This window comes from Allobranchiibius sp. CTAmp26, assembly GCF_017565405.1.
In the GTDB taxonomy this organism is placed as follows: domain Bacteria; phylum Actinomycetota; class Actinomycetes; order Actinomycetales; family Dermatophilaceae; genus Allobranchiibius.
On record NZ_JAGEKR010000016.1, the window covers coordinates 1 to 57671 of the forward strand.

Sequence of the window (57671 nt, forward strand, 5' to 3'; positions counted from 1 at the left end):
CAGCGCTGGTCCGGGGCTCTCGTCCTGCTCGCGTCGAAGGCGTCAGCGGTTCTGCACTCCCGTGTTCGAGACGCCGATGTCGATGACCGTGCCCTTGGCGAGTGTGCCGAGCGCCCGGTTGAGGGTGATCGAGACCATCACCACTCGGATGCCGGTCGTGGTCTTGGTGACCTTGTGCAGGGTCACCGTCCCGAGCTGGTCGAGATTGATCGTCGTGTTCGGCTTGACCGAGTCGGTGATGGTGGGCCTCCCCGCGATCTTGAGCCCGACGAACCCGGAGCCGTCGGTCGACGTCGCCGCAGAGGTAAAGCTCGCCCGGCTCGTGCTGGTCGACGCCGTGATGGTCCGAGCGCTGATCAGCGAACTGGCCACGTTGAGCCCGGTGATCTGATCGGCCGCCGAGCTGGTCAGCTTCGGCGTGGTCACCGACGAGGTGGTGCTCTTGACCGCCCCGACACTCAGCAGGCTCGGGATCGCGCTCGAAGCAACGCCGACGGTGCGGTCACCCCCATCGCACGCGACGCCGGCGAGTGCGGTGGGCCCGCTCTTGACCGCGCCGGCGAGGGTCGCCTCCGTGCCGTATGCCGAGCCGGTCGCGAAACCAGCCGGCGTGCCTTTCAACCCGGCGTACGAACGGCCGATGTAGACGGTCGTGCCGATGGGCAGCCCCATGTTGTTGGACGCCGTCACGGTGACGTGGATCGCGGTGGTGACCGCCTGGGTCAGGCCGTTGACCTTGGCCTGGGACTGCTCGTTGAGAACCACCGATGCGAAGGGCTTGCCGCCGAGTGCGATGGCCACCTTGGTGTTGGGGCCCACCCCTACCGCGAAGCCCTTGCCGGCGACCTTGATGCCGACGAACGCGGTGCTGTTCGAGCCGTACGACGTCTTGGTCGGTGTGTAGGTGGCGCGGGTCGTAGTCTTCACCGACGTGGAGGTGATGAGACCACCCAGCAGGTTGACCCCGGAGATCTGCGAGATGCCCTGCGAGGTGCGCCCGGAGGAGTCCAGGATGCTGCGGCTCTGGCTGTAGTCCGTGCCGACCTTCCCGACCCTGCCCAGGTCGACCGATGCCACCTGGTTGGAGGTGGAGAGGTTGGAGGTCGTGGTGCAGCCGATCCCGGAGTACGCGGTGGCTCCCGAATTCAGAGCTGCCAGAGACGAGCTGACGTAGGTGCCGTATCCGTAGGCGGAGTAGCCGACAGGTGCCGGCGTCGCCGTTGCCGCCGAGGCGGTCGGCGGATGGGTGGTCAGGGTGAACCCTGCGAGGACCGTGCTGGCGACGACGACTGCTGATGCTCTTCTCATGAGCTCTTCCCCTTGGACGTGCTGGTCGACCGGCGTGGGAGCCAGGTCGGCACGGCCGCAAAGCGGTCGGTAGTTGAAAAGTACGTCCGTCGTACTAAATTTCGGGGGCTAAGAATCTGGTTAACTTTACGTGGCGTAAGTTACTCATGTGTAGTTATCTCACCCGTATTCGAGACATAGGTCGCCGGAGAGCGGGGCGACGTCGATTCGCTTGGCCAATGCGTGTTCGAGTCGTGAGCGATGCCGGGTCGGGGAGGGCGGCGGCTCACTGCGGTAGACGTGACCGGTGGGGGTGATGGTGTGCACTCCGTGCCGGTATCCGTCGCCCGGTGCGCGGGCGGCGTGCCAGCCGGGATGCTCCTTGCGGTAGTTGCACTGCTCGCAGAGCCCTTGCGCGTTGGCGTAGGAGGTAGGTCCCCCGGTGGCGTGCGACTGGATGTGGTCGATGTGTCGGATGGGTGCGTCGCAGTACGGCGTGCGGCAGACCTCGTCGCGCACCGTCACCAGCTCACGCAGCAGCCCGGTGAACGCACGAGCTGTGGTCTCCATTTGCACCAGGTCGCCCTCACCCGGTGAGGTGAAGAGGCGCCGGAGGGTGACTCGCGCGTCGTTCAGGTCGGGGCCGGATTTCGCTCCGACGAGCTGGCGGGCGAGGTCGGCGGGGATCGACCCGTAGCCCTCCAGTCGGGCCGGGGTGCTGCCGCCGGCGAAGAGCGTCTCGGTGTCCATGACCAGGTTGAGGCGTACGTCGCAGGGGCCGGCGGTCTCGCGCCCGGTGAGGAGCGCAACGAACAGGTCGGCCATCCGTTGTCCGCGCGAGCCGTGGGCGCGGTCGGTGGTGTCCCTGTCCACCTGGTGCTGCAGCGCCAGGTGCGCGGCGATCGCATCGGCGCAGGGGAGCACGGCGGTCAGGATCGCCATGCCGTCCGGCGCCGGTCGCACCGACACCCGCCGGGACGCGACGGCGCGCGAGCGTCGGGCGACGACGCTTGCGGCATCCTGCTGGGCGGTGAGGCCGGCGGCCATCGCGTGCGCGCGCCGGTCGGAGAACCGTGCCAGGTCTGGCGCGAGCTGCTCGTCGACGATGCCGCGAATCTGCCGGGTGGTGCAGGCGGTCTCCTGCGTGACGATGGCGGCTCGCCACTCGCTGATCTCACCGCGGCGCAACGCGCCGTACGTGTGCGGCATCTCGTCGACGAGGGCGCGCGCCAGGCCGAGGTGCCGTGAGCCGCGGGACGGCGATTCACGGCGCGCCAGCGCGACCTCGCCCCCCACGGAGCGTGCCGTGTCGGCCTGGCGGATGCCGCGTGACTGGTCGGCGGCCCGTTGCTCGTCGTAGTGGTCGACGGTCAGGGTTGCTTGGGCTGCAGCAGCAGCACCCTTCAGATGCTCCAGTGCGGCAATCTGGTCGATCCGCTCGGCACCGGACAGGCAGTAATCGACTCCCAGCAGCCGCACCAGCCAGGCGCGGATCTCACTGCTGGACAGCGGCGAGGAGCTCTCCGGATCGATGGTCTGCTGTGGATCGAACATGTGTATAGCGTATGGCGCGGGTGTGACAACGCCCGGAGTGCGAGGGCAGCAGGTGCGTGGACCTCCTCTTGAGGACGGAAATGCCGCGGTCCGCGGTCCGCAGTCGGCGTGCAGGCCGATGGCATGATGAGGCGACCCGCCCGCCGAGCAAGGATGTCGAATGCCCCGCGCCACCGCCCGTCGCAGCACGCGCCTCACGTCGGCGGTGCGTCAAGGTCTGCCCGACGCGACACTGGCGGTGGGGGCGATCGCGGCAGTGGTTATCGCGGGGGTGGCCATCGCCGACGGGAGCGCAGGCGCTGCAGGCTCGGCGAACGCCTCGCCGTCGGCAGCGAGTACGCCGACTGCTACCGCGAGCACAGCCGGGGGGCCCACCGGAACGACGACGACCGCTCCGCTTACCGCGGTGTTCATCGGGGACTCCTATACGACGGGCGTCGGCGGCGGTGGCACGAAGTGGACCACGTTGCTGGCCCAGCGCGAGGGGTGGCGCGAGGTCAACGTGGGCTACCGCGGCACCGGGTACGGCAAGGAGTTCCACGCCGCCGACTGCCCCGCCAACGGGTGCCCGGACTACCTGCAGGTCGTCAGTCGCGCGGTCGCCGCGCACCCCGACGTCGTCATCGTGTCCGGCGGGCGCAATGACATGACCAACCAGAACCGGGCCGCCACGAACATCCCGAAGGTCTTCCAGGAGCTGCGCCAGCAGTTGCCGAAGGCGCGGATCGTGGCCGTGTCGCCGTTCTGGGACTCCACGTCCTACCCGGCGGGGCTCGCCGTGCTCGGCACAGACGTGCGCACCGCCGTCGCGAAGGTCGGCGGCCAGTACGTCGACGTCGGCTCCCCGCTCAGCGGCAAGACGGGCCTGCTGAGCACCGGCGGCGTCTACCCCAACGCCGATGGATACCGGGCGCTCGCGAAGGCCGTCGAGGCCGCGCTCCAGACGACCTGAGACCCGCGTCACACCCCACGCGGCCGGGTGGTGGAAAACCGCCGAACTTACCGGAATGTAAAGCTTCTGGTGGAGTTAAAGATCTGGGTTGGACTACGTGTTGACCAGCCTGCGAAGCGCTTTCGAGGGCCACGCCGCGATTACCCTTTCAGGCGTTCTGACCGGCTCATGGAAGCAGTTCTTGTGAAGATCGCAGTTGTCGGGCTGGGCAAAATCGGCCTGCCGCTCGCTGTCCAGTTCGCCCGAAGCGGTCACCGCGTCTTCGGCGCCGACGTCAACACCCAGGTCGTCGATCAGGTCAACGCCGGCACGGAGCCGTTCCCGGGGGAGGCGCACCTGGCGGACTACCTCGCCGAGGCGGTGAGCGCCGGGAATCTGAGTGCAACGGCCGACACCGCAGCCGCTGTCGCCGAGAGTGACGCCGTCGTGGTGGTGGTCCCTCTCTTCGTGGACGACGAAGCGCGTCCGGACTTCGGTTGGATGGACTCGGCGACCGCGGACATCGCGCGCGGCCTGAGGCCGGACACGCTGGTGGTCTACGAGACGACGCTGCCGGTCGGCACGACTCGCTCCCGGTGGAAGCCGATGCTCGAGGAAGGATCCGGGCTGAGCGAAGGGCGCGATTTCCACCTCGTCTTCTCACCCGAGCGCGTGCTGACCGGTCGGGTGTTCGCCGACCTGCGCAAGTACCCCAAGCTCGTCGGTGGCCTGAGCCCCGAGGGCGCCAAGGCGGCGACGTCGTTCTACGAGCAGGTGCTTCAGTTCGACGAGCGCGCTGACCTCGCCCGCGGCAACGGTGTGTGGGACCTCGGCTCGGCGGAAGCCGCCGAGATGGCGAAGCTGGCCGAGACGACGTACCGCGACGTGAACATCGGTCTGGCGAACCAGTTCGGTCGGTTCGCCGCCGCCAACGGCATCGACGTCTACCAGGTGATCGAGGCCAGCAACTCCCAGCCCTACAGCCACATCCACCAGCCGGGGATCGCCGTGGGCGGACACTGCATCCCGGTCTACCCGCGCCTCTACCTCTGGAACGACCCCGACGCCACGGTCGTGCGCTCGGCCCGCGAGGCGAACGCCGCGATGCCGGCCTACACGGTCGGGCTTGCGACGGGCGCCGCCGGCGGCAGCCTTGCCGGGATGTCCGCGGTCGTGCTCGGTGCGTCCTATCGCGGAGGAGTCAAGGAGACGGCGTTCTCCGGGGTCTTCGCGACGGTCGATTCATTGCGGGAGGCCGGTGCCAAAGTGACAGTGCATGACCCGATGTATTCCGCCGGTGAGCTTGGTCGATTCGGCTGGGACGCATACGAGTACGGCCAGCAGGTCGATGTCGTCATCGTGCAGGCGGACCACGCCGAGTACGCCGACCTCTCGCCCGAGCAGGTGCCCGGCGCGCGCGTGATCGTCGACGGACGCAGGATCCTGGACCGGTCGAGGTTCCTGGACGCGGCGTTCCTGGTGGTCGGTCAGCCATCCGCTTCGGCATGAGGACGCCGCCGAGGATCGTCGAATCTGCCGATGTCGCCGAGAGCGCACGGATCGGCGACGGTTCGTCGATCTGGCATCTGGCGCAGGTGCGTGAGGACGCGGTCCTGGGCGCGGACTGCATCGTGGGCCGGGGCGCGTACGTCGGGACGGGCGTGCGGATGGGTGACTCCTGCAAGCTGCAGAACTATGCGCTGGTCTACGAGCCGGCAGTCCTCGAGGACGGGGTATTCGTCGGCCCCGCAGTCGTTTTCACCAACGACCACTACCCCCGCTCGATCAGCCCCGACGGCGCCTTGAAGCGCGGCGACGACTGGGAGGCGGTCGGTGTCACGTGTCGGACCGGCTCCTCCATCGGTGCCCGCGCGGTCTGCGTGGCGCCGGTGACGATCGGCCGGTGGGCGATGGTCGCCGCGGGGTCCGTGGTGACCAAGGACGTGCCCGACTTCGCTCTCGTCGCCGGCGTGCCGGCGCGGCGCATCCGCTGGGTGGGCCGAGCGGGCGTGCCACTGGAGCAGATCGATGACCACACCTGGCGCTGCCCCGAGACCGGGGAGCGCTATCTCGAACACCATGAACAACTGACGGAGGCATCAGCACAATGACGGATTTCATCGCACCGGCGAAGCCGATCATCGGCGACGAGGAGCGCGCAGCCGTCGATCGGGTCATGCGCAGCGGGATGCTCGCTCAGGGCCCGGAGGTGAAGGCGTTCGAGGAGGAGTTCGACGAGCACTTTGGACTCGGCCGCGCGTGCGTTGCGGTCAACTCCGGCACCTCGGGTCTGCACCTGGGGCTGTTGTCCTCAGGGGTCAAGGCCGGTGACGAGGTGATCGTGCCGTCGTTCACCTTCGCCGCCACCGCGAACTCCGTCGCGCTGACCGGCGCGACGCCGGTCTTCGCGGACATCAGCGCGGACGACTTCTGCCTCGACCCGGCCGCCGTCGAGGCGGCGATCACCGAGCGCACCGTCGCCATCATGCCGGTGCACCTCTACGGCCATCCGGCGAAGATGGAGCAGCTGCTCGCGATCGCCGACCGGCACGGTCTGGCCGTCTTCGAGGACGCAGCGCAGGCGCACGGCGCGTCGTTGAACGGCACTCCGGTCGGCGCGTTCGGCAAGTTCGGGATGTTCTCCCTCTACCCGACCAAGAACATGACCTCGGGTGAGGGCGGCATGGTCACCGCGGCGGACGCCGAGACCGAGCGGCTGCTTCGCCTCTACCGCAACCAGGGGATGGCGCAGCAGTACCACAACGAGGTCGTCGGGCTGAACAACCGGATGACCGACATCCACGCGGCGATCGGTCGTGAGCAGCTGAAGAAGGTCGGCGGCTGGACCAAGCAGCGGCAGGAGAACGCGGCGTACCTGACCGCGAATCTCGAAGGGGTCACCCCGCCGCCCGTTGCCGATGGTGCCGTGCACGTCTACCACCAGTACACGGTCCGGGTGCCGCAGGACCGGGACGGCTTCGCCAAGGCACTGCGCGAGGAGTACAACATCGGCTCGGGGATGTTCTACCCCGTGCCGAACCACGAACTGCGCCCGTTCCAGGTGGACGTCGAGCTGCCGGAGACGGCCAAGGCCGCCGCGGAATGCCTTTCGTTGCCGGTGCACCCGTCGCTGTCCGAGGACGATCTCGGCCGGATCGTCGGCGCCGTGAACGCGCTCGCTGCGGCAGGTGCCTGAGATGGCGAACCTGCGCGCGGGCCTGATCGGGCTCGGCATGATGGGGCGCAACCACGCCCGGGTGCTCGGCAGCCTCGACGGCGTCGACCTGGTGGCCGTGGCGGACCCCGGCGGGGACAAGTTCGGCGTCGCCGGCGGCCGCGAGGTGCTGTCCGGCATCGACGAGCTCATCGCGGTGGGCGTCGACTACTGCATGGTCGCGGTGCCGACGGCGTACCACCTCCTGGTGGGCACCGCTCTGGCCGAAGCCGGAGTGCATGCACTCATCGAGAAACCGCTGGCCGAGAGCCTCGAGACCGCGGAGCAGCTGGCGAAGGAGTTCGACAGTCGCGGTGTCCTAGGCGGCGTGGGGCACATCGAGCGCTACAACCCGGCGCTGCAGTCGGCGCGAAGCCGTATCGAAGCCGGTGACCTGGGAGAGGTATTCCAGCTCGTCACCCGGCGCCAGGGCCCGTTCCCGGGGCGCATCGCCGATGTGGGCGTGGTGATGGACCTCGGCACCCACGACATCGACCTCACCGCGTGGGTGACCCAGCAGGCGTACACCTCGGTGTCGGCGCGTACGGCGCACCGCTCGGGCCGCGAGCACGAAGACCTGGTCGCCGTCGTCGGCCAGCTCTCCGAGGGCACTGTCACCAACCACCTGGTGAACTGGCTGTCGCCGCTGAAGGAGCGCACCACCGTCATCACGGGGGAGAAGGGCACCTTCGTCGCCGATACGCTGACCGCCGACCTGACGTACTACGCGAACGGTCAGGTCGAGACCACGTGGGACGACATCAGCCGTTTCCGTGGGGTATCGGAGGGCGATATCACGCGCTACGCCATCGCCAAGCCCGAGCCGCTGCGCGTCGAGCACGAGAACTTCCGTGATGCCGTGCTCGGCAAGGACGCGGATATCGTCACCCTGCAGCAGGGGCTGGAGACCGTTCGCGTCGCCCAGGGCTGCATTGAGTCAGCCGCGGAGGGTCGCACCGTCCTGCTCGAGGCGACACCCTGACGATGCGGGCGCGTCTGGCCGGCTGGTCCCCGGCACGCAGGGGACTGATCGCGATCGTGGGCGGAGTTGCTGGCGGACAGCTGCTCGCGCTGCTGGCATCGCCGATCCTCGGTCGACTCTTCCCGCCTGTGCAGTACGGGGCCTTCGCGGTCATCACCGCGGCGATCCTGCCGCTCGGGACCGTCGCCGCGCTGCGACTGGAACTGGCGATCCCTCTCCCACAACAAGAGCGGCATGCGTGGGACCTTGCGACCCTGGGCCTGCGGATGTGCGCGGGTCTCGGACTCCTCGGGCTGCTCGTCACGTGGTTCCTGCGAGGGCCGATAGCCTCTGCGCTCGGCCAGGGGCACGCGGTGGCGAACCTGCTGCCGTGGGTGCCGGTCGTGGCGGCGGAAGTCGGAGCTTTCGCCGTGCTCAACCAGTTGGCGATCCGCCAGAAGGCGTATGGAGCGATCGCGCGCCGCAGCCTGCTGCAGGCAGCCGCAACCCTCGTAGCGCAAATCACCGGTGGTTTCCTCGGGCTCGGTGCGCAGGGACTGGCCATGGGTCTTGCGATCGGTCAGGGCGTAGGCGTCGCCACCCTTGCCCTCAGCGTGCGGCAGAACGCCGACGCGGGACCTGATCACCGTGCCAGCGCTCGCAGTCTGCTCAGCCGCTACCGGTCGTTCCCTCTGTTGCTCGCACCCGCAGGCCTGTTGAACACTCTGGGCCTGCAAGCCCCTGTGCTGATCGCTTCGGCCCTCTTCGGCGTCGAGGTGTCAGGTTGGCTCGGCATGACGCAGAGGATCCTCGCGCTGCCCATCGGACTTCTCGGCACCACCCTGGCACAGGTCTACCTCGGTGAATTCGGTGAGGCAAAGCGCACGGGCAGCGCTCAGCTCGCCCCGCTCTTCACGCGCACGTCCAAACGGCTGGCCTTAGTTGGTGTGGTCATCGCCGCCATCGTGATGGCGGCGGGTCCCCTGGGCTTTTCTCTCGTGCTCGGCAGCCGATGGGAGACGAGCGGGCAGTACGCCCGGGCGCTCGCCGTCGGACTCGTCGTGCAGATGGTCGCGTCCCCGCTGTCGCAGACCCTCATCGTCATGGAGAAGAACCTGCAGCAGTTCGTCTGGGATATTGCCCGACTCGCCGCATGCTCGGGAGCAGTTTGGACCGGGTGGAAGCTGGGATACGGCGCGACGGCGACCATGTGGATCCTCGGAGCAGCGACCGCCCTCATGTATGCAATCGTCTGGTACCTATCCTGGAGAGCAGTGAGACACACCGGTACTTTCGACCTCAAGGAATACACGTTGCAAACAGATGGGGTCGTCGGTGAGATCAACTGACATGCACGGATTGTGGAGCCGACCGGGCATCAAGTCCGCAATCATTGCGCTCATTGCTCTGATCGCCTTGGTCCCCATCGTCACATGGGCCGTTCGTTCGCCCGGGTCGCGCAGTTTGCAAGTGAACCCCCAGCATGCTCCGTCACAGTCGGCTCAGCCTCAGCTCCACCGGGGTCTTTACTCCAGCGCGGTCACCGATTCGTCTGGCCACCTTGACGTGAACCAGACGCTTGCCCAGACGGTGGCGGTACATGCCGACACCTACTACTACCTGATCTGGGATCGAAATCCACGAACGACATCCCAGCCGGCGACAGCGACCCAAGGAGTGAGCCAGGACCGCTGGGACAAGCTGCCTTCATTCGCTGCTCAGGCTGCGAAAAAAGGAATCAAGGTTGTTGTGTACCTGGTTCCACCGAGCGAATCCGTCGAATCAACATACCGACCATTCGGCTGGAACTACGAAAAATGGTTCAGGAGCATCGGAACCGTCGCCGTGACCCATCCGGCGATTGTGGGAATCGCGATGGACGATATCTCATCCAATTTCGCAGAAGCCGGCTCGCCCCCCGGCAAGTTCACCCTTTCCACGTTGATGCAGATGCGCGATGCCGCACGTAGCACAGCTCCATGGATGCGGTTTTATGCTCTGGTCTATGGCCAGGACGTGATCGGTGCAACGCGTGTGCTCCCGTCGTTTCGCGCGGCCGTGGACGGCATTATCTACGCATTTGCCGGTCCCGGTCAGATTCGGCATGCCCGGCAGAACACGACCGATGCCCAGGGGCTGGCCAGCACGACAGCGCGTATTCGTGCGGTGACCGGGTGCGCCGGGCTTTCTCAGTGCTGGCAAGCGGACTTCAAGCCCGCAGCGCGCACCTCCGTGACCAAGTCGGTGCACGCCAGTACGAGCTTGTTGCCAGCGCGAGCGAGCCGTCGCCTATCCATCGCTCTCGCAGATGACAGGTCAGGGTCTGACGGCACCACGTATTCGGTGAAGCTGACCCTCAACGGGAAAGCGATCACCACGAGCCGTCAGACCAGAAAGGACGGTGCTTCGGTGTTTACCGCATCGGTGCCCGCCTCCAGTGGATCGAACCGCGTGACGTTGGGCTTGGACATCACGAAGTCGGCAGTGGGCCGCGCGTTGGCTGTATTCGTCGACAGTGTCGATCTCGCGAGTGGAGGAGGTGTCACTCATTTGTTGCAGGGGAGTGGCACGAGCTGGTCTTTTGCGACCGCTCCCGGTGCACAGTGGAGCGTTGTGAAGCCGCTGCAACTCATCACGATGTTCTATTGCTCTCGTTTCGGAATCGAAGCCGACACGCCGGGCGCGGCCGACGTCGGATATGTCAATCAACTCATTCCGCAATTGCGCCAGGTAGTCCAGCAGCACCTTGCGGATGGCGTCGTCGCGTACAGGTTGAACGTGACAGGGACGCGACACTCGCTGTACGAGGGTGACACGAACAACTTCAACGTTGTCCGCGCCCTCTATACGGGTTTGGCCAGCGCTTCGACCTCGTGATCAAGCGCGTCCTGCTCGTCGCTGGCCTCGACAGGTATCTCCTGCCGCAGAGACCATAGTGATCGTGGCGCAAAGACGAAAAGCAGGACGCTCAGCGCGAATCCGTTTGAGAGGATCGCGGTGATGGGACTCGAGTTCACCAGGGCCACGATGGGCGTGAAGAGAACACCGGCTGACATTGCGAGGGGCAGCCTCCGGGCTGCACTCGACGACACCGAAATGAGGACGGCCGCCACCGCGGCCTCGATCACGATGCCTAGGACGCCCAGGTTGACGTACCCGTCGGCGACGTAGTTGCTGTTGGCGAAGACGTGGGAATTGCCGGTCAGGTAGTTACCCACGGTGTACGCAGGGTTAGTGGCTAACGGCGACGCGCCCAGTACGGACAGGAAACTGTCGCGCCATTCGACTCGTGGCTGACTACCGAAGACCTGAAAATACGCAGACGGTAGGTTTCCGGACACCAGGATGAAACGGTCGACGAAGATGGCTGCGAACGTAGAGGTGTTGCGAGCTACGTCTACCGCCACAGCGATAAGAACCAGAACTGCAGCCCCCGCGCCGAGAACCAAGCTGCTGGCTCGTTCTCTATTGCGCAGGTAGACGACGATCAGGAACGTTGCGATCACGGACAGAATTGTCAGTTTGTAACCTGTCACGGAATAAATGACAAACTGTCCTGCAATGCCGACCAGAAGGTTTACCTTTCGACCGCCCGTGAGGCCACGCGTGATCAGGAAAGGGTTGATCACATTTCCCTGTAGTCTGACGATGTATCCCAGCAGGGGTCCGGAAGAAACAATCGTGTCACGGTAGTTGTCGCGGATGTTGTAGACCTTGGTGAGGTCGAGCGAAGCGATTTGAAAATGAGTGACGCTGAAGATGTAGAGGTACGAACATGTGGTGATCGCGATAATAATGATCCAGAATACTTCCTCCCGCATCGGGAGGACGGGGACAAGGTCCTTCGGCAAGACCTTGACAAGCGCGAGGATGAATAGGAATGTCCCAGCGCTAATCATTGAGATATTGAAAGCTGTTCCAACAGGTGCGATGTCTGCGTATAGGGGCACCAGCATCAAGGGAACAATCATCAGCACATAGAGTATCCACAGGGTGAATTGAGAAACGCCCGAGAGCCGGCGTGGCAGGAATAGTCCGACCAGATAGAGTATCGCAAAGCTGACCGCGTAGTGGCCTGCCGGTGGCTCTCGATACTGCTCGCCCAGATAGTAGTAAACCGGCGATATCTTGAACTCGTACGTCCATTTCAATATCGCGGTATAGGCGAACAAGGTGGGCAAAAGAAGAACTGCATATCGCAAGTTCTCGTCACGTGGGAGGGCTGACAACGGAGCTCTCACAGTTGTGTTGGTCATGACGGCGCGCCCTCCAGAAGTTGTGCGGCGATGGTGTCGGAGCACAACCAGGCGCTCCCGTCAGCGAGCGCTGTCCGCTCGTGATCGGTCCGAGTTCGAGTGTTGATTGCCACGGCCAGGGTTTCGGTGAGACTCTCACTGAGCGAGTCTCCATGAAGAGCCAGCGCTGATGTCCCGGCACTCAGCAGGTGGCTCGTGAAGCTGTTGTCGGGTATCACCGTGGTGAGGCCAGTGGCCATGGCTTGCTGGATGGTGATGGCGGGCATCGCCGGCCAAGCGCCGATATCTGCCGCATTGAACAGTGCATTCAGTTCAGATGCTCCGACAAAAGGTTTCATAATCGTCGCATCGGACAGGCCGGCGCCCTCGATACGATCCTGCAGGGCTCGAGATGTATCCGTCGAGTCCAAGCCGACCAGGACGAGCCGCAGATTCGGGTGCTCGCTACGGAGGTTCGACACCGCGTCGACAAGCGCATCCAGCCTCTTCTGCGGCTGAATCTTGCCCGCAGCGATAATGGCGATGTCATGTGACGACAGCCCGAGGCTATCCCGAGTCCGCCTTCGCGTCGTGGAATCGAACGCGTAGACGGTGCTGTCGAACGCGAGGGGCAGGAGCTTCATCGTCCGTTTTACGCCGAACCACCGCAGGCGTTCAAGGGTGTCCGGGGTGTATCCGTACACCGCGTCCGCACGGGAGTTGACGAGGCTGTACAGGATTCCCTTGGTGGCAGCGAACGCTGTGAATTTGACACGCGCGGCGCGCTTGGACAGCCCGGCATACATGGCTGCGTTGTCGCCGTAGAGGGAGACACGCCGTCGTGCGCGTCCCAACGACGCCCCCGCCGGCAGGAGTTGTCCTGGCATCACTTGGACCACGAGGTCGTAGTCGCCTGCGGTGACCGCCTTGGCCACCTGGCTCGACCACACCATCGATCGCAGCTCGCGGACCGGGAGGCGGGTGATGCTCACGCCATTCTCCAGCGTCGTTCCAGGCTCGTACGTGCGGTCCTGTCCTATCCGACGCAGGTGGTCGTCGGAGAAGATCGGGCTCACGAGGTTTCCTGCTAGCACGCTTGTATCGGCGAGACGTGCCAACGCACGAGCCAAGACGGTCTCCTGGTAACCGCTGAACCAGTCGAAGTAACCGGCCACGACCAGGACCCGTGCCTTCGCGTCAGGCATTCGGCGCTCCCAGCCGTTGGGGTGCGGCGAAGCGCACTGCAACATTGTCGAGCTTGAGTGCGGCGCGGTGCGCGGCGCGATCTTCGGAGGTGAATCGGTCTCGGATCTTGCGGGCCGGAACACCACCCCAGATCTCGAACTCAGGCACGTCGGACGTAACGACTGAACCGGCCGCGACAACCGCTCCATCCCCGATGTGCGTGCCGCGCATCAGGATGGCGCCGTAGCCGATCCACGCGTCGATTCCGATCTCGGTCTTCTGCTGTGTGGGCCGGCCCGTGAACTGGATGGGCACACCCACCTGGTCCCACACGTGGTCGTCGCCCACGATTCCGACCCGGGGCGCGAACATCGTGTAGGCACCGACGGTCGTCTGAGGAGCGAGCCAGCAGTCGGCCCCGATGAAGACGTAGGGCCCGGCCTTCAGATCGCGAGGCACGTACGCGCTGCGATGGATGTAGGCCGTTGGATCAACGTCGGAGAGACGCTTCACAAGGTGGATCGAGCGGCTGCGGACCGAGCGGATCGTCCGGTAGGTGGCGCTGTCGCGCGGCAGGAGTCTGTTCAGCATCGGTCACCGACTCCTGAGACCGGACCACTGGTGGTGGCGGTGAGCCGTGGAGAGGATGAACTTCACGGTGCGCTCGCTGGTGTTAGCGATGAGGTAGTCCTCAGGAATGTCGGTTGTTTCGCCGCTCTGGTTGCCGGACCGCACGAGCGACACGGCGGCGACCATATCGTCCGCGTTCAACCCGGTCATCATGATCGACCCGGTGTCCAAAGCTTCGGGGCGCTCGATGGCGTCTCGCAGCGTGACCGCCGGGAAGCCCAGCAGTGAGGACTCCTCCGCGATGGTGCCGGAGTCGCTCAGCACGCACGCGGCATTGAGCTGGAGCTTGTTGTAGTCGTGGAAGCCCAGTGGGTCACTGAAAGTGATGTGCGGCGACTCTGACCAATCCGGAAGTGCCTCGAGACGCTTGCGCGTCCGCGGATGCGTCGAGACGAACACGTCGAGACCCTGGGACGCCTGGACGGCGTGCAGGCCGGCGAGCAGGCTGCGGAGGCGATCGGGGGAGTCGACGTTCTCTTCGCGGTGAGCGCTGACCAGCAGGTACTGACCCGACGTCAGCCCACGGTCTGCAAGGACGGTCGAAGCGTCGATCTGCGTGCGGTAGGACTGGAGCACCTCGCGCATCGGTGAACCGGTCTTGAGGATGCGGCGGGGGTGGATGCCTTCGGCGAGCAGGTTGCGGCGTGCGTGCTCGGTGTAGACCAGGTTGAAGTCGGCGACGTGGTCGACCAGGCGCCGGTTCGTCTCCTCGGGCACGTTCTCGTCGAAGCAGCGGTTCCCGGCCTCCATGTGGTACACGGGAATCCGCATGCGCTTGGCCATTACGGCGGCGATGGCGCTGTTCGTGTCGCCGAGGATGAGCACGGCGTCAGGGCGCTCAGCGATGAGGACCTGCTCGATTTTGATCAGGGTCTCGCCGAGGACATGCCCGAGGCTGGAGGTGTCGACTTCGAGGAAGTGGTCCGGTGACCGCAGACCGAGGTCCTCGAAGAACACCCCGTTCAACTGGTAGTCGTAGTTCTGGCCCGTGTGCACCAGGACGTGGTCCACGGTCTCGTCGAGCCGGACGATGACCCGTGCGAGTCGAATGATCTCCGGCCGGGTCCCGACGATCGTCATCACCTTCATACGGCAGCGACTGCCTTCTCGACGGGCTCCCAGTAGGTGTCGGGCGCCGCAGGGTTGAAGAGCTGATCGGCCCAGAACATCGTGATCAGAGGCTCGGTGCCGACGTTCGTGATGTTGTGCACCCAGAGGGTCGGCATGTCGATGACCGCGGGCCGCTCGCCGGTGACATCGAAGGTGATCACCTCATCGGTGAGCACCTTGCGCAGGGAGATGTGCGCGTGGCCGCTGAGGACGACGAACCGCTCGATCTTGGACAGGTGGTAGTGCTCACCGCGCGTCTGCTCCGGGTGCGTCCAACTCACGAACGACTGCCCGCCGCTGCCGTGGGCGCGCATGGTCTCGATGAGCTCGCCGCGGTTGTCGGCGTTCACCATCAGCGAGAACGGATACTTCGCCGGGAATTGGGCTGCCCGGTACGTGTTGAACAGATCCGTGTGGAACTGGGTGGGCAGCTTGGGAATCTCTCCCCGACCGTAGATGTCGTGGAACGACTCCAGCAGGCTGAGGACCTCGGGCACCCGTGTCTGGTGTCCGTGCGCCCGGATCAACCGGTCACGGCTGCTCAGCCCCTCGATGAGCGCCGCGGCTGCCGCCTGGGCGTGGATCAACTCGACCGGGTTGTCGTTGACCGACGGCTGTTCACCCCTGCCGAGTAACTCGATGAACGTGGCCACGAAGGTGTTGTAGTGCGGGCGTGCGTGCTCCCCGAAGACGCCGGGCAGGCGCACCTCGACATACACGCCGCCGACGTCGGCAGCCGCTGCGCGCAGCAACTCGCCGGCCTCTTCTTTGGACTTCCCGTACGGCGAGCCGTTTCCGACCTGAGTCGAGCTCGCGTAGACGATCCGGATGGGGCGGTCGATGGAGCGCACGGCATCGGCAAGGTCACGAGCGAGATCGAGGTTGCCCGAGGCGACCTGGTCGTCGGTGTCCGCGCGGTTGACCCCAGCGAGGTGCAGGACTGCGTCGCTCTCGGCTACGAGGGACTTCAGCTGCGACCAGTTCTCCCGGGTGACGGGGGTGACCTCATGGTCGGTGAGAGTGTGTAGTCGGGCGCGGGTGTGCCAGCCGAGGAACCCGGCGGACCCGGTCAGGGTGATCTTCAAGAGCTTGTCCTTTGAACGTGAAGGGTGAGGTCCTGTGCAGGAGGTGTCAAGCGAGTCGCGTGGTGCAGCATCTGTTCGAGCCTGTCGAGCCCGGCTTCCTGGGTGAAGCGAGCTTCGTAGACGGCACGTGCCCGTCGACCCATCGCCAAGAGTTCCGCCGAGTCGGCTGATGACAGCAGCCGAATGGCCGCCCGCAGGTCATTAGGAACGCCAGGCCGTGCGACCGCCCCGACATTTTCGGAGCGGACGATCGCGGCCACGTCTCCGCCGGCGTGCGCAAGGACCGGCCGGGCCGCCGCCAGGGAGAACTGCATCTTGCTCGGCATCGTCGCGCGCAGCAGCGGGGTGTCCTGCAGGGAGACGATCTGCACGTCGGACGCCGCGATGTAGTCACCCACCTCGGCCACCGGCCGCGGGCCGAGCACATGCACGTTGGTGATGGATTTCTGTGCGACGAGTTCCTCGATCGGTGTGCGGCGAACGCCGTCCCCGATCAACGCGAGGTGCGCCTCTGGGAACATCCCGAAGGCCTCGACGATGCCTTCCAAGGCCTGCAGGTGGCCGAGGTTCCCGACGTACATGAAGAGACGCCCGGACGGCAGGCCCAGTCGCTCGCGCGCTTCGGGGGTGGACGCCTGGTGGGGCCGCAGCAGGTCGTCGGACGACCAGTTGGGAGTGTCGAGAATCTTGCCGTCCGGCACGCCTCGGGATACAAGGATTTCGCGCATCGACGGTGAGATGACTCCGATCGCGTCGGCACGGCGGTAGGCCAGTGAGCAGAATCGGTCGAGCACGGGGCGCACCACAGATCTGGCCCGTGCGGGCATCATGCCGCTGTCGGTCACGCTGTCCGGCCACAGGTCTTGGATGACCAGGCAGTTCGGGCGGGACGTGAAGGTCTTGTCGACGACTGCGGCGAGTGCCGCTGTCGCCGGCGACGAGTAGGTCAACCAGACGTCGGGGGTCGGCATCTTGAACCTGCCGACCGCGGCGGACGAGGCAGCGAAGCTGCCGTAGTTCATCATTCGCCGGACCGCTGAACTGTCGTGGCTCGGATACAGCGGCGCCCGGTGGACTGTTACCCGCTCGGAATGATTCTCGCGAAGATAGGGACGCATCTTGTAGCCGGGCGCCAGTCGTCCCGTCGGGTAGTTCGGAAATCCGGTGAGCACGTCGACGTGATGACCGCGACCGGCAAGGCCGGTGGCGATGGACTCCGCGAGGTGCGTGCCGGCCTCCGGTGGGAACCACTGGGTGACGAATCCGATTCTCATCGAGCAGGCACGCCCTTCACTGTGGTGTGCGGGGCCACGTCGCGCACGACCACCGCTCCGGCGCCGACGATGCCGTCGTCGCCGACATGCAGTCCCTGCAGGACGGTGGCGTTCGCCCCGACGTACGCGCCGGCGCCGATGTCGACACTCCCTGAGATGCAGGCCTGTGGGTTGAGGCGGCAGAAGTCGCCGAGCCGGGTGTCGTGGCCCACCGTGACGTTCTGGTCGATCTGGACGTGGGCGCCCACGTCGATGTGGGTGCTCAGACGGCTCCCGGGCGCGATCACGGCGCCCGGCGCCAGAGTCACATCGGAGCCGAGGGTGGCTGCGGGGTGCACCAGCGTCGCCCACCGCCGATCCGGGTGACGCGCGCTGATGACGCGGCGCGCGGCGGGTGATCCGATGCCGAGCACCGCGTACGTCGTGGACGGCAGGTCGGCGAGCACCCCGACACCCCCGAGGTGGTCGACGTCGCGCTCCTTGAGCAGGCGCAGGTCGGTGTCGCGCGGCTCGTCGTCGAGCACGCCGACGATGTGCCAACCGGCCCGGTCCCGGTTGATCGCGGCGACGATCTCCAGCACCTCGCGCCCGAAGCCCCCGCATCCGACGACGACGAGGTCGCGGATCATCGGGCCACCTCGCTGCCCATGAACTCCGTCATCGAGACCGATCCGGACGCGGTGACCCCGTCGCGGGAGACCACCGGTCGGATGGTGCGCCAGATCAGCTGCAGGTCACCAGGAATCGAGTGGTTGTCGACGTAGTGCACGTCCAGCCGCAGCCGTTCGTCCCACTCGACCGCGTTACGCCCGGAGACCTGCGCCAGCCCGGTGAGGCCGGGCTTCACGTGGTGACGACGGGCCTGCTCGGGGGAGTAGCGGTCGAGGTAGCGCATCAGCAGCGGCCGCGGGCCGACCAGTGACATGTCACCGCGCACGATGTTCCACAGCGCGGGCAACTCATCGAGGCTGGTCGCCCGCAATGCGGCACCGAACGGCGTGAGGCGCTCGGCATCCGTGACCAAGCCGCGCGCCGGGTCCGGATCGACCATGGTGCGGAACTTCAGCATCCGGAACGGTCGGCCGTGCAAGCCGGGTCGGGTCTGGCGGAAGAGCACCGGGCTCCCGAGCCGGCGGCGTACGGCGACGGCGACCGCGACCTGGACAGGAGCCGTGAGCACCAGGGCGGGCACCGCGAGCGCCAGATCGAACGCCCGCTTCGCGACAGCGGAGGTGGGCATTACTGCCGGATCAGGGTCGACGCGATGTCGATGACGTGGTCGATGTCGTCGCTCGCGAGGGCCGATCCGCTCGGCAGCGTGATCCCCGAGGCGAAGAGCGACTCGGACACCCCGCCCGCGAACATCTGGCTCTTGGCGTAGAGCGGCTGCATGTGCATCGGCTTCCACAGGTGCCGCGCCTCGATGTCCGCGGCCTCGAGGCCGGCGATCACATCGTTCGCGCTCACCGGGTGGTCGGGGGCCAGCACCATGCACGTGAGCCAGCAGTTGTCCTCAGCGTCGGACAGGCCATCGCCGCGCCCGAGGAAACGCACGCCGGGCAGCCCTCCGAGCGCGTCGACGTACCGCTGGCGGTGTGCGCGACGGCGCGCGATCATCTCGTCCAGGCGGGAGAGCTGGGCGACGCCGATCGCGGCCAGGATGTTGGAGAGCCTGTAGTTGAAGCCCATCTCGGTGTGCTCGTACCACGGGGCCGGCTGGCGGGCCTGCGTCGAGAGGTAACGGGCTCGGTCGATCAGGTCGCCGTCGTTGCTCAGCAGCATGCCGCCGCCCGAAGTCGTCATAATCTTGTTGCCGTTGAAGGACAGCGCGGCAGCCGTGCCGAACGACCCGGCGCCCTTCCCGCGGTGCGTGGCGCCCAGCGCCTCGGCGGCATCCTCGACGAGCGGGATGCCGCGCTGCGCGAGGGCCGGCACCAGGGAGTGGTAGTCCGCGCTGCGTCCGAAGAGATCCACCGACAGGACGCACGCGACCTCCCGGCCCTGAGCGGCCAACTCGTCGACGGCTTCGAGGGTGAGATCGACGTCGAGGTTGGCGTCGTCCAGCCGGGCGTCGACGAAGACCGGCTCCGCGCCGGTGTAGAGCACCGCGTTGGCCGTGGCCGCGAACGTCATCGAGGGGAGTAGGACGACGGTGCCCGGGCCCGCACCGTGGTGCAGGAGGGCCAGGTGCAGCGCCGCCGTACCGGAGGAGAGTGCAAGAGCGTGCTCGACGCCGACCTTCTGCGCGACCTCGGCCTCGAAGCGGTCGACCATCGGGCCCAGGGGAGCGACCCAACCGGAGCGTAGGGCCTCCAGCACGAGGGACTCCTCCAGGACGGACACGTCCGCCTTGGAGAGATGGATGCGTGTCACGCCTGTTCCCTCACATGGATCGGTTCGGTGGCCTCGTAGCGCATCCGCGCGGTCGCCTCGGCGCCGTCCTGCGGCTCCGCAGTGAGGACAGAACTGGTTGAGATCGGTGGCACGTCGACGTAACTCACGAGCGGGTGGGGGGACTGACGGATGTCCTCGCCAGGAGTGAAGAGCTCCTCCGTCAACTTCTCGCCCTGCCGCAGGCCGGTGTAGACGATCCTCACGTCGCGCTCACCGGACAGCTCGATCAGCGTCTTGGCGACGTCGACGATCTTCACCGGAGTGCCCATGTCGAGCACCATCACGTGCCCGTCGCGGCCGATGGCGGACGCCTGCAGCACCAGCTGGCTCGCCTCCGGGATGAGCATGAAGTAGCGCTCGACGTCCGGGTGGGTCACGGTGATCGGACCCCCGCGTTCGATCTGCGCGGTGAACGCGGTGATGACCGACCCGCGCGAGCCCAGCACGTTGCCGAAGCGGACGCTGACGTAGCGGCCGGCGTTCCTCTCCGAGAAGTGCGCGGTCAGCCGCTCGGCGATGCGCTTGCTGTAGCCGAGGACGCAGGTGGGGCGCGCGGCCTTGTCGGTGGAGATGTTGACGAATGTCTCGACGTCGACCTCGCGCGCCGCCTGCAGCACGTTCATGGTGCCGAGGACGTTGGTCTTCCAGCCCTCCAGCGGGTACTGCTCGAGCAACGTGAGGTGCTTCAGGGCCGCCGCGTGGAAGACCATCTGCGGGCGCTCGCGGGCGAACACGCTGCGCAGGGCATCCAGGTCGCGGATGTCGACCAGAGCAAGCGTGCCGTCGTCCAGCAGGGCACGCCCGGTGATGCTCATCTGCACCCCGTGCAGCGCGGACTCGTCGCGGTCCAGCAGGATCAGCTTCCTCGGGCCGAATCGCGAGATCTGGCGCGCCAGTTCGGAGCCGATCGAACCGCCGGCGCCGGTCACCAGGACCGTCTTGCCGTTGATCGACTCGGCGATCGCGGTCTCGTCCAGCACGACCTGGCGACGACCGAGCAGGTCCTCCAGGTTGAGCCGCCGCAGATCTCCCTTACGCGGGTTGGCGCCCATCAACTCGCTCAGCGTGGGCAGGATCAGCACGTCGAGATCCGCGTCGGCGGCCAGGGCACGAAGGTCGCGGATCAGGTCGGTGTCGGCCGACGGGATCGCGATGACCAGAGCGGTCGCCCCGCTCGCCTCGGCCAGTTCGCGCAGCCGTCCCCGGCCGCCGCGCACCGGCACACCGTCGATCTTGAGGTGCCGTTTGCGCGGGTCGTCGTCCAGCAGGCAGATGGGCGCGTACGTCGCATGGCCGTCGCGGCGCAGGTCGCGCACGAGCCGTCGGCCCGCTTCGCCCGCACCGAAGACGATGACCTTCTGGGTGCTCTCGCTCGACACGGTGCGACCCCATCGGTAGGAGCGCACGATGAAGCGCAACGTGAACATGCCGACCAGCGCCAGCGCCGGCACCAGCAGCGCGAAGCTGCGCGGCACCATGTGGAACCACGGCGTGGCCATCATCATCAGGACCAGCAACGCGGCGTCGAAGAGGACCGTCAGGCCGATGTCCGCGGTCTCCTCGAACGACCCGCGCTGGTGGCCGATCCGATAAGGGCCGGCGGCGATCCCGGCCGCCACGTGCACGAGTGCCGCCACGATCGCGAAATTCAGGATCGCGACCGTAAAGAACCGGTCGAAGTCCAGGTCGTAGCGCAACCACGATGCGGCGTACGTCGCCAGGATCACGACGCCCGCGTCAGCGGACGCCCAACCCCCTTGGACGAGCCACTCGCGCTTGCGTGAGTTCAGGGGCAGCGTCGTACGCGGCGTGGGCTCGTGCTCCACGACGAGTGGGTGCGCGGCCTGCCCCTCCGCGCTGTGCTGCTCCATGGTCCTTCGTTACTTCCTGCTCGAGGCGTGATCGGACTTGGCACGGCTTGCGGCGCGAGTGCCGTCGTCCGCCGGGTTCGGGCGGTAGGAGTAGTAGTCGTAGTAGCCGGCCACTCGGTTGGCGCGGGGGACGCGGTTGAGCGCCACACCGAGCACGGTGCCGTTGACAGCGCGCAAGGACTCCAGCGCGGTGCTGAGCTGGTCACGACTGACCAGACCGCTTCCGACCACCACGACGGCCCCGGTCGCCAAGGTGCTGAGCACCGCGGCGTCGGTGACGGGCAGCAGCGGCGGGGCGTCGATGAGCACGTAGTCGTACTGCTCGCTCAGGCGTCGCAACGTCTCGCTCATGGCGGGGGAGCCGAGCAGCTCGCTCGGGTTCGGAGGCAGCTGGCCGGCGCCGAGCACCGACAGGCGGTGCTTGCCGTACGGCTGCAGCACGTCGGCCAGCGTCGCCCGCTCGATGAGCACGTCGGTCAGGCCGACCGCTCCTTCCAGACCGAGGTAGTCCAGCAGTCGCGGACGCCGCAGGTCGCCCTCGATGAGGCAGACACTCACGCCGTTCTCGGCCAGGGTCAGCGCGAGGTTGGCGGTGGTCGTGGTCTTGCCCTCGCCGGCCAGCGCCGAGGTCATGACGATGATCCGGTTGTGGTGGGCGGCGTCGACGAACCGCAGGTTGGTGCGCAGCGACCGGAACGACTCCGAACGCGTGGAGTGGGTGTCGGACGCCAGCAACAGCGGGTGCTTCGCCGCGTCGGTGTCGAAGGGGATCGTGCCGATCACCGTAAGGTTGTCGGACAGCTCCTCGACGTCCTCCTTGGTGCGGACCCGGTTGTCCAGCAGCGAGCGCAGCACGGCCAAGCCGATGCCGAGCAGCAGACCGAGCACGAGGCCGAGCAGCACGTTGCGCACCGGTCGGGGGCTCACCGGACCGCTGTTGACGATCGGCGTCTTGGTGGTGGTCACCTTGACCGGGCTCTGCGACGTGACCGAGACCCGCTCGATGCCCTCGACCGTCTTCGGGAACTGCTGAGCGAGCGCAGCGGCGATGCGCTGCGCCTGGTAGGCGCTCTTGTCGGTCACCGCGACGTTGATCAGCACGGTGTTGGGCGGCACCGTGGCCGAGACCTGGGTGCCGAGCTCGGCGGCGGTCATCGGCAGCTTCAGCTCGTCGATCACCGGCTGCAGCACCACCGGGGCGGTGACGAGCTGGGTGTACGACGTCACCCGCGCCTGGCTGAACGTGCTGCCCTGGGCCAATTGAGCGGAGTCGCTCGAATCGGATGTCGAGACGAAGAACTGTGCAGTGGACTGGTAGGTCTTTGTGCTCGCCAGCGTGTATGCCGACGCGAGAGCGACCATGACAACCACGGTTGCCACGACAATTCTCCACCGCTTGCGCAGCACTCGCAGATAGGTCCGGAGATCCACGGAAAACCTTTCGAACTGATCAATAAGAATGGAGCGTCGCTCGAATTGGCGACGGCAGACTGGCGACGCTGTGTCATGCCGATCGGGGTGCTCTCCCCCGAGATGAGCCCGTCGCTGCGTCCGCTAAGTTACTGTGGAGTCAGTTGGTGCAGTCGCACTCCACCGGTCGGTGCCGACCCGTCGTACGACGGTCATCCCAGGGCGGAAGCGTAACCATATGGCAGACCTCTCGAGGAGGGTGGCCGTCGCTGAACGGGCAGCCTGGCGGGCAGAACGCGGTAGACGCTAACAGCCGTTTCGGGGGTCCAGTCGCCTTAAGGGATGGTCTCTTTTGCAAGGCGGGCAGATCACCAGTGCACATCGGCCTTATTTGTATTTTCAGCACTGATTCTTGACGCATTCTTTACTTTCGCGGCCACTGCCGCGTGGGCCTACCATTCAGGCATGACTGATGCTGGGGCCGTGCTCATCGTGTGCACCGGCAACGTCTGCCGCTCGCCCTACATCGAGCGCCTGCTGCGTGCCGAAATCGGCGACCTCGGCGTCACCGTCACAAGTGCCGGCACCCAGGCGCTGGCCGGGGAACCCATGCAGGACGGTTCGGCCGAGCTGCTCTCGCAGGCCGGCGTCGATGCGGAAGGGTTCGTGGCGCGACAACTCACCCCCGCGATGGTCGAGGGGGCCGACCTCGTGTTGACCGCGACCAGAGAACACCGCAGGTCGGTGGTCCGCACCGCGCCGCGTGGGCTGCGCTACGTCTTCGCGATCGACGACTTCAGCGACCTGGTGGCGGACGCTCCGGGCGCCGTCGCCCCCACGGGCGCCGTCGCCACCACTGACGACTCGCTCCTCTCCGGGGACTCGACCCTGTCCGGCGGCCCGCCTCTGTCCGGTCTGTCCAGCGGCTCGGGAGGGGCGATCGGCCGGCTCCTCGCGCTGGCTTCCTCACGGCGGGCCGACGTCGCGGCGCGTACGGGCGACGACTCCGGCATCGAGGACCCGTTCCAGCAGGGACCGGCGGCGTACGCCCGGATGGCTTCACAGGTCTCGCAGGTGCTGCCCCCGATCGTGGCGGCGTTCAGGCGGCTCTCCCCGACCCCCTAGCCCCTCTGCCGAGTGGCATACATATGTATCGAGTGCACCCCTTACAACTGCGCCACTGGAAACATATGTATGCCACTCGGCGGGGCTGTGGATGACTTCTGCGGCGGACCGTTCGTTCCTGTCACCGTGCGGGATGGACGCACCCCCCTTCTCCGGCCGACGTCGCCCCCGAGGATGCGTCGAACGGGTCGACGCCGACGCTGCTGCAGCCCTCCCGTTGGTGGCCGGAGGGCTGTGCGTTGTAACCGCGGCCGAGGACGGCCCGGCAGCGCAGCAAGCGCACGCCGCCCGGTTGCAGCGCGTCCGTCGCGGCGCGTACGTCGATCGCGATGGCTGGGAGGAGCTGTCCACCGATGCGCAGCTTCTCGTGCGGGCGCATGCGATCTCTGACTCGGCCGAGCGGGGACGCCTGTTCTCCCACTGCACGGCGGCGCGGGCTTGGGGTCTGCCCACCATCGGCAGGCAGCAGTCGTCCGTCGAGATCTTGGTCGACGACGGCCGGACGGGCAGATCACCTGGGCTGATTCGTCGACGCACCCAGAACCTGCCCGACGGCGTCGAACTGGACGGCCTGCTCGTCACCAACCCCGCGCGTACCGCGGTGGACATCGCGAGAGTGCAGTCGCTCGCTTCAGGGGTGAGCGTGATGGATAGCGCCCTTACCCGAGGACTCGCATCGCGCGACGAGCTCCAGGCCGAGGTGTGGGCTGTGCCACGCGGCGGGAGGGGCCGGCAGTTCGCCGCGCTGGCACTCGCGCTCGCTGACAAGGGGGGTGAGTCAGCGGGCGAGTCCCTCAGTCGGGTGCAGCTCTACATGGCGGGTTTTCCGCGCCCGAGCCTTCAGGTGGAGTTCCGCGACGACCAGGGATTCATCGGACGGGTTGACATGTTCTGGAGGGAACTTGGCGTCGTCGGAGAATTCGACGGCAAGACCAAGTACGGCGTCGACGCCAGGCAATCGTCAGCGCAGGCGGCAGAAATCCTCTGGCGTGAGAAGCAACGCGAAGACCGCCTCCGGGCACTAGGTCTCACGGTGGTCCGGTGGATCTGGTCCGACGCGTGGGATGTGACCCCGCTGCTGCGACGTCTGCGCGCAGCGGGGCTACGCACCGGGCATTCGCAGCAGTGGCCAGTGCCCGACCTGTCGAGTGGCAGGGAAACTCGTCGAGTGGCGCACTCCTAGGGGGTGCACTGGAAACATATGTATGCCACTCGGGGTAGGAGTACGGGTCAGTCGTCGTCGGAGCGGGGCGCCACGATCAGGTTGATGTCGTGGCCGGACAGCTCGCGCCGTGCTTCCTCGTCGAGCTCCGCGTCGGTAACCAGCGTGTCCACCTGGTCCAGCGTCGCGATCGTGGACAGGCCGATGACGCCCCACTTGCTGTGGTCGGCGACCACCAGCACCTTCTTCGCCGACTTGATCAGAGCCCGGTTGGTCTGTGCTTCTTGAAGATTCGGCGTCGTGAGCCCCGCCTCCAGGTCGATGCCGTGCACGCCCAGGATCAGTGTGTCGACGTGCGTGGTCGCGAGCATCGCGTTGGCGACGGGCCCCGCGAGCGCGTCTGACGGCGTACGCACACCACCGGTGAGCACCACGAGCTGGTCGTCGCGCGTCGGGTCGTAGAGCAGCTCCGCGACCCGCGGTGAGTTGGTGACGACGGTCAGCCGTTTGATGGCGCGCAACTCGACCGCGACCGCGTACGCCGTGGTGCCGGCGGAGACCGCCACCGCCGTGCCCGGCGGGATGAGCGACGCGGCGGTGCGCGCGATCTCGGACTTCTGGATGGGGTTCATCTCCGACTTCACGCTGAAGCCGGGCTCGTCGATGCTGCGGTCGGCGAGCGTCGCGCCACCGTGCACCTTGTGCACCAGGCCCTTCTCTGCGAGTGCCTCGATGTCGCGACGGATCGTCATGTCGCTCACCCGGAGCTCCGTCACGAGGTCGGCCACGCGCACCCCGCCGTCGCGTTCGACCGTGGTGAGGATGACTTCCTGCCGCTGCCGCGCAAGCATCGTGGGGCCCTCCCTGCCTCGATCTGCCACCGGACTGTACTCGCTGGAATCCATCGCGCCGCTTCTACCGCGAGCCCACGAAGTGCCTCGAGCGGGCAGCCTTGACACAATGTCGGCCATGTCCGCGACGCCAGCACACCGGCCGCGCATCCTGTCCGGGATGCAGCCCACCCACGACTCGCTCCACCTCGGCAACTACCTGGGTGCGCAGGTCAACTGGGTGGCCATGCAGGCCGATTTCGACGCGTTCTTCTGTGTGGTCGACCAGCACGCGCTGACCGGCGCGCAGGTCTCACCGGAGGACCTGCGGCGGCGTACCCGGGTCACAGCCGCGCAGTACATCGCCGGCGGCATCGACCCGCAGACCTCCACCGTCTTCGTGCAGTCCCACGTGCCCGAGCACTCCCAGCTCGCGTGGATCCTCAACTGCATCACCGGTTTCGGCGAGGCGTCACGCATGACGCAGTTCAAGGACAAGTCCTCGAAGGGCGGCGCCGAGTCGTCCAACGTGGGGCTCTTCACCTACCCGATGCTGATGGCCGCCGACATCCTGCTGTACGACGCCGCCGCGGTGCCCGTGGGCGAGGACCAGCGCCAGCACCTGGAGCTCACCCGCAACCTGGCGCAGCGGTTCAATGCCCGCTTCGGCGACACGTTCGTGGTGCCCGAGGCGCACATCCCGGCCGGCACGGCCAAGATCATGAGCCTGGTCGAGCCGACGTCGAAGATGAGCAAGTCGGCGCAGAACCAGAACGGCAGCCTGTGGATGCTCGATGAGCCCAAGGCCAACATCAAGAAGCTGAAGTCGGCGGTCACCGACACCGACAACGAGGTGCGCTGGGACCCCGAGGCCAAGCCGGGCATCGCCAACCTGCTGCGCATCCACGCCGCCCTCTCCGGCGAGTCCGTGGACACGCTCGTCGAGCGGTATGCCGGTGAGAACAGGTACGGCGCCCTGAAGACCGACGTCGCAACCCTGGTCGCCGACCTGCAGACACCGTTCAAGGCGCGGGTCGAGGAGCTGCTCGCGGACCCGGCTGAGCTCGACGCGGTGCTGCGCAAGGGTGCCGACCGCGCGCGGGAGGTCGCCTCCGAGGTGCTGGAGCGCGCGTACGAAGCGGTCGGATTCCTGGCACGGGCCTGACTTCGATGCAGACCATCGGCGTCTCGTTCGCAGTGCCGGAGCCGTGGGCGGCGCAGTTGCAGGAGGCGCGGCGCCGCGCCGGCGACGACCTCGCCGACGCCGTGCCCCCGCACGTCACCCTGATGCCCCCGACGGAGATCGAGGACGCCGACCACGACGCGCTGCGTACGCACCTGGCGTCGGTGGCCACGCGTCACAACCCTTTTCGGATGACGCTGCGTGGCACCGGCACCTTCCGGCCCACCTCCGAGGTGGTCTTCGTCGCGGTCGCCGAAGGCATCAGCAGCTGCGAGCAGATCGAGGCGGACGTGCGCTCCGGCCCGGTCACTCGCACGCTGCAGTTCCCGTACCACCCGCACGTCACCATCGCGCACGACGTCCCCGAGGACGGGTTGGACCGCGCGTTCAGCGACCTGGCGGGCTTCGAGGCGCGCTTCCAGGTCGAGGGTTTCGACCTGTACGAGCACGGCACGGACGAGGTATGGCGCCCGGTACGCCACTTCTCCTTTGCGGGCCTTCCCGCGAGACGGGGTGTGTCCGTCTCCGCAGGGAACTGACCGCGAGGCCGATTCCCCACCTGAGGGTGCCTCTGGTGGGGGGGGGTCGTGCTGCCGGCTGATGTTTCTGGCGCCTGGACGAGAGCCGCGTGCCTCGTCTGCCCCTTCTGCGCCACCTCGCATGTCGGGAAGTGACCGCAGTGCCGATTACCGACCCGTGCGCGTACGCCGACCGCAGGAAAGTGACCGCAGTGCCGATTACCGACCCGGTCGCGTACGGCGACCGCAGGGAAGTGACCGCAGCGCCGACAAGCCACCCGGTCGCGTACGGCGACCGCAGGGAAGTGACCGCAGAGTCGACAACCCACCCGTGCGCGTACGCCGCACGTCGGAAAGCGACCGCAGCGCCGACAACCCGCCACGAAAGCGCACGAACTCACCCGTTCGGGAAAGGCACCCTGTGTCCCACGCCACATCGGCCGGGTGAGGCCCACCTAAGCGTGGCCTGAGAGCCGGTGCGCAGTAATCTCCAGGCTGTGGCTATTTCAACCCTCCCTGCGAAGCGCGCCAAGCGCACGGGGAAGACGGGCAGCAGCGTCTACCTGAAGACCGTCATGGCGGTCACGGGCATCATCTTCGTGCTGTACGTGCTCGCGCACATGTACGGCAACCTCAAGCTCTTCGCCGGGCACGCCGCGTACAACGAGTACGCGGAGGGCCTGCGCACGCTGGGCACGCCGGAACTGCCGCGGCACGGCTTCCTCACGATCATGGAGATCGTGCTGGGCGTCAGCGTCGTGCTGCACATCTACGCGGCCGTCACGCTGTGGAAGCGCTCCAAGACCGCCCGGCCGCAGCGCTACGCGGTGAAGAAGACCGTCGTGCAGTCCTTCTCGTCCAAGTGGATGCGCTGGGGCGGGCTCGCGCTGCTGCTCTTCATCATCTGGCACCTGATCGAGTTCACCCTCTTCAAGGTCAACGTCGGCTCCGGCGGGCAGGGCGCGCAGGTCACGCAGGACCCGTTCGAGCTGGTCGTGCACACCTTCGACACGTGGTGGATGACCCTGATCTACCTGGTCGCCATGGCTGCGCTGCTCATGCACCTGCACCACGGGGTCTGGAGCGCCTCGCAGACCCTCGGCCTCGCGGGCACGCCCGCGGCCCGGCGGTACTGGAAGCTCGCGGGCCTGGCCATCGGCGTGATCGTCGCCGTCGGTTTCATCGTCCCGCCCCTGTTCATCCTGTTCGGCGTCATCAAGTAAGGGCCGCAGATGTCTGACCTGATCCAAGACCTGTACCGCGAGGGCGAGCCGATCGCGGACACCAAGTGTCCCGACGGCCCCATCGAGAACCGCTGGACCGAGGCGAAGTTCGAGAACAAGCTCGTCAACCCCTCGAACCGGCGCAAGCTGTCGGTGATCATCGTGGGCACCGGGCTGGCCGGCGGGGCCGCCGCCGCCACGCTCGGCGAGGCCGGGTACCACGTGAAGTCCTTCTGTTACCAGGACAGCCCGCGCCGTGCGCACTCGATCGCCGCTCAGGGTGGCATCAACGCCGCCAAGAACTACAACGACGACGGCGACTCGACGTACCGGCTCTTCTACGACACGGTCAAGGGCGGCGACTACCGCTCCCGCGAGACCAACGTCTACCGCCTGGCCGAGGTCAGCACCGCGATCATCGACCAGTGCGTCGCGCAGGGCGTCCCGTTCGCGCGTGAGTACGGCGGCCTGCTCGACAACCGCTCGTTCGGCGGCGTGCAGGTCGCGCGCACCTTCTACGCCCGCGGCCAGACCGGCCAGCAGCTGCTGATCGGCGCGTACCAGGCCATGGAGCGCCAGGTCACCGCCGGCACCGTCGAGGCGTTCACCCGCCACGAGATGCTCGAGGTGATCGTCGTCGACGGTCGCGCCCGCGGCATCATCGCCCGCGACATGGTCACGGGTGAGATCGAGACCCACCTGGCCGACGCCGTGGTGCTCGCCTCCGGCGGCTACGGCAACGTCTACTTCCTGTCGACCAACGCGATGGGATGCAACGTCACGGCGACATGGCGCGCGCACCGCAAGGGCGCCTACTTCGGCAACCCCTGCTACACGCAGATCCACCCCACCTGCATCCCGGTCTCCGGTGAGCACCAGGCCAAGCTCACGCTGATGAGCGAGTCCCTGCGCAACGACGGTCGTATCTGGGTGCCGAAGAACCGCGACGACTGCGACAAGGACCCCCGGGACATCCCCGAGGAGGACCGCGACTACTACCTGGAGCGCATCTACCCGGCGTTCGGCAACCTGGTGCCGCGTGACATCGCGTCCCGCCAGGCGAAGGCCATGTGCGACGACGGCCGCGGTGTCGGCCCGAAGGTCGGTGACTTCCGCCGCGGCGTCTACCTCGACTTCGCCGACGCCATGGAGCGTCTGTCGCGCGATCAGGTCGCCGCGAAATACGGGAACCTCTTCGACATGTACCAGCGGATCACCGGTGAATCGCCGTACGAGGTGCCGATGCGCATCTACCCGGCGGTGCACTACACGATGGGCGGGCTGTGGGTCGACTACGACCTGGAGACCACGATCCCCGGGCTGTTCGCGGCCGGTGAGGCCAACTTCTCCGACCACGGTGCCAACCGGCTGGGTGCGTCCTCGCTGATGCAGTGCCTGGCCGACGGCTACTTCGTGCTGCCCAACACGATCCGCGACTACCTGGCCGCCGGACCGTTCGAGAAGGTCGACGAGCAGCACGAGGCCGTGGTCGAGGCGCGCGCCGAGGTCACCGGTCGGATCGAGAAGCTGCTGTCGATCAACGGCGAGCGCACTGTCGACTCCTTCCACCGCGAGCTCGGCCACATCATGTGGGAGTACTGCGGCATGGAGCGCAGCGAGGAAGGCCTGAACAAGGCCATCGAGCTGATCCGCTCACTGCGCGCGGAGTTCTGGCGCAACGTGCGGGTGCTCGGCAGCGCCGACACGCTCAACCAGTCCCTGGAGAAGGCCGGCCGGGTCGTGGACTTCCTCGAGCTCGGCGAGCTGATGTGCATCGACGCGCTGCACCGGCGCGAGTCGTGCGGTGGGCACTTCCGGGCCGAGAGCCAGACCGAGGACGGCGAGGCGCTGCGCGACGACGACAAGTTCGCGTACGTCGCAGCGTGGGAGTTCGGTGCCGACCGCACCGGCGACGACGTGGCCCTCACGCCGACCCTGCACAAGGAAGACCTCGTCTACAACTTCATCGAGTTGAAGCAACGGAGCTACAAGTAACCATGAACCTCACCCTCAAGATCTGGCGTCAGTCCGGACCCGACGACCGCGGTGACTTCGCGACGTACGACGTCCGCGACATCTCCGACGACATGTCGTTCCTGGAGATGCTCGACGTCCTCAACGAGGACCTCATCGGCAAGGGCCAGGAGCCCGTGGCGTTCGACTCCGACTGCCGCGAGGGCATCTGCGGCACGTGCGGATTGATGATCTCCGGCCAGGCGCACGGCCCCGAGGTCACCACCACCTGCCAGTTGCACATGCGCTCGTTCAGCGACGGCGAGACGATCACCGTCGAGCCGTGGCGCGCGTCGTCGTTCCCGGTGCTGCGCGACCTGGTCGTCGACCGGTCGGCGTTCGACCGGATCATCCAGTCCGGCGGCTACATCTCGGTGAACACCGGGGCCGCCCCGGAGGCGCACTCGGTGCCGGTGCCCAAGGCGAACGCCGACCGCGCGTTCGACACGGCCACCTGTATCGGCTGCGGCGCGTGTGTCGCCGCCTGCCCGAACGCGTCCGGGATGCTCTTCATGGGTGCCAAGATCGCCCACCTCGGCGAGCTGCCTCAGGGTCAGCCCGAGCGGGACTCCCGGGTGGTCTCGATGGTCAACCAGCACGACGCCGAGGGCTTCGGCGGTTGCACCAACATTGGGGAGTGCGCCGCGGCGTGCCCCAAGGAGATCCCGCTCGACGTGATCAACCAGCTCAACAAGGACTTCCGCAAGGCCAAGAAGGGCGCTCACTGAGCGACCGGTCTGTGCGGCGCCCGGGTCCTTTGGACTCGGGCGTCGTCATATGGCGACCTGCCGGGCGTACGCCGGGTGGGTGACCCGCCCGTAGTGCGTCAGTAGCTGCTCGACCACCGGCGCCCAGCCGCGGTGCAGCGCGTCCTCGCGACCGGCCGCACCCATCCGCCGGCGCCCCAGCGGGTCCGCCAGCAGCCCGCCCACCGCCTCCCGCAACGCGCCGGGCTGGTCGGGATCGAAGTGCAGGCCGTGCGTGCCCGCGCGGATGACGTCCAGTGGGCCGCCTCGGGCCGGCGCGACGACCGGGAGTCCGGAGGCCATCGCCTCCTGCAGGGTCTGTCCGAAGGTCTCGCAGGTGCCGGTGTGCACGAAGACGTCGAACGCGGCGTACGCGCGCGCCAACTCGGCCCCCTGCAGATATCCGAGGAAGTGCGCCCGAGGCAACAGTCGCTGCAGCTTGGGGCGGCTCGGCCCGTCGCCGACGACGACCAGCTCGACGTCCGGCAGATCGGCGATCTCCGCGAGCCGGTGCACCTCCTTCTCCGGGGCCAGCCGTCCGACGTACCCCACGACCGTCTGCTCCTCCGGCGCGAGGGATCGGCGCAGCTCGTGCGTCGCTGTGTCGGCGGGGCAGCGGGGGCGGAACAGGTCGGTGTCCACGCCGCGGCCCCACTGCGCGACGCGCGGAATGTCGTGTCGCTCCAGGTCGGCCGCGCAGGTGCTGCTCGGCGCCAGGGTGACGTCGGCGAGGGAGTGCACGTGCCGCAACCACTGCCAGGTGGCGAGCTTCATGGCTCCGGCGGCGGGGCCGGCGTGCTGGGCCAGGTAGGTCGCCATGTCGGTCTGGAAGACGGCGACCGTGGGAATCGACAGGTCGCGCGCCGCAGCCAGCCCCCGCGCGCCGAGCGCGAACGGCGACGCTGCGTGCACCACATCGGGCCGGAAGGCGGCCAGGATCGCGCCCAGGTCGACGAACGGAACGCCGACCCGGAAGTCGCGCAGCGTGACGCCGGGGACCGTGTGCACCCGTGCCCCCCGGTACGACGCGGGCGCGGGCGAGGGGCAGACGATCAGGACCTGGTGACCGCCGTCCAGCAGGTGGTCGGCGACCCGGCAGACGCTGGTCGTGACGCCGTTGAGGGTGGGCAGGAACGACTCGGTGACGATGGCGACCCGCATGCGGCACACGCTGGTGGCGCTCGTCGACGGGAGGGTGAACGCCCGGTGCCGGGCAAGGTGGCGATTCGGTGAAGAGACGCTGTTGGATCGTGTGACATATCCGACGGTCCAAGTTGCAGTGCCGGGTCGTTCATCCGACCACCGTCCGATTCTTTCGGTTAGCGTTCAGCCATGTCCGAATCCCTCCTGCCGACGGCGATTCCCGATTTCTGGGCGATCATCCCCGCCGGCGGTTCCGGTACGAGGCTCTGGCCGCTCTCGCGGGAGTCGTCGCCGAAGTTCCTGCACGACCTCACCGGATCGGGACAGTCCCTCCTGCAGGGCACCGTCGACCGTCTCGTCCCGCTGTGCGAGGAACGCTTCATGGTCGTGACCGGCGTGCCGCACGTGGACGCCGTACGCGAGCAGCTGCCGACTCTGGGCTTCGACAACCTGCTCACCGAGCCGTCACGGCGTGAGTCGCTGCCGGCCATCGGACTGGCTGCCGCGATTCTGGAGCAGCGCAACCCCGAGGCGATCATCGGCTCCTTCGCGGCCGACCATGTCATCAACGACGTCGTTGCCTTCTGTGAGTGCGTCTCCGAGGCGGTGCACGTCGCGCGGACCGGCAAGCTGGTCACCATCGGCATCGAACCCAACCACCCCGCAACGGGATTCGGCTACATCAAGGTCGGCGACGAGTTGCTCGTCGAGGGTGCGCCGCGCGCTCGTGAGGTCGACGCGTTCGTCGAGAAGCCCGACGGGCCGACGGCGGAGGAGTACGTCGAGAGCGGCGCGTACTGGTGGAACGCCGGAATGTTCGTGGTGCAGGCCAAGTCGCTGATGGACCTGATCGCGCACTACCAGCCGTTGCTCGCGGAGTACCTGCGCGCGATCGCCGCCCGGCCGCTGCGGCTCGCGGAGCTGTGGCCGCGGCTGACCAAGATCACCATCGACAACGCGATCGCGGAGCCCGCGTCGGTGGACGGCCAGGTCGCGGTCATCCCGGCGACCTTCGGCTGGGACGACGTCGGCGACTTCGCCTCTTTGGCCACGCTGCTCATGGATCGCCAGGACGAACCGGGCGTGAAGGTGCTCGGGGAGTCGTCCCTCGTCGTGATGAAGGACGCGACCGGTGTGGTCGCCCCCGGCTCGGGTCGCACGGTCGTCGCACTCGGCATCCAGGACGTCGTCGTCGTCGACACGATGGACGCCGTGCTCGTCACCACCCGTGACCGGGCGCAGGACGTGAAGATCCTCGTCGAGCAGATGCGACTCAACGGGCGCGCGCACCTGACCTGACGCGGGTCGTTCGCGCGCACCCGTCATACCTTCGTAAGCTGCCCTGTGTGGACCTGCTCGCCAAGACGATGGAAGCCGGTTACACACGTGTGCTCCGGCCGGTGCTCTTCCGCTCCGACGGTGGCGACGCCGAGTCGGCGCATCACAAGACACTGCAACGGCTTTCGACTCTCGCCGAGCGGCCACGGATCCTCGATCTGGTGCGCCGGGCGTGCGCCGTACCGACCGAACCGGTGGACGTCGCGGGCATCACCTTCCCCGGCAAGGTCGGCCTCGCGGCAGGCGTCGACAAGGACGGGCTCGCGCTGAAGGGGTGGTCGGCGCTCGGTTTCTCCCACATCGAGGTGGGGACCGTAACGCCGATGGCGCAGCCCGGCAACGACAAGCCGCGACTGTTCCGGGTCTACGACAGCTCCGGGATCATCAACCGGATGGGTTTCAACAACGACGGCGCCGAGGCGCTTGCCACCCGCCTGCGCTTGATCGGCCCGCTGTCGATCCCCGTCGGGGTCAGCATCGGCAAGAACAAGACGACGCCGGTTGACGACGCGGTCCTGGACTACCTGACCTGTCTGCGGACGCTGGACGGCCTCGCCGACTACATCGCGGTCAACGTCTCCAGCCCCAACACGGCCGGCCTGCGCGGGTTGCAGGGTCGCGAACCGCTGGGCGAGCTGCTCGCCACCCTCGTGCAGGAAGCCGCGCAGCTGGCGCAGGCCCGGTCCGCCACCCCCGTCCCGATCTTCGTCAAGATTGCCCCCGACCTGAAGAACGACGCCATCGACGACGTCCTCGAGGTCGCCGGGCACGCCGACATCGCGGGCATCATCGCCACCAACAGCACCCTCAGCCGCGACGGACTGCGCGGCCCGGACCTCGCGTTGATCGACGAGGAGGGCGGCCTGTCCGGCTCGCCGCTCACCCGCCGTACACGCAGGATCGTGCGGTACGTCGCCGAGCACACCACCCTGCCCGTCATTGGGGTGGGCGGGGTCATGACGGTGGCCGACGGGCAGGCCCTGATCGACGCGGGTGCGGCACTTGTGCAGGTCTACACCGGGTTCGTCTACCACGGTCCGTCGCTGGTGCGCGACCTCAACCGCGCCCTCGGCTGACCCCCCCCCGCCCCAGCGCACCGCGGTTGTCCGCATTTCCGTGCGGACGGGTGCGCGAAAGTGCGGACACTCGCGGCCCGGCCCGTCGTGCACATCCCCTGAGCTCGTCCACACCCGTCCTGGCAGGAGATGCGGTAGGTACGTCGCAGCCTCTTGCATGGCGCGCATGCACCCGACGTACGACGCCGCAGGTCGACTCCATCAGCTGGCGGGGGACACAGACGGTGTCATCACGCGACGAGACGCCCGGCACGGCGGCGTCACCCGACGACGGATCGCTCAGGAGGTCGCCCGGGGGCGTTGGGAGGTAGCGCGACGTGCAGTCAAGATCGTCGGTGCGCCCGCAACGCTGGAGAGTGCGTGGCGGCTCGCGCTCGCTGGTGCGTCGCCGCGGGCCGCGCTCGACGGTGTGAGCGCCCTGCAGTGCGCGGGCATGGTGGGCTTCGAAGATCTCGTCCACCTCAGCGTCCCCAAGGGTGATCGCGTCATACGTGATCAGGGGGTACGCGTACACGAGTTGCGCTCCTGGGACGACGCCGACGTGCTGGAACTCCCGGTACGGCGCGTGCGACCCGAGCTCGCCACCCTGCGCGCCGCGCGCTGGGCGGTCAGCGAGCGCGCCGCCCAGACCATCCTCGCGATGTCCGTGCAGCAGGGGCTGACCACCCCGCAGCGCCTGATCACGATGCTCGAGCGATTACCGAGATCCCGTCGCGCCGCTCTCATCGCCGCAGCCGTCTCGGAGATCGCCGGCGGATCGCAGGCACTGGGGGAGCTGGATCTGGTGCGGCTGTGCCGATCGCACGATCTGCCGGTGCCGGCGAGACAACAGCTGCTACGTCGCCCGAGTGGCACGTATTACCTGGACGCCCGGTTCGCGGCGTACGCCCTCACCGTCGAGGTGGACGGTCTGGGCCATCGCGACATCTCCCAGACGAGGGTCGATCAGCGCAAGCACAACGAGCTGCAGATCGACGGCGACGTCGTACTGCGGGTGATGTCGATGGACCTGCGTGATGACCCCGAGCCTTTCCTGCGGCAGCTGCGCCGGGCACTGATGGCGCGGGGTTGGGGTGGGTAGGCGAGTGTCCGCAACCCCGTGCGGACGGGTGCGCGAAAGTGCGGACAACCGGCGCGGTGAGCGGAGCCGATAACCTCGGGGCATCATGGCGAACACCGAATCAGGGCTTCCGATCGAGCCGGTCTACGACGAGTCCGCGCTGGACGGCTTCGACGCGCCGGCGCGGCTGGGGGCGCCGGGGGAGTACCCGTACACCCGCGGCGTCTACCCCAGCATGTACACCGGGCGGCCGTGGACGATGCGCCAGTACGCCGGCTTCGGCACCGCTCGCGAATCGAACGCCCGCTACAAGGAGCTCGTCGAGCACGGCACCGGCGGCCTCTCGGTGGCGTTCGACCTGCCGACCCAGATGGGCTACGACTCCGACCACGAGCTGTCGCACGGCGAGGTCGGCAAGGTCGGGGTGGCCATCGACAGCATCGACGACATGCAGGTGCTCTTCGACGAGCTGCCGCTGGACGAGGTCAGCACCAGCATGACCATCAACGCGCCCGCGAGCACGCTGCTGCTGCTCTACCAGCTCACCGCCGAGCGGCAGGGCATCGCCGCCGGCCAGCTGACCGGGACGATCCAGAACGACGTGCTCAAGGAGTACATCGCGCGCGGCACCTACATCTACCCGCCGGCGCAGTCGCTGCGGTTGATCAGCGACATCTTCGCCTACTGCCACCGCGAGATCCCACGCTGGAACACCATCTCCATCAGCGGTTACCACATGGCGGAGGCGGGAGCCACGCCCGTGCAGGAGGTCGCGTTCACGCTGGCCAACGCCAAGGAGTACGTGCGCGCCGCGATCGCCGCGGGCCTCGACGTCGACGACTTCGGACCACGGCTGTCCTTCTTCTTCGTCGCGCGCACCAGCCTCCTGGAGGAGGTCGCGAAGTTCCGCGCAGCCCGCCGGATGTGGGCGCGGATCATGCGCGAGGAGTTCGGCGCCAAGAACCCCAAGTCGCTGATGCTGCGCTTCCACACTCAGACCGCCGGCGTGCAGTTGACCGCGCAGCAGCCCGAGGTCAACATGGTGCGTGTCGCGCTGCAGGGGCTCGGGGCGGTGCTCGGCGGCACCCAGTCCCTGCACACCAACTCGTACGACGAGGCGATCGCCCTCCCGACCGCCAAGGCGGCCCGGCTCGCCCTGCGCACGCAGCAGGTCATCGCCTACGAGACCGACGTGACCAAGACCGTCGACCCGTTCGCCGGGTCCTACGTCGTGGAGTCGATGACCGACGACGTCGAGGAGGCCGCGCTCGCGCTCATCCAACTGGTGGAGGACAAGGGCGGCGCGGTCAAGGCGATCGAGGAGGGCTTCCAGAAGTCGGAGATCGAGCGCACGGCGTACGCCACGGCGCTGCAGATCGACAGCGGCGAACGCACTGTCGTAGGGCTGAACAAGTTCGTCACCAAGGACGACGAGGCGTACGTGCCGCTGCGGGTGGACCCCGCGATCGAGGCCGAGCAGTCCGAGCGGCTCGCGACGCTGCGCAAGGAACGCGACAACGGTGCCGTCGAGAAGGCTCTCGACGCGTTGCGCGCGGCAGCGCAGGGCAGCGACAACGCGCTCATCCCCATGAAGGAGGCACTCGCGGCCCGCGCGACGGGTGGCGAGGTCAGCAACGCCCTGCGCGACGTCTGGGGCATGTACGTGCCTCGCGAGTTCTTCTAGACGCGAACGATGTTGTCCTTCAGCATGATTCGTCGACGGTTCGTGCCGTTGGTGCTCGGGGTGCTGGTCGTGGCCCTGATCATCGGCTGGGTCGCGCACCAGACGTCGGGCAGCAAGGCCCCGGGGACGTCCAGGACCACCGTGCTGTCGGTGACGCCGCGCGCGGCCTCGACGAGCAGCAGCGCCAGCAGCGCCGATGCGTCCGGACTCGGCACCGTGGCGTACGTCGATCTGCCGAGCGGCGCCCGCCATACGCTGGCGCTCGTCGACAAGGGCGGTCCCTATCCGTATCGGCAGGACGGCACGGTCTACCAGAACCGCAACAAGGACCTGCCGGCACAGCCCCGCGGCTACTACCACGAGTACACCGTCGTCACTCCCGGCTCGGGCGATCGCGGCCCGCGGCGGATCGTGGTCGGGCGCGACGGCACGGCGTACTACACCGCCGACCACTACGACACCTTCCGCCGGGTGCGGCGGTGACGGACGGGCGGCGCGCGACGGGCGAGGGTCCGGAGGTGGTGGCGAGGCTCGCGCTCGCCCGGGCGATGGCCACCGCGGCGTCGGGGGCGCTGATCCTAGAGATCGGCCCCACGGTCGCTGCCGCGGAGGGCGAGCGCGCCGGGTGGAATGTGGTCCGGCTCGAGGCGTGGGGCGACCGGGCGGCGTTCCTGCAGGCGTGTCGACGGGCGTTCGACCTGCCCGACTGGTTCGGCCACAACTGGGATGCGCTCGCCGACTCGCTGTCGGACGTGCAGCACCGGCCCGGCACGCTGGTGGTCTGGGCCGGCGCGCGGGAGTTGGCGGACGACGTACGCGCCACCGCGACCGCGATCTTCGCCGAACGTGCCGACGACGGGCCGGCGCCCTTCCTGGTCGTCGACGTGGGGAGCGAACGGTGACGAAGCGAGTCGGTGGTCGTCCGGTCATGGCGACGACCGCGCTCGCGGTCGGGGCGGCGGTCATGTGCGGCTGCGGCACGCAGAGCGCACCCGGTGCGCCGTCCTACACCCCGTACAGCTTCGTCACGCAACCCAGTTCGGCTGCGCCGCAGAGCGCTCCGCTGTACGACGAGGCGACGATGGATCTGGCCCAGTCCATCCAGGCTGCCGGAAGCGGCGCCCGTTACGCGAACAGCTTCGGGCTGGTGCGGCTCAACGATTCGCAGCGCGGGATGAGGGTGGAGATGACCGACCTGGCGCTCGCCCGGAAACTGGTCGCGGGTGCTCGCGCCGGCCATCCGACGTGGGCCCGTGTGCCGGTCGCCCTGGTCGAGGTGCCCTACTCGATGAAGCGGTTGGAGGCGGCCGAGAAGGCCGTACCGGATGCGGACTGGAAGCGGTATCAGCTGGTCAGCGTCGGGGTCGAGACCTGTCGCCACCTGTCGGTGACGTCGTCCGACGTGCGGCTCGAGGATCCGGTGGGCGGTCGGGCGGCGCGGACCAAGCTCGCGCAGCGGCTCGCGCACGCGGTCGGGGTGCCGGTGGTCGTGACCTACTCCACGCCTGCGCACGCCGAGTAGCTGCGCCGGGCGCAGGAAAGTGACCGCAACGCCGACAACCCACCCGGGCGCGTACGCCGGGCGCAGGAAAGTGACCGCGGGGCCGACAACCCACCCCACCCGACCCACCTGCGACCGGCTCCATAGGGAGAGCAACTAACATCGGGTGATCGTGAGCAGTCTTCCCACCCGCAACAGTGCCGCCTTCGATCTGCCCCAACTGGTCGCGACGACGGTGCAGGAACTGACGCCCGAGCTGGTCCGGATCCGCCGCGCGCTGCACAGCGACCCCGAGCTGGGCTTCAACGAGGTGCGCACCACCACGCGCGTCGTCGAGGCCCTCGCCGCTGCGGGAATCGAGCCCCACACCTTCGAGGGGACGGGGTTGACGGCCGAGATCGGCGCCGCGCAACCGTCGTACCGGGTCGCGCTCCGCGCCGACCTCGACGCGCTGCCGATCGCCGAGCGCACCGGCCTCGACTTCTCCTCGACCAACGACGGCATCGCGCATGCCTGCGGTCACGACGTGCACACCAGCGTCGTGCTGGGCGCCGGGCTCACCCTCAAACGCTTCGAGCAGGAGCTCATCGAGCGAGACATGGCCGTGCGGCTGGTCTTCCAGCCCGCCGAGGAGGTCGTGCCGGGCGGCGCGCACACCGCCGTCAAGGAGCACGCGCTCGACGACGTCGACCAGGTCTTCGCGCTGCACTGCGACCCGAGCATCGACGTGGGCACGGTGGGTCTGAAGGTCGGCGCGATCACCGCGGCCTGCGACGCGATCCGGGTGCGCCTCTCCGGGCGCGGTGGGCACACCAGCCGTCCGCATCTGACCGGCGACCTGACGTACGCGCTCGCCAAGGTCGTCACCGACGTGCCGGCCGCGCTGTCGCGCCGGCTCGACCCCCGCGTCGGAGCGGCCCTGGTCTGGGGCACCGTCGTGGCCGGCAACGCCGCGAACGTGATCCCCGCGATGGGCGAGTGCGTCGGCACGTTGCGGATGCTCGACATCGACGCGTGGGAGCAGGCCGGCGAGCTGGTGCAGACGCTGGTGCACGAGGTCGTGGCGCCGTACGGCGTGACGGCCGAGGTGGAGTACACCCGCGGCGTGCCGCCGGTGGTCAACGACGCGACCGCCGTGGAGCTGCTGACCTCGGCCTGCCGTTCGGCCGTCGGGCCGGACGCCGTCGTGCCGACCAAGCAGTCGCTCGGCGGTGAGGACTTCAGCTGGATGCTGGCCCGCGCACCGGGTGCGATGGGCCGGCTCGGCACCCGCACCCCCGGCGGACCGACGTACGAACTGCACCAGGGCGACCTGGTCGTGGACGAACGCGCCATCTCCGTGGGGGCCACGCTGTTGGCCGCGACCTGCCTGCTGCGGCCGGACACCGCGGCCGACGCCGCTGTCTGAGGCTCGCCACGACCGCGGCGCAACCGTTTGATAACGGTCCCGCCGACACGGCGGGACCTGCGCGAACGCGCCGGTAACCTTTCCGGGTCCGCACCCCGCCCGACGTCTACGCACATGCGCGTGAGTCGGCGCCGATGTGCCCCCCACCTACAAGGAGATGTCTGTGCGTTCGGTGATGAAGATCGCGGCGGTTGCCGCACTCGGCTCGCTGGCCCTGACCGGCTGTGGCAGCAAGCCCGGATCGGGAACGAGCGGTAGTGGCAGTTCAGGAGCCACGTCCGCCGCGAAGGCCGTCGGCAAGAAGATCAACGCGTGCATGGTGCTGGACACCGGTGGCGTCGACGACCGCTCGTTCAACCAGTCGTCGTACGACGGCATGAAGGCCGCCAACAAGGCCAACCCGAACATCTCGATCAAGTACGTGCCGAGCAACTCGGGCGCGGACTACACCCCGAACCTCACCAAGCTGGCCACCGGCGGATGCGCCACCGTGATCGGCGTCGGCGGCCTGATGTCCGACAACGTCAAGACCGCGGCCAAGACCTACCCCAAGGTGCACTTCGCCGAGGTGGACGCCCCGGGCACGGGCGCCAACTTCTACGGCATCCAGTACAACACCGCGCAGGCCGGCTTCCTCGGCGGTTACCTCGCGGCCAGCCTCACCAAGACCGGCAAGGTCGGCACCTGGGGCGGTCTGAACATCCCGCCGGTGACGATCTACATGGACGGCTTCACCGAGGGTGTGCAGTACTACAACACCCAGAAGAAGAAGAACGTGCAGGTGCTCGGCTGGAACGAGAAGTCCAAGAAGGGCACCTTCTCCAACAGCTTCACCGACCAGAACAAGGGCAAGTCGGTCAGCCAGTCGATGGCCAGCAACGGCGCCGACATCATCTTCCCCGTCGCGGGCGGGTCCGGCCTCGGCGCGGGCGCGGCGGCGCAGGCCTCCGGCGGCAAGCTGAAGATCATGTGGGTCGACACAGACGGCTGCGTGAGCGCCGCGCAGTACTGCAAGTACATGGTCGGCAGTGTCACCAAGAACCTCAGCGGCGGTGTGCAGGCGTACCTGAAGTCCTCCGCGGACGGCACGTACCCGACCGGCAACTACATCGGCACCCTCGCCAACGCCGGCGTCGGACTGGTCGACGACAACAACAGCCAGCCGGCGGCGCTGAAGGCGGAGCTGGCGAAGGTCAAGGCCGGCATCACCTCCGGCTCGATCAAGATCACCTCACCGAGCCAGCCCACCAGCTGACACCGGTCAACGCAGGGGCGGGGCGAGCCGTGGGGCTCGCCCCGCCTTCTGTATGACGATCGGGCGGGTGCCCGCGACCGCCGCCGTACCGGCGGGGGTTGGCAGGGCGGGTAATCTCGCGCGCAGCGTCGACGAGCAACGGAGCGGGCCTTCACGATGAAACTGCAGCTGCAGGGGATCACCAAGCGGTTCGGCACCTTCACCGCGAACGACCAGATCGACCTGGTCGTGCAGCCGGGGGAGATCCACGCCCTGCTGGGCGAGAACGGCGCCGGCAAGAGCACCCTGATGAACGTGCTCTACGGGCTGTACGAGCCCACCGAGGGCACGATCCTGGTGGACGACGCACCGGTCGCCTTCAAGGGTCCCGGTGACGCGATGGCCGCGGGGATCGGCATGGTGCACCAGCACTTCATGCTCGTGCCGGTGCTCACCGTGGCCGAGAACATCATGCTGGGCGCCGAGCAGACCTCGCGAGGCATGCTCGACCTGCGACGTGCCCGCAAGCTCGTGCGCGAGCTGTCCGACCGCCACCACCTGGAGGTCGACCCCGACGCGAAGGTCGAGGACCTCCCGGTCGGCATCCAGCAGCGGGTGGAGATCCTGAAGGCGCTGGCCCGCGAGGCCAAGGTGCTGATCCTCGACGAGCCGACCGCGGTGCTCACCCCCCAGGAGACCGATCACCTGATGGAGGTGATGCGCTCGCTCAAGGAGCAGGGCACCTCGCTGGTCTTCATCAGCCACAAGCTGCGCGAAGTGCGCGAGGTCGCCGACACGATCACCGTCATCCGGCGCGGGAAGGTGGTCGGCACCGCCGAGCCGACCGCGACGGCCGCCGAGCTGGCCGCGCTCATGGTCGGACGCACCGTGCAGCTGCGGGTCGACAAGGAGCCCGCGCAGCCGCGCGACGTCATCCTCGACGTGGACAAGCTGCGGGTCGTGGACGCCGCCGGTCAGGTGCTGGTCGACGACATCTCGTTCTCGGTGCGCGGCGGCGAGATCTACGCGATCGCCGGCGTCCAGGGCAACGGGCAGACGGAGTTGACCGAGGCCATCGTGGGGTTGATCGAGCCGGCGTCCGGGCGGGTGGTCATCGACGGCGAGGACGTCACCGAGGACACGACGTACGACATCCTGCGCGCCGGTGTCGGTTACGTGCCCGAGGACCGCGCCCACGACGGACTGGTCTCCAGCTTCAGCATCGCGGAGAACCTCGTGCTCGACATGCACGACCAGGCGCCGTTCGGCGGGCGGATCCAGTTGAACAACAAGGAGATCGCCAAGAACGCGATCGCCCGGGTGGAGGAGTTCGACGTCCGTACGACGTCGGCGAGCGCCCCCGCGTCGACCCTGTCCGGCGGCAACCAGCAGAAGGTGGTGCTGGCCCGTGAGCTGTCGCGGCCACTGCGCCTCTTCGTGGTGTCGCAGCCGACTCGCGGTGTCGACGTCGGGTCGATGGAGTTCGTGCACAAGCGGATCGTCGCCGAGCGCGACCGGGGAGCCGCGGTGCTCCTGGTGTCCACGGAGCTGGACGAGGTCGTGAGCCTGGCCGACCGGATCGGCGTCATGTACCGCGGCGCCATCGTCGGGGAGCTGCCGCCGACCGCGTCCGCGCAGGAGTTCGGCCTGCTCATGGGCGGCCAGCAGGGCGACACCGGCGATCACGACACGAAGGAGTCCGCGTGAGCGAGCAGAAGGCCGGGGGCGAGCCTGCCGTGAGCACGCCCGAGAGCGGCAGCAGCAAGATCGAGACACCGGACGGCGGGGCGGGCCGGCTGCGTGAGGTCTTCCGCAGCGACCACCCGGCGGTCCTCACGATCCTCGCGATCGTCGCCGCCGTGGTCATCGGGTCGATCCTGATCATCGCCTCGGACCAGGCGACCCGCACCGCGGCGAGCTACTTCACCGCGGCGCCGATGGACACCTTCTCCGCCGCGTGGCACGCGGTGTCCGGCGCGTACGTCGCGATCTTCGAGGGATCGATCCTCAACCCGTCGAGCCTGTCCAGCGGCGACACCGCGACCATCTTCGGACCGATCTCGGAGACCATCGTCAGCGCGACGCCGCTGATCTTCGCCGGGCTCTCGGTGACGCTGGCGTTCCGCGCCGGCCTGTTCAACATCGGCGCGCAGGGCCAGATCCTGCTCGCCGCGATCTTCGCCGGATACGTCGGCTTCAGCTGGCACCTGCCGGTGGTGCTGCACGTCATCGTCGCCGTGCTCGCCGGGATCCTCGGCGGTGCGCTGTGGGCCGGGCTGGCGGGCGTGCTCAAGGCCAAGACCGGGGCGCACGAGGTGATCACCACGATCATGCTCAACTATGTCGCGCTCGGGCTGATCCAGTACCTGCTGGGCGTGCACGGCTTCCAGGCCAAGCCCTACAACCAGGCCATCTCGCCCCCGGTCGACCACAACGCGCTCTACCCGCACCTCTTCGGGTCGGCGTTGCGCGCGAACGTCGCGTTCCTGGTCGCAATCGCCGCGACCGTGGCGGTGGCGTGGCTGCTGGGCCGCAGCACCTTCGGTTTCCGGCTGCGCACGGTCGGCGCCAACCAGGACGCGGCGCGTACGGCGGGCATCAGCATCTCGCGGGTCTACATCGTGGTGATGCTGATCGTCGGAGCACTCGCCGGACTCGCCGGCAGTGCGCAGGTGCTCGGCACCTCCCCGCAGGTCACCAGCGACATCGACGCCGGCTTCGGGTTCGACGCGATCACCGTGTCGCTGCTCGGCCGCGGGTCGCCGATCGGCACCTTCTGGGCCGGGATGCTCTTCGGCGCGCTGCGCGCCGGGTCGGTCCAGTTGCTGGCCTCCACCAACACCCCGTCGGACCTGGTGCAGGTGCTGCAGGCGCTGATCGTGCTCTTCATCGCCGCGCCGGGACTGGTGCGGTTGATCTTCCGGCTACGCCGCGGTGCCGGCGGCCAGACCGCCGTCGTCGCGAAGGGATGGAACGGATGATCACCCCACGAAGTTCTCCGCTCGTACCTCACTCCGATACTTCGCGAGGACCCCGATGAGCGCCCCCACCACCGATGAGGAACTGGTCGTCCACCACAAGGTGGTGCAGGTCGGCCCGTCCCGCGCCCGGCAGACCGCCGTCGCGATCGCGCTGATCGTGATCGGCCTCTTCGTCGCGATCGTGTTGGCGAGCACCGGCACCCACCCGAACGCCAAGTTCGGCTTCGACGCGGGCGGGGCTCGGGTGCACGTACCGACGCTCAGCCTTCCCGAGGCGCCGTTCTGCATCGTGGTCGGCGCGTTGATCGTGCTGGCCGGGATCTACCACCTGGTGCGTGGTTTCACCCCTGCCGCGATGCGCTGGGTCGGCAGCGCCGTCGGCGTGCTCTTCCTGCTGGCGTTCCTCGCATGGGCCGGCACCGGCGGCCGGACCGTGCAGTTCACCAGTCTGCTGCAGCAGGGACTGTTCCTGGCCGCCCCACTCATCCTGGGCGCGATGGGCGGCATCCTGTGCGAGCGCAGCGGCGTCATCAACGTCGCGATCGAGGGGCAGATGCTCGCCGGCGCCTTCGCAGGGGCGCTGCTCGGGACGGTCGCCGGCCTCTTCGCCGGCATCGTCGCCGCGATCGTGGTCGGCGGCCTGCTCGGGCTGCTGCTGGCCGTCTTCGCGATCAGGTTCCTGGTCAACCAGGTGATCCTCGGTGTCGTGCTCAACGTGCTCGCGCTCGGCCTGACCGGCTACCTCTTCGACGCGATCATGGCGAACAACTCCAACGGCACCGACAATCCCGGCTTCTTCGGACCTGCCAAGGTGCCACTGCTGGGCGACATCCCGGTGATCGGCCCGGTGGTCTTCGACCAGAACTACATCATCTATGCGATGTACGTGATCGTCATCGTGATCGACGTAGCGCTCATTCGCACCCGCTGGGGGCTGCGCACCCGCGCCGTCGGCGAACACCCGCAGGCCGCCGACACGGTGGGCATCAACGTGCTGCGCCTGCGCTACCAGAACGTCGTGCTCGGCGGCTGCGTCGCGGGTCTGGCGGGCGCGCTTCTGACCATCGGCAGCGTCGGAGCGTTCACCAAGAACATCTCCTCCGGTCAGGGGTTCATCGCGCTGGCCGCGGTCATCTTCGGTCGCTGGACCCCGCGCGGCGCGCTCGGTGCGGCGCTGCTCTTCGGCTTCGCCGGCGCGCTGCAGTCGGTGCTGTCCTTCCTGAACCCGCCGCTGCAGATCAACTCCAACCTGCTGGGCATGCTCCCGTACGTCGTCACCATCTTCGCGGTGGCCGGTCTGGTCGGCCGGGTGCGCGCTCCCGCGGCGGACGGCGAGCCCTACGTGAAGGGCTCGGCGTGACGAACGCGGCCCAGGTCGACTGGGAGGTGTTGCACCGCATCGCGATCGAGGCGATGGAGCGCGCGTACGCGCCGTACAGCGACTTCCCCGTCGGTGTCGCGGGATTGGTCGACGACGGCCGGATCGTGTCCGGTTGCAACGTCGAGAACGCGTCGTACGGCGTGGGGCTGTGCGCCGAGTGCGGGATGGTCGGCGACCTCGCGCGCACCGGGGGCGGCCGCCTGGTGGCGGTGTGGTGCGTGGACCGCTCGGGGGAGGCGCTGATGCCCTGCGGGCGCTGCCGCCAACTGCTGTGGGAGCACGGGGGCCCCGAGTGCCTGCTGCAGACCCCGCTCGGTGTCCGGTCGATGAGCGAGATGCTGCCGCAGGCCTTCGGGGCCCACAACCTCTAGCGCCACCGCCGAGTGGCATACATATCTTTCGGGTGCACCCCCTGTAGGTGCGCCACTGGAAACATCTGTATGCCACTCGGGGGCGGTTACTTGCGCAGACCGACCTCCTTGCCGCACGCCGCAGCCGCGGCCACGTAGACCACGTTGTCCTTCGGGTCGAGCTTGGCGTTCTTGTCCGCGGCGGCGAAAGCCTGCAGCGTCTTGTTGCTGACCTTGGCGTAGGTCTTGCCGACGATGCACGCGGCGACCTTCTGCACGAGGGCCGGCTTGAGCTTGGCTCCCTGCGGGGTCTGCTCCAGGCCCTTGGTGAGACCGGCGGTCGCCGCTGCCTTGGTGGGCTTGGCGCCACCTGCGGCTGCGGCGGAGGAGCTGGTGGTGGTGCTCGACGGCGTGGTTGTGGTGGGTGCGCTGCTGGAGGAGCTGGTCGTGCTGCTCGGTGCGCTCGACACACTGCTCGAGGAGCTGCTGCTCGAGCTGGCCGAGCTCACGCTGACCTTGTTGCTGCTGCCGCACGCGGCAAGGCCGAGCGGCAGGGCGAGCAGGGTCGCGGTGGCGGCGGTGCGGGTGAGTGTGGACGTGATCGACATCGGTGGGTTCCCCTTGAACGTGACGGACGCGCCCATCACGTGGGCGCGTGCCCGCGAGCCTACGGGCCAGGAGGGCGCGTGCGGGGTGGAACGCGCTTGCGCGAGCGAGCGATCGGAGTGCGGCGAAGCGCGCCGCGCGACCGTGGCAGGATCGGTGGATGCCTGAATCGCACGACGCCGTCGATGTCATCCGCACCAAGCGCGACCGTCACGAGTTGGACGACGGTCAGATCGACTGGGTGATCGACGCGTACACGCGTGGCGTGGTGGCCGACGAGCAGATGTCGGCGCTCGCGATGGCGATCCTGCTCAACGGCATGACCCGCCGTGAGATCGCCCGGTGGACGGCGGCGATGATCGCCTCGGGCGAGCGGATGGACTTCTCCGGGTTGTCGCGCCCGACCGCCGACAAGCACTCCACCGGTGGCGTCGGCGACAAGATCACGCTCCCGCTCGCGCCCCTGGTCGCGGCCTGCGGCGTCGCGGTGCCGCAGCTGTCGGGGCGCGGACTCGGCCACACGGGCGGCACCCTCGATAAGTTGGAGTCGATCCCCGGGTGGCGCGCGGACCTGACCAACGAGGCGATGCTCTCGCAGTTGGAGTCGGTCGGCGCGGTCATCTGCGCGGCCGGCGCCGGTCTCGCACCCGCCGACAAGAAGCTCTACGCACTGCGTGACGTGACCAGCACCGTCGAGGCCATCCCCCTCATCGCCAGCTCCATCATGAGCAAGAAGATCGCCGAGGGCACCGGCGCGCTCGTGCTGGACGTGAAGGTGGGCTCGGGCGCCTTCATGAAGGACGTCGCGAACGCGCGGGAGCTTGCGACGACGATGGTCGGTCTCGGCACGGACGCCGGTGTCCGCACCGTCGCTCTCCTGACCGACATGTCGACGCCGCTCGGTCTGACGGCGGGGAACGCGCTCGAGGTCGCGGAGTCCGTCGAGGTGCTCGCGGGAGGCGGGCCCGCCGACGTACGCGAACTCACCCTCGCGCTCGCGCGCGAAATGGTCTCTGCCGCAGGGGTCTCCGATGTCGACCCGGCGGAGGCCCTGGACGACGGCCGCGCGATGGACGCCTGGCGGGCGATGATCGCGGCACAGGGCGGTGACCCGTCGGCGACGCTGCCGGTGGCCCGCGAGCAGCACGTCGTCACCGCGCCGCGCGACGGCGTGCTGACCCGGCTGGACGCGTTGCAGGTGGGTGTCGCCGCCTGGCGACTCGGCGCGGGACGTGCGCGCAAGGAGGACGTCGTACAGGCGGGCGCCGGCGTCCAGTGGCACGCGCGGCCGGGTGACTCCGTGCGCGCGGGGGCGCCGCTGCTGACGCTGCACACCGACACCCCGGAGCGCTTCGAGCGGGCGCTCGCCTCGCTGGACGGGGCGTTCGACATCGCGGACGTCGACGTCCCCGACCGGCTGCCGCTGGTCATCGACCGGATCGCCTGACGGCGGCGCCGACCGCCGTACAGTGACCGGATGCCGGAGACCCACGCGCCCCTGACCCTCGAGGAGATCGTCCAGCTGCCGAAGGTGCTGCTGCACGACCACCTGGACGGCGGTGTGCGGCCGGAGACCGTGGCGCAGTTGGCGCGCGAGACGGGGTACGCCGGGTTGCCGACGAGCGATCCGGCGCAACTCGCGGTGTGGTTCCGGGAGAACGCCGACTCCGGTTCGTTAGTGCGGTATCTGGAGACCTTCGCGCACACCGTCGGGGTCATGCAGACCGCGGACTCGCTGCGCAGGGTCGCACGCGAGGCGGTCGAGGACCTGGCCGCCGACGGGGTCGTCTACGCCGAGATCCGCTACGCGCCGGAGCAGCATCTCGAGCAGGGGCTGAGCCTGGACGACGTGGTGGAGGCCGTCAACGCGGGGCTGCGCGAGGGGGAGGCGCTGGCAGCGGAGCGGGGCCGCACGATCCGTGCGCGGGCGCTGCTGACCGCGATGCGGCACGCGGCTAAGAGCACCGAGATCGCAGCGTTGGCAGTGCGATACCGCGACGACGAGGTCGCCGGATTCGACATCGCGGGCGCCGAGGCGGGCAACCCGCCGACCCGTCACCTCGACGCGTTCGAGTATCTGCGCCGCGAGAACGCGCACTTCACCATCCACGCCGGCGAGGCGTTCGGGTTGCCGAGCATCTGGGAGGCCCTCCAGTGGTGCGGCGCGGAGCGGCTCGGCCACGGCATCCGGATCGTCGACGACATCGAGGGCCTGGGCACATCTCGCGCGCAGCTCGGCCGGCTCGCGTCGTACGTCCGCGACCTGCGCATCCCGCTGGAACTGTGTCCCTCGTCCAATGTGCAGACCGGTGCCGCGACCTCGGTCGCCGCCCACCCGATCACGCAGTTGCGCGACCTGCGTTTCCGGATCACCGTCAACACCGACAACCGGCTGATGAGCGACACGTCGATGTCGCGGGAGATGTGGCTGCTGGTGCAGGACGCCGGGTGGGATCTGGACGACCTGCGCTGGGTGACGATCAACGCCATGAAGTCGGCGTTCCTGCCGTTCGACGAGCGGCTGGCGATCATCGACGAGCAGATCAAGCCGGGCTACGAGGTGCGCTGACCTGCTTTCCCGACCATGACACAGGTGAGCCCTGGAGCCACAGGTATTCCTGCGGCTCCCGGACTTACCTGTGTCACAGTGAGATTCAGCGGCCGGTGAGTTCGTCGACGGGTACGACGCGCGCCCGTAGTCTGCTGTCGCGGGCGAGCCGCTGCTGGTCGCGGCGGCGGCGTTCGGCCAGTACGGCGGCCAGGAAGTCCTCGTCGGGCGTGCCGGGTGGCGGGGGCGGCGCGACGTTCGGTCGCACCGCCGCGGTGAGCTCGGTGCTCAGTCGAGCGCGCGCCGCGGGCGTGAGCGTCCTACGGCGCAGCAGGAACTGTCGCACCGCGAGGGCGACGCCGTCGGGCAGGGCCGAGATGTCGGCCGCCCGCGCCCACGGCTCCAGCCGCCAGGGAACCTCCGGTGGCGCGGAGAGCTGCAGGCGCACGTCCTCGTGCACGACGTACGTGCCGGCGGCGAGGTCGCCGAGTCGCTTGACCCGCGTGGTGGCGATCGCGGCGATCACGGCCGGTATGCCGTACGCCACGAAGAACTCCACCACGCCCACCAGTCCGCGGACGAACGCGTGCCGGAAGACGATCGGGCCGCCGTCGTCGCGCACCACGCGCAGGCGGCAGATCAGCTTGCCGAGCGACCGCCCGCGGGTGAGTGTCTCGACCGCGACGGGGACGACCAGGAGGGAGCCGACGATGCTGATCAGTGCCAGCGTCTCGCTGCTGGCCACGCTCGCGTCGGACGACTGCGCGACGACCACGACGAGCAGCAGGATCACGAGCAGGAGATAGAGGATCGTGTCGATCACCCGGGCGACGGCGCGGATGGGCAGTGAGGCCGGCGGGATGTCGATCAGGACGGCCTCACCCGTGACCATGGTGTCCGCCTCGGCACCGCGCAGCGGGCGTGGTCGCGCGGGTTTCCCCCGGTCCGTCACGTCGGTCAGCGTACCTTTGCGCCATGGATCTGGACGCGTACGTCGCAGCCCACCACCTGGAGTGGGAGCGCCTGCGTGACCTGGGGGCGCGGCGGCGGCTGAATGCCGCCGAGGCGGACGAATTGCTCGACCTCTACCAGCGGACCGCCACGCACCTGTCGCGGATTCGTTCTGCCGCAGCCGATCCCGCGCTCGTGCAGTACCTCTCGGCGTTGCTGTCGCGGGCGCGCGCCAAGTCGATGGGCCGGCGTACCAGCACCTGGTCGGGGGTCGCGCGGTTCTTCGCGGTGACCTTCCCCGCGGTGCTCTACGGGTTGCGCCGATGGTGGCTGACCGTGCTCGTGGTCAATGTCGCGGTGGCGTTCGTCATCGGTGTGTGGGTCGCGCGGCACCCGGGCGTGCAGTCCTCGTTCGTCAGCGGCCGGCAGGCCGACCAGCTCGTCAACCACGACTTCGCCGACTACTACTCGCAGTACTCCGCGACCGATTTCGCCACCCGCGTGTGGACCAACAACGTGTGGGTCGCGGCGCTGTGCATCGCGGTCGGTGTGCTGGGAGTGCCGGTGATCTACCTGCTGTTGCAGAACGTGCTGAACGTCGGGATCATCGGCGGCCTGATGGCCGCACACGGCAAGCTGTCGCTCTTCTTCGGACTGATCCTGCCGCACGGGATGCTCGAGCTGACAGCGGTGTTCGTCGCCGCGGCGGGTGGGTTGAAGCTCTTCTGGTCGTGGGTCGAGCCGGGTGACCGCACCCGTCCCGACGCGATGGCCGCCGAGGGCAGGTCGGTGATCACGCTGGCGCTCGGGCTGATCGTCGTTCTCCTCGTGACCGGCGTGATCGAGGCGTTCGTGACGCCGTCCGGGCTGCCGACCGCGGCACGCATTGGGATCGGCGTCCTCGTCGAGGTGCTCTTCTTCCTCTACGTCTTCATCGTCGGTCGTCGAGCATGGCTGAGCGGTGAGACCGGCGACGTGGCCGAGATCGACCGCAGCGCCGCCCTCCCCACCGTCGGCTGACCCCAGTCTTGGACATGCACGCCGGGGCAGATGTGCCCCGGTGTGCATGTCCAAAACGGGTCAGATGAGTGCGGCGACGGCTTCGACCTCGACGAGCTGGTCCGGGTAGCCGAGCACGGTCACTCCGAGGAGGGTGCTCGGCGGATCATGATCGCCGAACGCGTCCCGCACCACCTGCCACGCGGTCACCAGGTCGTGCCGGTCGGTGGTCGCGACGAGTACGCGGGTGGAGACGACGTCCGTCAGCTCGGCCCCCGCGTCGGCCAGTGCGATCTCCAGGTTGAGCATCACCCGGTGCGCCTGAGCCGCCACGTCGCCGGGAGCGAGCGTCCGGCCCCCGTCGTCCAAGGGGCAGGATCCGGCGAGGAAGATCAGCCGCGCGTCGGCGGGTGCGGTTGCGGCGTAGGCATATTCGACGGTGTCAGTCAGCGTGGAGGAGCGGATCAGTTGCACGGCGGAGGTCACCGCCCCACCCTCTCGCCTTTTGGACATGCACGCCGGGGCAGATGTGCCCCGGTATGCATGTCCAAAACAAGAGGGGTCAGAGGAGGGCTTGCCGCTTCAGCATCAGGTAGTGGTCGACGAGGGCGGTGGGGAGCTCGTCGGGCGACTCGTCCAGCACGGTGACGCCGAGTTGGCCGAGGGCGGTCGCCGCCCGCTCGCGCAGAGTGAGGGTGCGCTCGGCCGCCGCTGCGTCGTAGGTCTCGAACGCCGTCCGACGCTGTGACGCCATCTGGCGCAGCACCGGATCGGTCACCGAGGCGACGACCACCCGGTGGCGGGCGGTGAGGGCGGGGAGCACCGGCAGGAGCCCCTCCTCGATCGCTGCGGGTTCGAGCGAGGTGAGGAGGACGACCAGGGCGCGCTGACGCGACAGGCCGTCGACCGCACCGGCGAGCCGGGACCAGTCCGCCTCGACCAGTGCCGGCTCCAGCGGGGTCATCGCGGTGACCAACCGGTGCAGCAACTGCCCGCGGTCGTGCACGCCGATCACGCGTGCACCGATCGCACGGTCCCCGGCCAGGAACTGCACCCGGTCACCCGCCCGCGACGCCAGCGCGCCGAGCAGCAGCGCGGCGTCCATGCTGTGGTCGAGCCGGGTCGTGTCGCCGACCCGCCCGGCGCTGGTGCGTGAGGTGTCGAGCAGGATCACCACCCGACGGTCGCGTTCGGGCTGCCAGGTGCGTACGACGAGGTGTCGGCGCCGGGCCGTGGCGCGCCAGTCGAGACTTCGCACGTCGTCGCCGTCGACGTAGTCGCGCAGCGAGTCGAACTCGGTGCCCTGCCCGCGCACCCGCACGGCCGCCCGACCGTCGATCTCCCGCAGCACGCGCAGCCGGCTGGGGAGGTGCCGCCGCGAGGGGAACGCCGGCAGCGCGCGCACCGTGCCCGGCACGGCCACCGACCGCTGCCGGGCCGCCAGCCCCAACGGCCCGTACGAGCGCAGCGTGGTGCGGTCCGCGCGCCGGTCACCCCGCCGTACCGGCGTCAGTTCCGTTGTCAGCCGGACGCTTTCACCCGGCGGCAGCGTGGCCGTATGGCGGGAACCGCCGGCCCCCGCTGACGGCTGCCACGCGTCGCGGACCAGCGCGCGCACCCGCCGCCGGCCATCGTTGCGGACCAGTAGTGAGGTCGACGTGGACTCCCCGAGCACCACCTGCGCGCCGGGGGAGCGGGTGAGGTCCAGCCCCGCCGGCGACCCGGCGAGCAGCACATCGACGATCACCAGCACCGCCACGACCGCCAACCACACCAGCACCGACCACGCGCGCGGCACCAGCGCGACGTAGATCAGACCCAGTGCCGCCAGCAGGACGGCGCGTCCGGTGATCGCCACGGCGGTCAGCGCGGGACGGGGACCGAGCCGGCGGCCGAGTCGAGCACAGCGGACGCGCCCACGCCCTCGAGCTCGGCTTCCGGCCGCAGCGTGATGCGGTGGGCCAGCGTCGAGCGGGTCATCGTCTGGACGTCGTCGGGCGTCACGAAGTCGCGCCCGGCGAGGAACGCCCACGCGCGGCTCGTGGCCAGCAACGCGGTCGCGCCACGCGGGCTGACGCCGAGGGCCACTGAGGGGGAGGTGCGAGTCGCCCGGGCGATGTCGACGATGTAACCGGCGACCTCGGGAGCGACGCGCACCCGACGGACCGCCCGAGCACCCGTGGCGATGTCGTCGGCGCCGGCGACGGGCCGTACGCCGGCCGCCTCGAGGTCGCGCGGGTCGAAGCCGTCGGCATGGCGCTGCACGACCACCAGCTCCTGCTGACGGTCCGGCAGCGCGACGGCGACCTTGAGCAGGAACCGGTCGAGCTGGGCCTCGGGCAGAGGGTAGGTGCCCTCGTATTCCACCGGGTTCTGGGTCGCCGCGACCATGAACGGTGCCGGGAGCGCACGCGGCGTGCCGTCGACCGAGACCTGCCGCTCCTCCATGGCCTCCAGCAGTGCGGACTGGGTCTTCGGCGGGGTGCGGTTGATCTCGTCCGCGAGCAGCAGGTTGGTGAAGACCGGGCCGGGCCGGAAGACGAAGTCGGACGAGCTGCCGTCGTACACCAGGGAGCCGGTCAGGTCGCCGGGCATCAGGTCGGGGGTGAACTGCACCCGCTTGGTCTGCACCGACAGCGACCGGGCCAGCGCGCGCACGAGCAGCGTCTTGGCCACGCCCGGCACTCCCTCGAGCAGCACGTGGCCGCCGGCGAGGAGCGCCACCACCAGGCCACCGATCGCCGAATCCTGTCCGACCACAGCCTTGTTGACCTCGGTGCGGACGTCGATCATCGCCTGGCGTGCGCGGTCGGCGTCGGCGTGCAGCGACGTGGATTGCGTCATGGGCGGTGTACCTGTCTCTCGAGGTTCTGGAGTTCCTGGGCGGTGCGGATCAGCTGCGCCTCGTCGTCGACCGGGCCGCCGACGAGAACGTCGTGTACCTCGCGGGCATCACGTCGGGTCGCCTGCGCAGTCTCGCGGACCAGCTCCGCCGCGGGTGTGGTGGGTGCGAGGCCGAGGTAGCGGGCGAGCCGGTGCCGGGACGCGATCCGCAGCACCTCCGCGGTGCGAGCGGTGTCGCGGGCGCGGCGGTAGAGCTGTCCCCGGCTGAGGGTGGTCTCCACGGCGGGTACGACGACCGGCAACGGCTCGGTGACCAGCCTCCCGAGTCGGCGCCCGCGCCACAGCATCAGCAGCACGACGCACGCGGCGACCAGCCAGGTCCCGGGGCCGAGCCATCGCGGCCAGGGCGATGCTTCACCGGATCCGGTCGCCGAGGCGTCGGCGTGCGCGGTGTCGGCGGCCACCCACACCAGTCGGGGGTGGGATCCCAGCGCTCGCAGCGCGATCGCCGCATCGTCGGCGGACAGCACGCCGCGATTGCGCAGGAACTGGTCGGACCCGATGACGACGACGGCCGGCCGTAGGCCGGGGACCGCCGGCAGCGTCCGGATGGCGTCGCCACCGTCGTCGAGCCGGGCGCATCCGGCGCCGACGGTGGAGGTGTAGGAGCGTGGCGCCACCCCACCGTCGAACCTCAGGCCGTCGAACGGAGGTGTGCTGCAACGCAGTTGGCCAGGGTCACTGCGCGCGCCGGGCACCTCGCGGATCGGGAGCCCGAGGTCGGCCAGGACGGGAGCCGTCGGTGCGATCAGGACGAGGGAACCGGCGGAGCTCGACGTCTGTGCGATGCGGTGTAGCGATGCCCGGCCGAGCAATCCGGCGCGGGTGACGACGACGGTGGAGTCCGGTCCTGCCGACTGTTGGACGAGACCGGCGGCGGTGTGGGTGACGTGCACGGAAACCCCCTGCGCGCGCAGTACCTGAGCCACCGCGCGCGCACCGTCGGGGGCGGCCGATCCGGGGTCGAGGGGCTGCTTGCGAGAGCCGGCGGTGAGCACCGCGACGAGCGCCAGGGCGACCAGTGCCAGCACCAGCGACGCCCCGATCAGGCGACCGCGCGTCATACGGGCTGCCCGGTGCGAAGGGGGTTCGGGCGCGCGTGCTCCAGCACCTCGTCAAGGTCGCGCATGCGGGTGCAGTCGGCGGCGTCCGCGGCCCGGCCGCCGTAGAGGACCGCGTCGAAGATTGCTGCCGCTTCGGACAATCGAGTGGTCGATGCCGGGAATCTCGCCGCGAGCACGCGGGCGATCTCGTGCGCCGTCAGACCGGGCGCCGCGTCGATCAGCGCCCGCTCCACCCCGCGTACGGCGATCGCGCGGAACCGGTCGAGGGTGGCCGCGTCCAGGTCTCCGGCGCGCTCCGCCGCGGTGGCGCGGGACCGCAGCTCGTCGGCCGAGGTCTGTCGGTCCCCGAGCACCGCGTCGTCGTCATGACCGCGCGCGCGCACCCGGCCGCGGCGTAACCCGGTGGCAGCGAGTATGACGATCAGGATCACCAGCAGCAGACCGACCAGCCACGCGATCGCAGGGAGAGTGCCCGTGCTGCCGGAGAGGAGATGATCGAGCTGGCGAGCGATCCAGTCGTACGCCGTCTGCAGCAGGCCCTTGTGCTGGTCGTATTCGCCCTTGGCCAGCTCGCGGCGCAGCAGCTGGCGACCCTGGTCGCCGCTCGGTGTGAGAGGTGTGGCGTCAGCGCGGAGCATCGTCGCGCGAGGCCGCCGCGGACATGAGGGTCACGTCAAGGCCCTCCTTGCGCATCCGCTGGTCGATGTAGAGCAGCCCGGTGGTGCCCGTGACGAACGGGGCGACGGCCGCGCTCACGACGGCGGTCCAAAGCTGCCCACCCACCAGCAGCAGCACGCTGCCGGTCCCGTCGGTCGCGTAGCCGCCGAGGTTGAGCAACGATCCCGGCACTCCGACGACCGCACTGACGGTCCCCGCGACGAGCGTGGCCAGGAACGAGATCCCGAGCAGTCGCCAGAACGCGTGATGGGTCAGCGCCCACGACCGCTTGATCGCGGGCACCGGGCCGATGCCCTCCAGCACCAGGGCAGGGCTCGCCAGCATCAGGCGGATGCTGAGGAAGAAGACCCCGACGAGGAGTCCGAGCCCGAGCAGCACGCCCAGGACCACGGCGAGCACGGTGCCGGCGGTCAGCGCGGCGACGACGACGATGCCGACGACGACCGCCACGGCGAGCAGAGCCAGCGCGGCGAGCAGCACGGTGAGTCCGAGCAGCGGCCACAACCGCGGGCGGATCCGGGTCCACGTCTCGCGCATGCTGATCCGCCGACCGAGGACGGCGTCGGAGACGACCACGATGAGCATGCCGGCGAGCACGATGCCGCCGATGTAGGTGAAGATCTGCGCGGCCGGCGCGATGAGGTCGACCTTCAGCAGATCCGGGTTGGAGCCTCCCGTGTCGCTCTTGGACGAGAGGTCCAGGCCGTTCGGGAAGACCACGCGCTTCAGGAAGAGCGTGACCGCCAGGGTCGGCACGGCGACGATCAGATGCACGATCAGGGCGAGTCCGAGGGTGGCGGCCGGGTTGCCGCGGATGGTGGCGA

The 57671-nt window shown here is 68.5% G+C and carries 54 protein-coding genes (1 of these 54 running past the window's edge); 30 read left to right on the forward strand and 24 right to left on the reverse strand.

Annotated elements, in window-relative coordinates; all coding sequences use genetic code 11:
* Nucleotides 1–42 precede the first annotated feature (42 nt).
* The 3 genes from J4030_RS11560 to J4030_RS11570 all read right to left on the reverse strand — a co-directional run bounded on the left by J4030_RS11560 (nt 43) and on the right by J4030_RS11570 (nt 3255).
* Nucleotides 43–1308: a choice-of-anchor P family protein gene (locus J4030_RS11560; RefSeq protein ID WP_208049384.1), complete on the reverse strand. Its 1266-nt coding sequence runs from the start codon at nt 1306–1308 to the stop codon at nt 43–45.
* Between the two features lie 159 nt (nt 1309–1467).
* Nucleotides 1468–2841, reverse strand: a complete 1374-nt coding sequence (locus tag J4030_RS11565; protein ID WP_208049385.1) for an HNH endonuclease signature motif containing protein — start codon at nt 2839–2841, stop codon at nt 1468–1470.
* Nucleotides 2842–3051: 210 nt separating this feature from the next.
* A complete protein-coding gene (locus J4030_RS11570; protein ID WP_208049386.1) occupies nt 3052–3255 on the reverse strand; it encodes a hypothetical protein in 204 nt (67 codons plus the stop codon).
* Between J4030_RS11570 and J4030_RS11575 the strand changes: the two genes are divergently transcribed.
* The 7 genes from J4030_RS11575 (at nt 3248) to J4030_RS11605 (ending at nt 10824) form a co-directional block, all read left to right on the forward strand.
* A complete protein-coding gene (locus tag J4030_RS11575; protein ID WP_208049387.1) occupies nt 3248–3793 on the forward strand; it encodes an SGNH/GDSL hydrolase family protein in 546 nt (181 codons plus the stop codon). The two genes, J4030_RS11570 and J4030_RS11575, sit on opposite strands and share 8 nt — an antisense overlap.
* A 183-nt stretch (nt 3794–3976) precedes the next feature.
* Complete coding sequence (locus J4030_RS11580; RefSeq protein ID WP_208049388.1) at nt 3977–5281, forward strand: nucleotide sugar dehydrogenase; 1305 nt, start codon at nt 3977–3979, stop codon at nt 5279–5281.
* On the forward strand, nt 5278–5883 hold the full coding sequence (locus J4030_RS11585; RefSeq protein WP_208049389.1) for an acyltransferase: 606 nt from the start codon (nt 5278–5280) through the stop codon (nt 5881–5883). The genes J4030_RS11580 and J4030_RS11585 overlap by 4 nt, the downstream gene beginning before the upstream one ends.
* Nucleotides 5880–6968 (forward strand): DegT/DnrJ/EryC1/StrS aminotransferase family protein, encoded by a 1089-nt coding sequence (locus J4030_RS11590; protein ID WP_208049390.1) that lies wholly within the window; start codon nt 5880–5882, stop codon nt 6966–6968. Before J4030_RS11585 ends, J4030_RS11590 begins: the two co-directional genes overlap by 4 nt.
* Nucleotide 6969: 1 nt before the next feature.
* A complete protein-coding gene (locus J4030_RS11595; protein ID WP_208049391.1) occupies nt 6970–7968 on the forward strand; it encodes a Gfo/Idh/MocA family protein in 999 nt (332 codons plus the stop codon).
* A 2-nt stretch (nt 7969–7970) separates the two neighbouring features.
* Complete coding sequence (locus tag J4030_RS11600; RefSeq protein WP_208049392.1) at nt 7971–9296, forward strand: lipopolysaccharide biosynthesis protein; 1326 nt, start codon at nt 7971–7973, stop codon at nt 9294–9296.
* Nucleotides 9297–9513: 217 nt separating this feature from the next.
* Nucleotides 9514–10824, forward strand: a complete 1311-nt coding sequence (locus J4030_RS11605) for a hypothetical protein (protein ID WP_208049393.1) — start codon at nt 9514–9516, stop codon at nt 10822–10824.
* Here the strand turns inward: J4030_RS11605 and J4030_RS11610 are convergent.
* Genes J4030_RS11610 through J4030_RS11660 form a run of 11 tightly spaced genes read right to left on the reverse strand, consistent with a single transcriptional unit; the run spans nt 10791 to nt 23162 of the window.
* Complete coding sequence (locus tag J4030_RS11610) at nt 10791–12203, reverse strand: hypothetical protein (protein WP_208049394.1); 1413 nt, start codon at nt 12201–12203, stop codon at nt 10791–10793. The genes J4030_RS11605 and J4030_RS11610 overlap by 34 nt on opposite strands.
* Nucleotides 12200–13387, reverse strand: a complete 1188-nt coding sequence (locus J4030_RS11615) for a glycosyltransferase family 4 protein (RefSeq protein ID WP_208049395.1) — start codon at nt 13385–13387, stop codon at nt 12200–12202. The genes J4030_RS11610 and J4030_RS11615 overlap by 4 nt, the downstream gene beginning before the upstream one ends.
* Nucleotides 13380–13958 (reverse strand): DapH/DapD/GlmU-related protein, encoded by a 579-nt coding sequence (locus J4030_RS11620; protein WP_243763255.1) that lies wholly within the window; start codon nt 13956–13958, stop codon nt 13380–13382. The genes J4030_RS11615 and J4030_RS11620 overlap by 8 nt, the downstream gene beginning before the upstream one ends.
* Nucleotides 13959–13961: 3 nt before the next feature.
* Complete coding sequence (gene wecB, locus J4030_RS11625; RefSeq protein WP_208049396.1) at nt 13962–15086, reverse strand: non-hydrolyzing UDP-N-acetylglucosamine 2-epimerase; 1125 nt, start codon at nt 15084–15086, stop codon at nt 13962–13964.
* Entirely contained in the window at nt 15083–16192 is a 1110-nt protein-coding gene (locus J4030_RS11630) for an NAD-dependent epimerase/dehydratase family protein (protein ID WP_208049397.1), read from the reverse strand. The genes wecB and J4030_RS11630 overlap by 4 nt, the downstream gene beginning before the upstream one ends.
* Complete coding sequence (locus J4030_RS11635; protein WP_208049398.1) at nt 16189–17466, reverse strand: glycosyltransferase family 4 protein; 1278 nt, start codon at nt 17464–17466, stop codon at nt 16189–16191. The genes J4030_RS11630 and J4030_RS11635 overlap by 4 nt, the downstream gene beginning before the upstream one ends.
* Nucleotides 17463–18095 carry an acetyltransferase gene (locus J4030_RS11640; protein ID WP_208049399.1) on the reverse strand — a complete coding sequence of 211 codons (633 nt, stop codon included), beginning with the start codon at nt 18093–18095 and terminating at the stop codon, nt 17463–17465. Before J4030_RS11640 ends, J4030_RS11635 begins: the two co-directional genes overlap by 4 nt.
* Nucleotides 18092–18706, reverse strand: a complete 615-nt coding sequence (locus tag J4030_RS11645; RefSeq protein WP_208049400.1) for a sugar transferase — start codon at nt 18704–18706, stop codon at nt 18092–18094. The genes J4030_RS11640 and J4030_RS11645 overlap by 4 nt, the downstream gene beginning before the upstream one ends.
* Complete coding sequence (locus J4030_RS11650; protein WP_208049401.1) at nt 18706–19839, reverse strand: DegT/DnrJ/EryC1/StrS aminotransferase family protein; 1134 nt, start codon at nt 19837–19839, stop codon at nt 18706–18708. Before J4030_RS11650 ends, J4030_RS11645 begins: the two co-directional genes overlap by 1 nt.
* The gene (locus J4030_RS11655; RefSeq protein ID WP_208049402.1) at nt 19836–21731 is read right to left on the reverse strand and encodes a nucleoside-diphosphate sugar epimerase/dehydratase; all 1896 of its coding nucleotides are present in this window, start codon (nt 21729–21731) and stop codon (nt 19836–19838) included. The genes J4030_RS11650 and J4030_RS11655 overlap by 4 nt, the downstream gene beginning before the upstream one ends.
* Before the next feature lie 9 nt (nt 21732–21740).
* Nucleotides 21741–23162 carry a polysaccharide biosynthesis tyrosine autokinase gene (locus J4030_RS11660; RefSeq protein ID WP_208049403.1) on the reverse strand — a complete coding sequence of 474 codons (1422 nt, stop codon included), beginning with the start codon at nt 23160–23162 and terminating at the stop codon, nt 21741–21743.
* A 444-nt stretch (nt 23163–23606) separates the two neighbouring features.
* On the opposite strand from J4030_RS11660, the gene J4030_RS11665 reads away from it, so the two are divergent.
* Together J4030_RS11665 and J4030_RS11670 are read left to right on the forward strand one after the other, a co-directional pair.
* Nucleotides 23607–24266 (forward strand): hypothetical protein, encoded by a 660-nt coding sequence (locus J4030_RS11665; protein ID WP_208049404.1) that lies wholly within the window; start codon nt 23607–23609, stop codon nt 24264–24266.
* Between the two features lie 220 nt (nt 24267–24486).
* Nucleotides 24487–25449: a hypothetical protein gene (locus J4030_RS11670; RefSeq protein ID WP_208049405.1), complete on the forward strand. Its 963-nt coding sequence runs from the start codon at nt 24487–24489 to the stop codon at nt 25447–25449.
* Nucleotides 25450–25496: 47 nt separating this feature from the next.
* Here J4030_RS11670 and J4030_RS11675 read toward each other — a convergent pair whose 3' ends face one another.
* Nucleotides 25497–26279, reverse strand: a complete 783-nt coding sequence (locus tag J4030_RS11675; RefSeq protein ID WP_179482234.1) for a DeoR/GlpR family DNA-binding transcription regulator — start codon at nt 26277–26279, stop codon at nt 25497–25499.
* A 109-nt stretch (nt 26280–26388) separates the two neighbouring features.
* On the opposite strand from J4030_RS11675, the gene trpS reads away from it, so the two are divergent.
* From trpS to J4030_RS11700, 5 genes are all read left to right on the forward strand, one after another.
* The gene (trpS, locus tag J4030_RS11680; protein WP_208049406.1) at nt 26389–27423 is read left to right on the forward strand and encodes a tryptophan--tRNA ligase; all 1035 of its coding nucleotides are present in this window, start codon (nt 26389–26391) and stop codon (nt 27421–27423) included.
* Between the two features lie 5 nt (nt 27424–27428).
* The gene (locus tag J4030_RS11685; RefSeq protein ID WP_208049407.1) at nt 27429–27980 is read left to right on the forward strand and encodes a 2'-5' RNA ligase family protein; all 552 of its coding nucleotides are present in this window, start codon (nt 27429–27431) and stop codon (nt 27978–27980) included.
* Between the two features lie 476 nt (nt 27981–28456).
* Nucleotides 28457–29182 (forward strand): succinate dehydrogenase cytochrome b subunit, encoded by a 726-nt coding sequence (locus J4030_RS11690; protein ID WP_208049408.1) that lies wholly within the window; start codon nt 28457–28459, stop codon nt 29180–29182.
* 9 nt (nt 29183–29191) lie between these two features.
* Nucleotides 29192–31177, forward strand: coding sequence for a fumarate reductase/succinate dehydrogenase flavoprotein subunit (locus J4030_RS11695; protein WP_208049409.1), 1986 nt, complete (start codon nt 29192–29194; stop codon nt 31175–31177).
* Between the two features lie 2 nt (nt 31178–31179).
* On the forward strand, nt 31180–31923 hold the full coding sequence (locus J4030_RS11700) for a succinate dehydrogenase/fumarate reductase iron-sulfur subunit (RefSeq protein WP_208049410.1): 744 nt from the start codon (nt 31180–31182) through the stop codon (nt 31921–31923).
* 45 nt (nt 31924–31968) lie between these two features.
* Here J4030_RS11700 and J4030_RS11705 read toward each other — a convergent pair whose 3' ends face one another.
* On the reverse strand, nt 31969–33102 hold the full coding sequence (locus J4030_RS11705; protein ID WP_208049411.1) for a glycosyltransferase family 1 protein: 1134 nt from the start codon (nt 33100–33102) through the stop codon (nt 31969–31971).
* Nucleotides 33103–33273: 171 nt separating this feature from the next.
* Here J4030_RS11705 and J4030_RS11710 point away from each other — a divergent pair, with 171 nt between their 5' ends.
* The 13 genes from J4030_RS11710 to J4030_RS11770 all read left to right on the forward strand — a co-directional run bounded on the left by J4030_RS11710 (nt 33274) and on the right by J4030_RS11770 (nt 47118).
* Nucleotides 33274–34383, forward strand: a complete 1110-nt coding sequence (locus tag J4030_RS11710; RefSeq protein ID WP_208049412.1) for a mannose-1-phosphate guanylyltransferase — start codon at nt 33274–33276, stop codon at nt 34381–34383.
* 47 nt (nt 34384–34430) lie between these two features.
* Nucleotides 34431–35498: a quinone-dependent dihydroorotate dehydrogenase gene (locus tag J4030_RS11715; RefSeq protein WP_307864668.1), complete on the forward strand. Its 1068-nt coding sequence runs from the start codon at nt 34431–34433 to the stop codon at nt 35496–35498.
* A 157-nt stretch (nt 35499–35655) separates the two neighbouring features.
* Nucleotides 35656–36579: a hypothetical protein gene (locus tag J4030_RS11720; RefSeq protein ID WP_208049413.1), complete on the forward strand. Its 924-nt coding sequence runs from the start codon at nt 35656–35658 to the stop codon at nt 36577–36579.
* Between the two features lie 85 nt (nt 36580–36664).
* Nucleotides 36665–38242 carry a methylmalonyl-CoA mutase gene (locus tag J4030_RS11725; RefSeq protein WP_208049414.1) on the forward strand — a complete coding sequence of 526 codons (1578 nt, stop codon included), beginning with the start codon at nt 36665–36667 and terminating at the stop codon, nt 38240–38242.
* 9 nt (nt 38243–38251) lie between these two features.
* Nucleotides 38252–38725, forward strand: coding sequence for a ribonuclease domain-containing protein (locus J4030_RS11730; RefSeq protein WP_208049415.1), 474 nt, complete (start codon nt 38252–38254; stop codon nt 38723–38725).
* Entirely contained in the window at nt 38722–39144 is a 423-nt protein-coding gene (locus J4030_RS11735; protein ID WP_208049416.1) for a barstar family protein, read from the forward strand. The genes J4030_RS11730 and J4030_RS11735 overlap by 4 nt, the downstream gene beginning before the upstream one ends.
* Complete coding sequence (locus J4030_RS11740) at nt 39141–39764, forward strand: hypothetical protein (protein WP_208049417.1); 624 nt, start codon at nt 39141–39143, stop codon at nt 39762–39764. The genes J4030_RS11735 and J4030_RS11740 overlap by 4 nt, the downstream gene beginning before the upstream one ends.
* A 151-nt stretch (nt 39765–39915) precedes the next feature.
* Nucleotides 39916–41151 (forward strand): amidohydrolase, encoded by a 1236-nt coding sequence (locus tag J4030_RS11745; protein WP_307864669.1) that lies wholly within the window; start codon nt 39916–39918, stop codon nt 41149–41151.
* Between the two features lie 157 nt (nt 41152–41308).
* Nucleotides 41309–42406, forward strand: coding sequence for a BMP family protein (locus J4030_RS11750; protein ID WP_208049418.1), 1098 nt, complete (start codon nt 41309–41311; stop codon nt 42404–42406).
* Nucleotides 42407–42562: 156 nt separating this feature from the next.
* Nucleotides 42563–44092 (forward strand): ABC transporter ATP-binding protein, encoded by a 1530-nt coding sequence (locus J4030_RS11755; RefSeq protein WP_208049419.1) that lies wholly within the window; start codon nt 42563–42565, stop codon nt 44090–44092.
* Entirely contained in the window at nt 44089–45366 is a 1278-nt protein-coding gene (locus J4030_RS11760; protein WP_208049420.1) for an ABC transporter permease, read from the forward strand. The genes J4030_RS11755 and J4030_RS11760 overlap by 4 nt, the downstream gene beginning before the upstream one ends.
* A gap of 55 nt (nt 45367–45421) precedes the next feature.
* A complete protein-coding gene (locus J4030_RS11765) occupies nt 45422–46726 on the forward strand; it encodes an ABC transporter permease (protein ID WP_208049421.1) in 1305 nt (434 codons plus the stop codon).
* Nucleotides 46723–47118 (forward strand): cytidine deaminase, encoded by a 396-nt coding sequence (locus J4030_RS11770; protein ID WP_208049422.1) that lies wholly within the window; start codon nt 46723–46725, stop codon nt 47116–47118. The genes J4030_RS11765 and J4030_RS11770 overlap by 4 nt, the downstream gene beginning before the upstream one ends.
* An 86-nt stretch (nt 47119–47204) precedes the next feature.
* Here J4030_RS11770 and J4030_RS11775 read toward each other — a convergent pair whose 3' ends face one another.
* On the reverse strand, nt 47205–47705 hold the full coding sequence (locus J4030_RS11775) for a hypothetical protein (RefSeq protein WP_208049423.1): 501 nt from the start codon (nt 47703–47705) through the stop codon (nt 47205–47207).
* A gap of 158 nt (nt 47706–47863) precedes the next feature.
* Here J4030_RS11775 and J4030_RS11780 point away from each other — a divergent pair, with 158 nt between their 5' ends.
* Together J4030_RS11780 and J4030_RS11785 are read left to right on the forward strand one after the other, a co-directional pair.
* The gene (locus J4030_RS11780; RefSeq protein WP_208049424.1) at nt 47864–49150 is read left to right on the forward strand and encodes a thymidine phosphorylase; all 1287 of its coding nucleotides are present in this window, start codon (nt 47864–47866) and stop codon (nt 49148–49150) included.
* Nucleotides 49151–49180: 30 nt separating this feature from the next.
* Nucleotides 49181–50272, forward strand: a complete 1092-nt coding sequence (locus J4030_RS11785; RefSeq protein ID WP_208049425.1) for an adenosine deaminase — start codon at nt 49181–49183, stop codon at nt 50270–50272.
* A gap of 85 nt (nt 50273–50357) precedes the next feature.
* Here J4030_RS11785 and J4030_RS11790 read toward each other — a convergent pair whose 3' ends face one another.
* A complete protein-coding gene (locus J4030_RS11790; protein WP_307864670.1) occupies nt 50358–51203 on the reverse strand; it encodes an RDD family protein in 846 nt (281 codons plus the stop codon).
* A gap of 23 nt (nt 51204–51226) precedes the next feature.
* On the opposite strand from J4030_RS11790, the gene J4030_RS11795 reads away from it, so the two are divergent.
* The gene (locus J4030_RS11795) at nt 51227–52222 is read left to right on the forward strand and encodes a stage II sporulation protein M (RefSeq protein WP_208049426.1); all 996 of its coding nucleotides are present in this window, start codon (nt 51227–51229) and stop codon (nt 52220–52222) included.
* A gap of 60 nt (nt 52223–52282) precedes the next feature.
* On the opposite strand, the gene J4030_RS11800 is transcribed toward J4030_RS11795, so the two are convergent.
* The 6 genes from J4030_RS11800 to J4030_RS11825 form a co-directional block, all read right to left on the reverse strand.
* The gene (locus J4030_RS11800) at nt 52283–52687 is read right to left on the reverse strand and encodes a RidA family protein (protein WP_208049427.1); all 405 of its coding nucleotides are present in this window, start codon (nt 52685–52687) and stop codon (nt 52283–52285) included.
* Between the two features lie 76 nt (nt 52688–52763).
* Nucleotides 52764–54059 (reverse strand): DUF58 domain-containing protein, encoded by a 1296-nt coding sequence (locus J4030_RS11805; RefSeq protein WP_208049428.1) that lies wholly within the window; start codon nt 54057–54059, stop codon nt 52764–52766.
* A 5-nt stretch (nt 54060–54064) separates the two neighbouring features.
* Nucleotides 54065–55045: a MoxR family ATPase gene (locus tag J4030_RS11810; protein WP_208049429.1), complete on the reverse strand. Its 981-nt coding sequence runs from the start codon at nt 55043–55045 to the stop codon at nt 54065–54067.
* Nucleotides 55042–56169: a DUF4350 domain-containing protein gene (locus J4030_RS11815; protein WP_208049430.1), complete on the reverse strand. Its 1128-nt coding sequence runs from the start codon at nt 56167–56169 to the stop codon at nt 55042–55044. The genes J4030_RS11810 and J4030_RS11815 overlap by 4 nt, the downstream gene beginning before the upstream one ends.
* Nucleotides 56166–56807, reverse strand: coding sequence for a DUF4129 domain-containing protein (locus J4030_RS11820; RefSeq protein WP_208049431.1), 642 nt, complete (start codon nt 56805–56807; stop codon nt 56166–56168). Before J4030_RS11820 ends, J4030_RS11815 begins: the two co-directional genes overlap by 4 nt.
* Nucleotides 56794–57671: the 3' portion of a glycerophosphoryl diester phosphodiesterase membrane domain-containing protein gene (locus J4030_RS11825; protein ID WP_208049432.1), read on the reverse strand. Its footprint extends 277 nt past the window's final position; 878 of the gene's 1155 nt are visible here — the last part of the coding sequence; the start codon falls outside the window, past its right edge; the stop codon is at nt 56794–56796. The genes J4030_RS11820 and J4030_RS11825 overlap by 14 nt, the downstream gene beginning before the upstream one ends.

Coding starts and splice junctions, on each gene's coding strand:
- trpS (WP_208049406.1), top strand. CDS start 26,389: ATGTCGGCCATGTCCGCGACGCCAGCACACCGGCCGCGCATCCTGTCC.
- J4030_RS11720 (WP_208049413.1), top strand. CDS start 35,656: ATGGCGCGCATGCACCCGACGTACGACGCCGCAGGTCGACTCCATCAG.
- J4030_RS11705 (WP_208049411.1), bottom strand. CDS start 33,102: ATGCGGGTCGCCATCGTCACCGAGTCGTTCCTGCCCACCCTCAACGGC.
- J4030_RS11750 (WP_208049418.1), top strand. CDS start 41,309: ATGTCTGTGCGTTCGGTGATGAAGATCGCGGCGGTTGCCGCACTCGGC.
- J4030_RS11810 (WP_208049429.1), bottom strand. CDS start 55,045: ATGACGCAATCCACGTCGCTGCACGCCGACGCCGACCGCGCACGCCAG.
- J4030_RS11755 (WP_208049419.1), top strand. CDS start 42,563: ATGAAACTGCAGCTGCAGGGGATCACCAAGCGGTTCGGCACCTTCACC.
- J4030_RS11600 (WP_208049392.1), top strand. CDS start 7,971: ATGCGGGCGCGTCTGGCCGGCTGGTCCCCGGCACGCAGGGGACTGATC.
- J4030_RS11655 (WP_208049402.1), bottom strand. CDS start 21,731: ATGGAGCAGCACAGCGCGGAGGGGCAGGCCGCGCACCCACTCGTCGTG.
- J4030_RS11725 (WP_208049414.1), top strand. CDS start 36,665: ATGGCGAACACCGAATCAGGGCTTCCGATCGAGCCGGTCTACGACGAG.
- J4030_RS11590 (WP_208049390.1), top strand. CDS start 5,880: ATGACGGATTTCATCGCACCGGCGAAGCCGATCATCGGCGACGAGGAG.
- J4030_RS11640 (WP_208049399.1), bottom strand. CDS start 18,095: ATGATCCGCGACCTCGTCGTCGTCGGATGCGGGGGCTTCGGGCGCGAG.
- J4030_RS11700 (WP_208049410.1), top strand. CDS start 31,180: ATGAACCTCACCCTCAAGATCTGGCGTCAGTCCGGACCCGACGACCGC.
- J4030_RS11560 (WP_208049384.1), bottom strand. CDS start 1,308: ATGAGAAGAGCATCAGCAGTCGTCGTCGCCAGCACGGTCCTCGCAGGG.
- J4030_RS11775 (WP_208049423.1), bottom strand. CDS start 47,705: ATGTCGATCACGTCCACACTCACCCGCACCGCCGCCACCGCGACCCTG.
- J4030_RS11795 (WP_208049426.1), top strand. CDS start 51,227: ATGGATCTGGACGCGTACGTCGCAGCCCACCACCTGGAGTGGGAGCGC.
- J4030_RS11665 (WP_208049404.1), top strand. CDS start 23,607: ATGACTGATGCTGGGGCCGTGCTCATCGTGTGCACCGGCAACGTCTGC.
- J4030_RS11675 (WP_179482234.1), bottom strand. CDS start 26,279: ATGCTTGCGCGGCAGCGGCAGGAAGTCATCCTCACCACGGTCGAACGC.
- J4030_RS11815 (WP_208049430.1), bottom strand. CDS start 56,169: ATGACGCGCGGTCGCCTGATCGGGGCGTCGCTGGTGCTGGCACTGGTC.
- J4030_RS11730 (WP_208049415.1), top strand. CDS start 38,252: ATGTTGTCCTTCAGCATGATTCGTCGACGGTTCGTGCCGTTGGTGCTC.
- J4030_RS11645 (WP_208049400.1), bottom strand. CDS start 18,706: ATGCCCACCTCCGCTGTCGCGAAGCGGGCGTTCGATCTGGCGCTCGCG.
- J4030_RS11570 (WP_208049386.1), bottom strand. CDS start 3,255: ATGAACACCGCGGTAAGCGGAGCGGTCGTCGTCGTTCCGGTGGGCCCC.
- J4030_RS11595 (WP_208049391.1), top strand. CDS start 6,970: ATGGCGAACCTGCGCGCGGGCCTGATCGGGCTCGGCATGATGGGGCGC.
- J4030_RS11620 (WP_243763255.1), bottom strand. CDS start 13,958: ATGCTGAACAGACTCCTGCCGCGCGACAGCGCCACCTACCGGACGATC.
- J4030_RS11710 (WP_208049412.1), top strand. CDS start 33,274: ATGTCCGAATCCCTCCTGCCGACGGCGATTCCCGATTTCTGGGCGATC.
- J4030_RS11765 (WP_208049421.1), top strand. CDS start 45,422: ATGAGCGCCCCCACCACCGATGAGGAACTGGTCGTCCACCACAAGGTG.
- J4030_RS11785 (WP_208049425.1), top strand. CDS start 49,181: ATGCCGGAGACCCACGCGCCCCTGACCCTCGAGGAGATCGTCCAGCTG.
- wecB (WP_208049396.1), bottom strand. CDS start 15,086: ATGAAGGTGATGACGATCGTCGGGACCCGGCCGGAGATCATTCGACTC.
- J4030_RS11820 (WP_208049431.1), bottom strand. CDS start 56,807: ATGCTCCGCGCTGACGCCACACCTCTCACACCGAGCGGCGACCAGGGT.
- J4030_RS11685 (WP_208049407.1), top strand. CDS start 27,429: ATGCAGACCATCGGCGTCTCGTTCGCAGTGCCGGAGCCGTGGGCGGCG.
- J4030_RS11585 (WP_208049389.1), top strand. CDS start 5,278: ATGAGGACGCCGCCGAGGATCGTCGAATCTGCCGATGTCGCCGAGAGC.
- J4030_RS11635 (WP_208049398.1), bottom strand. CDS start 17,466: ATGAGAATCGGATTCGTCACCCAGTGGTTCCCACCGGAGGCCGGCACG.
- J4030_RS11780 (WP_208049424.1), top strand. CDS start 47,864: ATGCCTGAATCGCACGACGCCGTCGATGTCATCCGCACCAAGCGCGAC.
- J4030_RS11565 (WP_208049385.1), bottom strand. CDS start 2,841: ATGTTCGATCCACAGCAGACCATCGATCCGGAGAGCTCCTCGCCGCTG.
- J4030_RS11695 (WP_208049409.1), top strand. CDS start 29,192: ATGTCTGACCTGATCCAAGACCTGTACCGCGAGGGCGAGCCGATCGCG.
- J4030_RS11610 (WP_208049394.1), bottom strand. CDS start 12,203: ATGACCAACACAACTGTGAGAGCTCCGTTGTCAGCCCTCCCACGTGAC.
- J4030_RS11615 (WP_208049395.1), bottom strand. CDS start 13,387: ATGCCTGACGCGAAGGCACGGGTCCTGGTCGTGGCCGGTTACTTCGAC.